At 72.1% G+C, this 57,671-nt stretch carries 40 protein-coding genes, 2 pseudogenes and 1 riboswitch (2 of these 43 cut by a window edge); of the genes and pseudogenes, 25 read left to right on the top strand and 17 right to left on the bottom strand.

The window, feature by feature from the left end; genetic code table 11:
* Positions 1 to 1,072: the 3' portion of an MFS transporter gene (locus tag ABD385_RS12820; protein WP_344575299.1), read on the top strand. It extends 476 nt beyond the left edge of the window; 1,072 of the gene's 1,548 nt are visible here — the last part of the coding sequence; the start codon falls outside the window, past its left edge; the stop codon is at positions 1,070 to 1,072.
* A 56-nt stretch (positions 1,073 to 1,128) separates the two neighbouring features.
* Here ABD385_RS12820 and ABD385_RS12815 read toward each other — a convergent pair whose 3' ends face one another.
* The 5 genes from ABD385_RS12815 to ABD385_RS12795 all read right to left on the bottom strand — a co-directional run bounded on the left by ABD385_RS12815 (position 1,129) and on the right by ABD385_RS12795 (position 7,681).
* Positions 1,129 to 3,363, bottom strand: a complete 2,235-nt coding sequence (locus ABD385_RS12815; RefSeq protein WP_344575298.1) for an FUSC family protein — start codon at positions 3,361 to 3,363, stop codon at positions 1,129 to 1,131.
* Between the two features lie 321 nt (positions 3,364 to 3,684).
* Positions 3,685 to 4,218: an IclR family transcriptional regulator gene (locus tag ABD385_RS12810; protein ID WP_344575297.1), complete on the bottom strand. Its 534-nt coding sequence runs from the start codon at positions 4,216 to 4,218 to the stop codon at positions 3,685 to 3,687.
* Positions 4,219 to 4,545: 327 nt separating this feature from the next.
* A complete protein-coding gene (locus tag ABD385_RS12805; protein WP_344575296.1) occupies positions 4,546 to 4,854 on the bottom strand; it encodes a hypothetical protein in 309 nt (102 codons plus the stop codon).
* A gap of 307 nt (positions 4,855 to 5,161) precedes the next feature.
* Positions 5,162 to 5,449, bottom strand: a complete 288-nt coding sequence (locus tag ABD385_RS12800) for a hypothetical protein (protein ID WP_344575295.1) — start codon at positions 5,447 to 5,449, stop codon at positions 5,162 to 5,164.
* A gap of 255 nt (positions 5,450 to 5,704) precedes the next feature.
* Positions 5,705 to 7,681, bottom strand: a complete 1,977-nt coding sequence (locus tag ABD385_RS12795; RefSeq protein ID WP_344575294.1) for a glycoside hydrolase family 5 protein — start codon at positions 7,679 to 7,681, stop codon at positions 5,705 to 5,707.
* Between the two features lie 320 nt (positions 7,682 to 8,001).
* Between ABD385_RS12795 and ABD385_RS12790 the strand changes: the two genes are divergently transcribed.
* From ABD385_RS12790 to nicT, 4 genes are all read left to right on the top strand, one after another.
* Entirely contained in the window at positions 8,002 to 8,619 is a 618-nt protein-coding gene (locus ABD385_RS12790; protein ID WP_344575293.1) for a TIGR03086 family metal-binding protein, read from the top strand.
* Between the two features lie 331 nt (positions 8,620 to 8,950).
* Complete coding sequence (locus tag ABD385_RS12785; RefSeq protein ID WP_344575292.1) at positions 8,951 to 10,438, top strand: PepSY-associated TM helix domain-containing protein; 1,488 nt, start codon at positions 8,951 to 8,953, stop codon at positions 10,436 to 10,438.
* Positions 10,435 to 11,085: a DUF5134 domain-containing protein gene (locus ABD385_RS12780; protein ID WP_344575291.1), complete on the top strand. Its 651-nt coding sequence runs from the start codon at positions 10,435 to 10,437 to the stop codon at positions 11,083 to 11,085. Before ABD385_RS12785 ends, ABD385_RS12780 begins: the two co-directional genes overlap by 4 nt.
* Before the next feature lie 385 nt (positions 11,086 to 11,470).
* A riboswitch (cobalamin riboswitch) is annotated at positions 11,471 to 11,663 on the top strand.
* A gap of 33 nt (positions 11,664 to 11,696) precedes the next feature.
* Complete coding sequence (gene nicT, locus ABD385_RS12775; RefSeq protein ID WP_344575290.1) at positions 11,697 to 12,815, top strand: Nickel transporter NicT; 1,119 nt, start codon at positions 11,697 to 11,699, stop codon at positions 12,813 to 12,815.
* Between the two features lie 116 nt (positions 12,816 to 12,931).
* Here nicT and ABD385_RS12770 read toward each other — a convergent pair whose 3' ends face one another.
* Entirely contained in the window at positions 12,932 to 13,300 is a 369-nt protein-coding gene (locus tag ABD385_RS12770) for a hypothetical protein (RefSeq protein ID WP_344575289.1), read from the bottom strand.
* A 109-nt stretch (positions 13,301 to 13,409) separates the two neighbouring features.
* Positions 13,410 to 13,976, bottom strand: a pseudogene (cobF, locus tag ABD385_RS12765) (precorrin-6A synthase (deacetylating)); the annotation flags it as partial.
* On the opposite strand from cobF, the pseudogene ABD385_RS12760 reads away from it, so the two are divergent.
* Positions 13,972 to 14,718, top strand: a pseudogene (locus ABD385_RS12760) (tRNA sulfurtransferase); the annotation flags it as partial. The pseudogenes cobF and ABD385_RS12760 overlap by 5 nt on opposite strands.
* Before the next feature lie 24 nt (positions 14,719 to 14,742).
* Here ABD385_RS12760 and ABD385_RS12755 read toward each other — a convergent pair.
* The 3 genes from ABD385_RS12755 to ABD385_RS12745 form a co-directional block, all read right to left on the bottom strand.
* The gene (locus tag ABD385_RS12755; RefSeq protein ID WP_344575288.1) at positions 14,743 to 15,510 is read right to left on the bottom strand and encodes a (2Fe-2S)-binding protein; all 768 of its coding nucleotides are present in this window, start codon (positions 15,508 to 15,510) and stop codon (positions 14,743 to 14,745) included.
* 112 nt (positions 15,511 to 15,622) lie between these two features.
* Positions 15,623 to 16,549, bottom strand: a complete 927-nt coding sequence (locus ABD385_RS12750) for a cobalamin-binding protein (protein WP_344575287.1) — start codon at positions 16,547 to 16,549, stop codon at positions 15,623 to 15,625.
* 235 nt (positions 16,550 to 16,784) lie between these two features.
* Positions 16,785 to 18,227, bottom strand: coding sequence for a short-chain fatty acyl-CoA regulator family protein (locus ABD385_RS12745; RefSeq protein ID WP_344575286.1), 1,443 nt, complete (start codon positions 18,225 to 18,227; stop codon positions 16,785 to 16,787).
* Between the two features lie 210 nt (positions 18,228 to 18,437).
* Between ABD385_RS12745 and ABD385_RS12740 the strand changes: the two genes are divergently transcribed.
* From ABD385_RS12740 to ABD385_RS12730, 3 genes are read left to right on the top strand one after another with little or no spacing between them, the layout of a single operon-like run.
* Positions 18,438 to 19,946 carry an MmgE/PrpD family protein gene (locus ABD385_RS12740; RefSeq protein WP_344575285.1) on the top strand — a complete coding sequence of 503 codons (1,509 nt, stop codon included), beginning with the start codon at positions 18,438 to 18,440 and terminating at the stop codon, positions 19,944 to 19,946.
* A gap of 2 nt (positions 19,947 to 19,948) precedes the next feature.
* Positions 19,949 to 20,854 carry a methylisocitrate lyase gene (gene prpB, locus ABD385_RS12735; RefSeq protein ID WP_344575388.1) on the top strand — a complete coding sequence of 302 codons (906 nt, stop codon included), beginning with the start codon at positions 19,949 to 19,951 and terminating at the stop codon, positions 20,852 to 20,854.
* 20 nt (positions 20,855 to 20,874) lie between these two features.
* The gene (locus ABD385_RS12730) at positions 20,875 to 22,011 is read left to right on the top strand and encodes a bifunctional 2-methylcitrate synthase/citrate synthase (protein ID WP_344575284.1); all 1,137 of its coding nucleotides are present in this window, start codon (positions 20,875 to 20,877) and stop codon (positions 22,009 to 22,011) included.
* A 25-nt stretch (positions 22,012 to 22,036) separates the two neighbouring features.
* On the opposite strand, the gene ABD385_RS12725 is transcribed toward ABD385_RS12730, so the two are convergent.
* From ABD385_RS12725 to ABD385_RS12715, 3 genes are read right to left on the bottom strand one after another with little or no spacing between them, the layout of a single operon-like run.
* Positions 22,037 to 23,242 carry a cytochrome P450 gene (locus ABD385_RS12725; protein ID WP_344575283.1) on the bottom strand — a complete coding sequence of 402 codons (1,206 nt, stop codon included), beginning with the start codon at positions 23,240 to 23,242 and terminating at the stop codon, positions 22,037 to 22,039.
* A gap of 38 nt (positions 23,243 to 23,280) precedes the next feature.
* Positions 23,281 to 24,675 (bottom strand): NAD(P)/FAD-dependent oxidoreductase, encoded by a 1,395-nt coding sequence (locus ABD385_RS12720; protein ID WP_344575282.1) that lies wholly within the window; start codon positions 24,673 to 24,675, stop codon positions 23,281 to 23,283.
* Complete coding sequence (locus tag ABD385_RS12715; protein WP_344575281.1) at positions 24,665 to 24,904, bottom strand: ferredoxin; 240 nt, start codon at positions 24,902 to 24,904, stop codon at positions 24,665 to 24,667. The genes ABD385_RS12720 and ABD385_RS12715 overlap by 11 nt, the downstream gene beginning before the upstream one ends.
* Positions 24,905 to 26,816: 1,912 nt before the next feature.
* Here ABD385_RS12715 and ABD385_RS12710 point away from each other — a divergent pair.
* The 8 genes from ABD385_RS12710 to ABD385_RS12675 all read left to right on the top strand — a co-directional run bounded on the left by ABD385_RS12710 (position 26,817) and on the right by ABD385_RS12675 (position 40,183).
* Entirely contained in the window at positions 26,817 to 29,369 is a 2,553-nt protein-coding gene (locus ABD385_RS12710) for a Pls/PosA family non-ribosomal peptide synthetase (protein ID WP_425585391.1), read from the top strand.
* Positions 29,370 to 29,436: 67 nt separating this feature from the next.
* Positions 29,437 to 32,685 (top strand): non-ribosomal peptide synthetase, encoded by a 3,249-nt coding sequence (locus ABD385_RS12705; protein ID WP_344575279.1) that lies wholly within the window; start codon positions 29,437 to 29,439, stop codon positions 32,683 to 32,685.
* A gap of 48 nt (positions 32,686 to 32,733) precedes the next feature.
* The gene (locus ABD385_RS12700) at positions 32,734 to 33,741 is read left to right on the top strand and encodes a TauD/TfdA family dioxygenase (protein ID WP_344575278.1); all 1,008 of its coding nucleotides are present in this window, start codon (positions 32,734 to 32,736) and stop codon (positions 33,739 to 33,741) included.
* Positions 33,738 to 34,823, top strand: a complete 1,086-nt coding sequence (sbnB, locus tag ABD385_RS12695; protein WP_425585390.1) for a 2,3-diaminopropionate biosynthesis protein SbnB — start codon at positions 33,738 to 33,740, stop codon at positions 34,821 to 34,823. Before ABD385_RS12700 ends, sbnB begins: the two co-directional genes overlap by 4 nt.
* A gap of 36 nt (positions 34,824 to 34,859) precedes the next feature.
* Positions 34,860 to 35,843: a 2,3-diaminopropionate biosynthesis protein SbnA gene (gene sbnA, locus ABD385_RS12690; RefSeq protein ID WP_344575277.1), complete on the top strand. Its 984-nt coding sequence runs from the start codon at positions 34,860 to 34,862 to the stop codon at positions 35,841 to 35,843.
* 346 nt (positions 35,844 to 36,189) lie between these two features.
* Entirely contained in the window at positions 36,190 to 36,627 is a 438-nt protein-coding gene (locus ABD385_RS12685) for a hypothetical protein (RefSeq protein WP_344575276.1), read from the top strand.
* 362 nt (positions 36,628 to 36,989) lie between these two features.
* Positions 36,990 to 37,547 carry a DUF3291 domain-containing protein gene (locus tag ABD385_RS12680; protein WP_344575275.1) on the top strand — a complete coding sequence of 186 codons (558 nt, stop codon included), beginning with the start codon at positions 36,990 to 36,992 and terminating at the stop codon, positions 37,545 to 37,547.
* A gap of 143 nt (positions 37,548 to 37,690) precedes the next feature.
* A complete protein-coding gene (locus ABD385_RS12675) occupies positions 37,691 to 40,183 on the top strand; it encodes an excinuclease ABC subunit UvrA (protein WP_344575274.1) in 2,493 nt (830 codons plus the stop codon).
* Positions 40,184 to 40,211: 28 nt separating this feature from the next.
* On the opposite strand, the gene ABD385_RS12670 is transcribed toward ABD385_RS12675, so the two are convergent.
* Positions 40,212 to 41,693, bottom strand: a complete 1,482-nt coding sequence (locus tag ABD385_RS12670; RefSeq protein ID WP_344575273.1) for an FAD-dependent monooxygenase — start codon at positions 41,691 to 41,693, stop codon at positions 40,212 to 40,214.
* 424 nt (positions 41,694 to 42,117) lie between these two features.
* On the opposite strand from ABD385_RS12670, the gene ABD385_RS12665 reads away from it, so the two are divergent.
* The 8 genes from ABD385_RS12665 to ABD385_RS12630 all read left to right on the top strand — a co-directional run bounded on the left by ABD385_RS12665 (position 42,118) and on the right by ABD385_RS12630 (position 52,445).
* Positions 42,118 to 43,731 carry an FAD-binding oxidoreductase gene (locus ABD385_RS12665; RefSeq protein WP_344575272.1) on the top strand — a complete coding sequence of 538 codons (1,614 nt, stop codon included), beginning with the start codon at positions 42,118 to 42,120 and terminating at the stop codon, positions 43,729 to 43,731.
* 67 nt (positions 43,732 to 43,798) lie between these two features.
* Positions 43,799 to 44,734 (top strand): thiamine pyrophosphate-dependent dehydrogenase E1 component subunit alpha, encoded by a 936-nt coding sequence (locus ABD385_RS12660; RefSeq protein ID WP_344575271.1) that lies wholly within the window; start codon positions 43,799 to 43,801, stop codon positions 44,732 to 44,734.
* Positions 44,735 to 44,807: 73 nt separating this feature from the next.
* Entirely contained in the window at positions 44,808 to 45,038 is a 231-nt protein-coding gene (locus ABD385_RS12655; RefSeq protein WP_344575270.1) for an acyl carrier protein, read from the top strand.
* Positions 45,035 to 47,122: a 2-oxo acid dehydrogenase subunit E2 gene (locus tag ABD385_RS12650; RefSeq protein ID WP_344575269.1), complete on the top strand. Its 2,088-nt coding sequence runs from the start codon at positions 45,035 to 45,037 to the stop codon at positions 47,120 to 47,122. The genes ABD385_RS12655 and ABD385_RS12650 overlap by 4 nt, the downstream gene beginning before the upstream one ends.
* Positions 47,107 to 48,111, top strand: a complete 1,005-nt coding sequence (locus ABD385_RS12645; protein ID WP_344575268.1) for a 3-oxoacyl-ACP synthase III family protein — start codon at positions 47,107 to 47,109, stop codon at positions 48,109 to 48,111. The genes ABD385_RS12650 and ABD385_RS12645 overlap by 16 nt, the downstream gene beginning before the upstream one ends.
* Before the next feature lie 28 nt (positions 48,112 to 48,139).
* A complete protein-coding gene (locus tag ABD385_RS12640) occupies positions 48,140 to 50,998 on the top strand; it encodes an alpha/beta fold hydrolase (RefSeq protein WP_344575267.1) in 2,859 nt (952 codons plus the stop codon).
* Positions 50,995 to 51,888, top strand: a complete 894-nt coding sequence (locus tag ABD385_RS12635; RefSeq protein ID WP_344575266.1) for an ABC transporter permease — start codon at positions 50,995 to 50,997, stop codon at positions 51,886 to 51,888. The genes ABD385_RS12640 and ABD385_RS12635 overlap by 4 nt, the downstream gene beginning before the upstream one ends.
* Positions 51,889 to 51,953: 65 nt before the next feature.
* Positions 51,954 to 52,445, top strand: coding sequence for a hypothetical protein (locus ABD385_RS12630; protein ID WP_344575265.1), 492 nt, complete (start codon positions 51,954 to 51,956; stop codon positions 52,443 to 52,445).
* A gap of 69 nt (positions 52,446 to 52,514) precedes the next feature.
* Here the strand turns inward: ABD385_RS12630 and ABD385_RS12625 are convergent, their stop codons facing one another.
* The 3 genes from ABD385_RS12625 to ABD385_RS12615 all read right to left on the bottom strand — a co-directional run.
* A complete protein-coding gene (locus ABD385_RS12625; RefSeq protein ID WP_344575264.1) occupies positions 52,515 to 54,914 on the bottom strand; it encodes a M28 family peptidase in 2,400 nt (799 codons plus the stop codon).
* The gene (locus ABD385_RS12620; RefSeq protein WP_344575263.1) at positions 54,895 to 56,736 is read right to left on the bottom strand and encodes an AfsR/SARP family transcriptional regulator; all 1,842 of its coding nucleotides are present in this window, start codon (positions 56,734 to 56,736) and stop codon (positions 54,895 to 54,897) included. The genes ABD385_RS12625 and ABD385_RS12620 overlap by 20 nt, the downstream gene beginning before the upstream one ends.
* 712 nt (positions 56,737 to 57,448) lie before the next feature.
* Positions 57,449 to 57,671, bottom strand: the 3' end of a protein-coding gene (locus ABD385_RS12615; RefSeq protein WP_344575262.1) for an amino acid adenylation domain-containing protein. The gene runs 2,252 nt beyond the window's last position; only the last 223 of its 2,475 coding nucleotides appear in the window; its start codon lies off the right edge, out of view — the gene reads right to left on this strand; it ends in the stop codon at positions 57,449 to 57,451.

Here is a 57,671-nt window from a genome sequence, read left to right as displayed (position 1 = left end):
CGGCGGCGCACTCGGGCCCGTGCTGGGCGGCGCGTTGGTGCAGTGGGCCGACTGGCGCTCCGCGTTCCTGGTGAACGTGCCCATCGCCCTGGCTTGCCTGGCGCTCTCGTGGCGGGTCCTGCCGGAGTCCAGTGCGCCCGGCACCGCACGCCTGGACCTGCCCAGCGTCGCCCTGTCGTTCATCGGCATGGTCGCGGTGATCCAGGGGATCAAAGCCACCACCAAGGACGGACCGCTCACCTACGCGTCCGGGGGCGCGCTCGTCCTGGGCGTGGTGCTGTTGGCGTCCTTCGTCAGGCGCCAACGGACCCTGGACGACCCGCTGGTGGACACCAGCCTGTTCCGCCTGCGCTCCGTCACGCTCGCGCTCCTCGCCTACTTGCTGGTGACCGCGGTGCTCAACGCGATCCTCTGCCTCAGTTCGCAGTGGTTCCAGACCGTGCGCGGAATGCCGCCGCTCACGGCCGGCCTGCGGTTGTTGCCCGCCATGGTCACCATGATCGCGGCCGGAGCCGTCATGCCCTACCTGCTGCGGAACCTCACCACGCGCGTCCTGCTCGGCGCGGGGGTGGCGCTGGTCGGCCTGTCCCTGCTCGCACCCGCCGTGCCGGGCGACGAGATGACCACGGTGGCCGTCTCCCTGGCCGTCCTCGGCCTCGGCGTCACGGTGGCGATGTCCACCTGCGTCGCCGTGATCATGAGCGCGGTGCCACCCGAACGTGCCGGGCGCGCGGCGGCCGTCCAGGAAAGCTTCCTCGAACTGGGCAACGTCCTGGGCATCTCGGTCCTGGGCAGCATCACCGCACTGCTCTACCGCCATCGCCTGGTCCCCCCTCCCGGCACGCCGGACCAGGCGCTCGATGCCGCACGGGACTCCGTGGGAGAGGCGGCCGGCATCGCCGAACGCCTCCCCGAGGACGCCGGAAGGCCCCTGGCGCAGGCCGCCAACCAGGCGTTCGACTCGGCGTTCGTCACGACCATGACGGTCACCGGCGTACTCGTCCTCCTCGCGGCCTGTGCCGTGTGGATGCTCCTGCCGCCCGGCAAGGCCGCGGCCACCCCCATGCACTGATCCGCACTGCGCCTCGCCAGTCTCCTGCCGAGGCGCGGTGGGCCGGGCCGGCGAGGTCAGGAGCGGTGGTCGACGCCCGCCGCCCGACCGGCCCGCAGGTCGTCCATCACCCGGTCGACGCGGGTGGTGGCGTAGGAGATTCCGGTGAGCCACGCCTCCAGGTCGGCGATCAGGACCAGGGCCGCGGGCTCGGGACCGGACCGGTGGGCAGCCGCGAGGGTCAGCGGGCCGGACGCGTCGGCCGGACAGTCGTCGCGTTCCCGGGGCTGGACGGTGCCGGCGCACCGCACCGACTCCGCCGAGCGTCGGCAGTCGTCGGCCACGCGAGCGGACAGGGCGACGAGTTGGGTGGCGACGTCCGGCGGGAGCGGGGCCGTGTCGGCGGCGTGCTCGGACAGCAGGAGCGCGCCGCCGCCCACGGTGGTGTAGCCGGAGGCCATGGCCAGCTCCCAGGGGAGTTCCGGGTCCTTCCGGGAGGCGCCTTCGGTGCGGTACTGGGTGTAGGCGGCTTGGACGAGCCGCAGCGTGCGGTCGGCCGCGCGCAGCATCGTGGCGTCCGCGTCGGTGGCGTCCGCGTCGGCGGTGTCTGCGTGCGCGGGCGGTCGGCACAGCCGTTCGGTGATCGCCTGGCACGTCTGGGCGGACGTGGCCATGAACCGCACCGCGGACCGCCGCAGTTCGCTCCGTGCTCCCCGCGGCCAGGCGAGCAGGGCGGCAGCGGCGCCGATCAGGCCGCCGACGAGCACGTCCAGGAAGCGCCACGTGGGGATGGCCAGATCGGGGGGCTCGACCTGCGCGAAGACGGTCACCAACGTGAGCGTCAGGGCCGCCTGGACCCAGACCGTTCCCAGCAGCGGACCGATCCCGAAGCCCAGGAACACCACCAGCGGGGCCGCCACGAGGTAGACGGCCGGCGTGTCGCCGGCGACCACGACCAACAAGCCGGCCACCACCGCGCCCAACCCGGTGCCGAGGAAGGCCGGTCCCAAGGCTCCGCGGGTGTCCGAGGCGGAGGTGCGCAGCAGGCTCAACGTGGCCAGCAGGACCCAGAAACCGTGCGGCAGGTCGAGACCGCCGACCAGGAGCCGGGCCCCGGCGAGGGCGAGAGCGGCGCGCAGCGCGTTCTGGAACAGCACCGACCGTGGCGTCAGATGCAGCCGCAGTCGGTACCAGTAGCGGACGGGGGCGCCGACCGTGGCGTACCGGAAGGGACTGCCCAGGCGGCGCCACGGTCGTCGTGGTGCGGCGCCGAAGGCGATGCGTGCGGCCTCGGCGAGCAGCATCCCGGCCGCGGCCGTGTCGTGCACGACCGCGGCCAGGCGCAGTCGCCTGGGAGTGGCGCTGCGGACGGCGGCCAGGCGGGCGACGCCGAACGAGCGCAGCGCCTCGACCAGCGGGTCGGGGCTGGGGGACGTGACCGCGGACGAACGGAGCACGACGGCCGCCCGGCGCAGGCCGTCGGCGGTGCGGTCGAGCAGGTGGGCCTCGTCCGGAGCGGGGCTGCCAAGGCCCGTTGAGATGCGGTCGAGTTGGTTCACCAGGTGACGCAGCAGGGCGCGCACGTCGTACAGGCCACGGTGAAGCAGTGAGGCGCCCGTGGGGCGTTCGGGCAGTGCCACCTGGGACAGGCGGGTGGCGAACAGCGTGCGGTCCACCCGGTCGTGCGGGGGCGGGGCGGTCTCGTCGCCCGTTCCCGCGATCCGGCGGGCCACCAGCGCGCAGTACTCGGCCGCCGCGTCAACGGCCTCGGCGAGCAGGATCCGGTACGGGGGCGGCAGGGGCCCCTGCCACAGCAACCGGTCGACGAGCGCGGCGGTGACCATGCCGACGGCCAGGCCGCCGAGCCGCTCGCCGAGGGCGTCCGGGGCGTAGGGCGGGAAACAGGGCAGCAGGTAGTACAGCTGGAACGAGGTGGCCAGTCCTCCCGCGGCCGGGCCGCCCACACCGAGGTACGACGTGACGAAGGCGACGACGAACATGCCCAGTGCCGCGCTCCAGGAGTGCGCTGCCAGCAGCGTGCCGGCCGTGACCAGGAGCAACCCCGCCGGCAGGGCGGCCAACAAGGGACCGGTGCGTTCGCGCGCCGTCCCCGGCAAACGGGAGAAGAGCGTGAGCGGGAGGGCACCGAACAACGCGTAGAGGGCCATGGCCGGTTCGTCGAAAACGTAGCGCAGCAGGTAGAAGGCGCCCAGCCCGGCGAGCGTGGCCCACAGTGCCCGCCGCAGTTGTGGGGCGGCGTCAGGGCGCCGCAGCAGTCGGCCCAGCGGGCTGGCCGGGCCCACGAGGTTCACCAGGGAGCCCTTCGGCGCCGTAGCGCCTGCTGCGGATCGTCGACGCGCACAGGGCGGCAGGCAGCCCGAGGTGCCTGGTGGGGGAGCGTTCCCATGGGTTCAATCTAGGCGGCGGTGGTGCGGCCGCAACCGGTGTGCGTCCGGCGCAGTCGTCGGTGGCGACGACGGCCCGCCGGCAGACTGCCGTCCAGGCGATTCGCGGCTACTGCCTGGCGCTGCCGACGGTACCGCGCCCGTCCTACGGGGGGTGAAGCACCTCGGCAAGCACGGTCTGATCGGGGCAGGTGACACGTCCCTCCGCCCAACTCTTCCCGTGATCAGTCAGGTGCGAGTGGGTGTGTCTGTCGTCAGACTCACGCTGATCGACGACGCCGTGTCGATCAGCAGGTGGCGGTACCGGTCGGACGCCACCAGGGCGAGGTCCAACAGGTCGGCGGGGCCGGTCACGCTCAGTGCAGCGGCGCGGTCAGGCGATTCGGGACACGCTATGACGGTGGCCAGTTCGGCGCTGCGCAAGTCAGGCTCCGGCACGAAGACGCAACGCCCGTCGTGCGGCACGCCCAGCGCCTGCGCCGGTGCGGAACCGGGCGGCAACACCTCGCCGATGGTCAACCGCTGCGGGCTGTTGTCGGGCCGGAAGACATGGTGGATGACTTGCACGCCACGGGGGTGCGGCACGGAGATCCGCACGCTCATCCCACTGCGCATGGCCAATTCGTCGGCCCAGATCATGGCCGCCGCACGGAGACAGTTGCAGTCCTGCGGAGCCTTGCTCGTCCGGTCGTCACGCCGTACCGCCTTCGTCCGCAGAACTGACGCGGCGCGGCGCAGCACGGCGCATGCGCGGTCCATCATGGCGAGCTCCTTACTGGCGATCGCTGAAGGCCGTCCAGCGGTTCCGCCATCACGGTATGAGTGGGAGGGGTGCCTGGGCATCGGCCCGACGGGGGATTCGGAGAGTCGCGCCGTAGGGAGAACTGCCGATGGCTCCCTCGGCCGATGGGTGGAGAAGTGATCGCGCGGGCACCGCACGGCTCGCCCCTGCCGAGTAGGACGAAGCTGCCAGCCGGCGACGCCTCGAAACCAGACACGTGGGCGCTGGAGTCCTGAACCAGGCACGCGGGCGCTGGAGGCAGGTGTCGTCCGCGGCTCGTAGATCGAGCCGCGGCTCACGAGTGTCCCTCAACCCCCGTGTCGCCCCCCGTAGCCCCAGGCAGCGACCGAACGCGCTTCGCTCACCTGCCCATCACGCGGGGATCCGTGGCCGCTTGCAGCATGATGAGCGTGTTCCCGTTGCGGCTGCCGCCGATGGCGCAGGACGTGCCCTCCGACCGGGACTTCCTCGAACCACCCGGAGACCCCCTTCGACGTCAGCACCAGAGCGCGCGGCGTCTGGTCGCTGACAGTGATCTCGTAGTGCTCGCGCTGCGGCAGGGGAACCGCCGCCGCGACGGCCGAATTGCTGATCTTCTTGGCGAAATCCTCGTTCATGCCCCAAGCGTGCGTGCTGGCGCGGGTGCGGAGAGTCAGTCGATCGTCGGATTGAGAGGGGGAGCAACGGGTCCTCTGATGGGTGGGCGCACCCTGCTCGTCCACGATGCCCGTTCATGCCCGTTCAGCCCCACGACGATCCGCGCCGTGCCTGGTGGGCCCGCAGCTGCGGGCGGTACCAGGCACGGCGCGGATCGTCGACGACGTGCTGGGGAGCGGAACCAGCAGGGGGCCGGTCCGGGGAAGCGCCGCTGCGCCGCTGCACCTCTCCTGTCGAGACGTGAGCGGCGCTCTCGGGCCTTTCCCGTCAGGCGCAGAGGAGGACGACGAGTCCCCTGCAGTCCCCGTCGCCGCCGTGGTGATGGCCGGCCGGGAGGAGGAAGGCCCAGGGGTCCCCTCCTTCGCGTCGACCATCCCCCGGACCGTCCTGGGGGAGGCTGGCGGGCAGCGGCTTGGCGATCTGAGGGGCCTGCTGCACGGTCGTGGCCGCGGCGGCCGTGGGTACCCCTGCGAGGAGAGCGCTGCCCAAGGCGGCGCTGATCGCGAATATTCGCAGACCGGGCTTCTTCTGGCGGTTCATGCGCGTGGTGTCCATGGAACAAACATGCGGACGGCTGTTTTGTGCTGCCCCTGGAGGGCAGCCGATGGAGTGAACCCGTCGACGAACTCCTGGGTACGGTCGCGGACTGCGCCGATCCGCAATACGCATGGCCCGCCAGCCGCCAGCCGCCAGCCGCCAGCCGCCAGCCGCCGGCAGCACCGTCTCGTACCGCACGGAGCCGAAGGATCGGCCGAGCTGCCGCATGGCCGGCGGACGGTCACCGTCGACCGCCGCACCGCGCCACGGCGGCTAGGGGAGGCGACGGCACAGCAGGGCGTCGGGTCGGCCGAGTTGGAGGGATTTCCAGGTCATGGCGACGCCGGCGACGTACTCGTCGTCGGCGCACTGGCCCTTGTAGTCGTTCGCGGCCCAGTCACTGCCCTTGGCGCCGCCGGTGGCGGGGCGGTTGTCGCCCCGGTCGAACCACACGCTGCGGCCCTGGGTGGGCAGCGGGGTGGCGGAGGGCGCGCAGAGCAGGGAGACCATGGCGGGGCCCTTCATGCTGTAGCCGACCGCGAAGCTGTTGACCGGGCACTGGAGCTTGTCGTAGCCGCTGGCCCAGTCGCCCTGTTTGACGTAGCGCTCGTCGTTGACCATTTCCCAGGCGCCCGCTGCCTTGAGCGGCTGGGCCACGTCGGTGCACAGGCCGCGGCCATGGCTGCGACTGAGTCCGATCAGCCGCTCCGGGTCGGGACAGTTGCCCTTGGAGTTGCCCGGACTCCAGTCCGTCTTGGCGAGCATGGTGCGGGAGAGGTTCCGGTCTCCGTGATCGATGTCGACGATGTTCCAGTGGTGGGCCGGGGCGATGCGGCCGGTCTTGGCGGGGGCGTCGACGAGCTTGTTCCAGTCGGTGGCCCGCCAGTCGCCGTCGTCCTCGACGCTGAGCTTCTTCCCGGTCGCGTCGTAGGAGAGCAACGCCCAGTTGTCGTTCGGCGTGCCCTTGTCGTCGCTCCAGCCCACCAGCGGCCACTGGGCGAAGTCGGTGTCGTTCTTCACCAGGATGTCGGTGAAGTTCTTGAACCAGGCTTGTTCCTTGGCGTCGGTGGAGCCGCGTCCGGCGGCGCCGAACTCGCTCACCCACACTGGAGCGGTGAAGTGCCTGCCTTCCTCGGTGACGAACAGCCCCTCGTCGTTCACCACCCGAGCGAGCTGGTCCGGGGTGAAGTCCTCGTAGCGCGGATCGCCGGTTGCTCCCGGGCCACTGGCGGCGCCGGTGTTGGCCGGGCCGGTGTAGCCGTAGAAGTGCACCGCGTAGACCAGCTTGTTCGAGTCGATCAGGGTGTGGGAGAGGGTGCGGACCGGTTTGAGGTCCGGGCGCTGGTGGGGGAAGGGGGCGGCGGGGATGCCCTGCCAGTTGATGCCCTCCATGATGATCAGCATGTCGGGGTCGGCCTGGAGGATCTCGTTCCCGGCCTGCTCGAAGGCGGTGTACTCGTCGTGCTCGTCGCCCCAGCCCCAGTTGGCGTCGTCCCACGTGTCGCGGCGGACCTCGTTGCGCAGGTCGGCACCGACCACGCGCTTGTTGTCCTGGTAGCGCTTGGCCATGAACACCCAGTCGTCGATCCACTGTCGGGTCGACTGCCCGCTGTTCCAGCGCTCGTTGCCGTCCAGGCCGCAGCAGAAGCGGTAGCTGGTGGTGTGGTTGTTGAGGATCACCGCGAAGCCGTCGGAGGTCAGCGCCGCGATGACGGCGTCGAACACCTCCAGCGGCGTCTTCCCCTTGAGCTGCGGGTTGGCCGCGACCGCGGCGTCCGGTACCACGGTCTTGTCGTGCACCAGCGCGTTGGCGAACGGCAGCCGGATGCTGTTGATGCCGAGGCCGTGGAAGTCGGCCATGAGCCGGCCGATCGGGGTGCGGTCCAGGCCGAGGGGGATGTTGTTGGACTTCTGGTGCGCCTGATGGTTCGCCACGTCGTTGACGTCGCCGCTTCCCCCGTACGTCCCCTGAGCACCGGCCCAGTTACCGGATCGGAGTTTGAAGCGGTCGCCGTCGGCATCGACGACGTACCGGCCCCGGGTGCTGAGCGGTCCGGTCCACGAGGTCGCCAGCTCGTCGCCCGTCAACGCGACGGGAGCCGAGGTGGGAACGGTGTCCGGAGCGGTGACGGTGTACGGAGCGGCCACAGCTTCGGGGACTGCCGCCGCTCCGGGGACGGCCACGGCCAGCAGCGCGGCGGCGGCGAGCAACGCGGGTATGCCACGCGTGACGGATCTGACGGTCCTCACGAAGCCCTCCGGGGGTGGTGGTGGGGGGTACGGGCACTGCGAGGTGCGCTCCACCGCCCCTTCCTGGAGCGGCAGTTGGCGGATCACCGTACACCGCGACCCGGTCGCCCGGCACCACCCGAGCCGGTGGCTTCGGCCACGAGGGCCTTGGCCGGCGGCTCGCCCCGGCGAGACACGGCACACCCCGGTGAGACACGGCACACCTCGCACCAACCGTTCGCGGAGTGAGGGGCGTCGCGCGGCCTCCGCACGTCGAGAACTCCAACTCGACGTCCGATATCCGCCGGACCCGGCCGCCTGCGGTGAGCACCCTGGGCCACATGGTCAACGCGTTTGAAGGGCTCATCGATCGGTTCCTCGGGGCCAGCGCCGAGTTCGAGCGGAAGCTGCGAGCAGTGCGACCCGAGCAGTGGTCCCGGCCAACTCCCTGCACCGAGTGGAACGTTCGGCAGTTGGTCAACCACATGACGCGCGGGAACCTCAACTACGTGAGTCTGCTGCACGGCGGCACCGCCGCCGACTTCCTGCGGCTGCGGGACGCCGACGCGTTGGGCACGGACCCATCGGGGGCGTACGCCCGGTCCGTACGAGAGTGCGCCCGGGCGTTCGGGGAGACCGGTGCACGCCAACGGATTCTGGACTACCCCCTGGGCCCGGTGACCGGCCAGCAGGCACTTGCCGTGCGGATCGCGGACAGCACCGTCCACACATGGGATCTCGCACGGGCCGTCCACCTGGACGACACCCTCGACCGCAGTCTCGTGGCGTGGATCGACGAGCATCTTGACGAGATCTACGCGGGCCTGGCGGAAACACCCACCGCTGTCGAGACGACCCACCGGTTCTTCGCCGCCCCCGAGGGCGCGCTCGCTCGCCACGCATCCCCACAGACACGACTGCTCCACCGCATGGGAAGGACGCCGGCGCGAGGTGACTGAGTCCGTGTGGTCATGAGCCGGCCCACGGGCAGGTGTGTTCCACCGGGTGGGACCGAGCATGTGATGCGGGACTGGGGGAGGGCGCTGGTGCGGGCAGCTGCGGGTCGACGCTCCAGCTGATCCCTCTCGGGCCAGGCGAAGCGGCCGGCGGCACGTGGGACCCGCGCCCCCGGGGGGATCAATTCCAGACAAGCCACGATATGCCGGCCCGTCAGGTGGGGGTGTGGCGACGCTCACATCGAATGCGCGGGAACTCCCGTCATCAGCGGCCCGACTCCTGCTGTGGACCGCAGAGGTCGGTCGATGACGTCCCGGAGGAGAAGCGCCCGCCATGGCCGAAAGTCGCAGCGCGTCAGTCGCAGCGGACGAAGTATCCGTACCACCTGACGGTGCCGGCGCCGGTGCCGGCGCCGGGACCGATCCGGCAATCGCGGGCGAAGCCTCCTGCGCCGGAGGCGAGACGGCCACCAAGACGACCACCGCACCGGGAGTCTGGAGCGGCCTGCGTCCGCTGCTGCTGCGGCTGCACTTCTACGCGGGCATCCTCGTCGGGCCCTTCCTGCTCGTCGCCGCGGTGACCGGACTGATGTACACGGCGACTCCGCAACTGGAGTCGGTGCTCTACAAGCACGAGTTGGCGGTCACGCCGCGGGGAGAAGCGGATTCGCTGGCCAGTCAGGTGGCCGCTGCCCGGCGGGCGGTGCCCGACGGCACGGTCGTGTCGGTCAGTCCCGGGCCCGGCCGCACGGACAGCACACGGGTCGTCTTCGACAAGCCCGGACTGCCGGACGGCGACACCCTGACCGCGTTCGTCGACCCGTACGACACCAAGGTGCTCGGCACGCTGCGGACCTCGGGCCAGTGGCTGCCGGTCCGTGCCTGGTTGGACAGCCTGCACCGGACCCTGCACCTGGGCGACTTCGGCCGCAACTACAGTGAACTGGCCGCCAGTTGGCTGTGGGTCGAGGTGCTGGGTGGGCTCGCCCTGTGGCTCGGGGCGCCCCGCACCCGGCAGCGGCTGCGCCGGGTTCTGCTGCCGCGCGGTGGTGCCAAGGGGCGGCGCCGCACGCTGTCCTGGCACGGGGTGGTCGGCCTGTGGGCCTCGATCGGCCTGCTGGGCCTGTCCGCCACCGGCATGACCTGGTCGCAGCACGCCGGAGCCAGCATCGGCGCGCTCCAGGACGCGCTCGGCGGCAGCACCCCGGCCGTGTCCACGGCCCATCCGTCGGGCGGCCACGGCACGCACGCGACCACCGGCGCGAAGGACGTCGGCATCGACGCGGTGGCCGCCGCCGCGCACGACGCCGGGTTGCGGGGACTGCTCGTCATCACACCGCCCACCGCAAGCGGATCGGCGTACGTCGTCAAGGAGAACACCCGTTCCTGGCCGGAGCGTCAGGACTCGGTGGCCGTCGATCCCGCCACGGGCGAGGTGACCGCGAAACTGAAGTTCGCCGACTACCCCGTCCTGGCCAAGCTGACCCGCTGGGGCATCGACGCCCACATGGGTCTGCTGTTCGGCCTGGCCAACCAGATCGCCCTGGCCCTGCTCGCCGTCGGCCTGATCGCCATGGTCCTCTGGGGGTACCGGATGTGGTGGCTGCGCCGGCCCACCCGCTCGGGCGGTCCCTCCTTCGGGCGGGCACCCGCGCGCGGTGCCTGGCGCCGGATACCCGGAGCGGTCCTGGCGCCGGCCGTGGTCGTGATCGCCGTGGTCGGCTACTTCCTCCCGCTGTTCGGACTGCCCCTACTGGCCTTCCTCATCGTGGACTTGACGGTCGATGCCGTGCGTCGGCGACGCCTCGGGGCGGCCGCGTGATCGCCGCGACCGGCTTGCGCTGGCTGCTCAGCGCGCTCTTCGCCCTCCCCGCGCTCTACGGCCTGTGGTCGGGCCTGGCCCCCGGCAAGCCCGCAACCCACCGGGTGGACCACCTGCTGCACGCCGCCATGGGACTGGCGATGATCGCGATGGTGTGGCCGTGGGGCATGGACCTGCCGGCGGGGCCGCAAGTCGTGCTCTTCGTCGCGGGTGCCCTGTGGTTCGCCGGCGCGGCCCTGTTCCGCGCCGACGCCTCGCACCGGGCGAAGGCGTCCTTGGCCGCCCTGCCGCACGTCGTGATGATGGGCGCGATGGCGTGGATGGTCGCCGCGATGGACCCCTCCGGCATGACGGCCACCGGGGGTGGGGGAGCCATGGCCGACATGCCCGGAATGGACATGTCGGCATCCGTCGGCGCCGCGACGATGCACCTCACCGGCACGGGCCAGCGCCTGGCCGCCGTTCTGCTCGCCGTAGTCCTGGCGGTAGTGGCCCTGCGCTGGTTGGCCCATGCCTTCGACGTGGCGCGATCCGGCCGCGCGGACGGTTCGGAGGCGGCCGTACGCCACGTCGGCGGTGCGCTCGATCCGGCCTGCCATGCGGCCATGGGCCTGGGCATGGCGGTGATGTTCGCCCTCATGGCGTGACCGGGCGACGACCCGGTGGAACGCAGGGCGGCAGGGCGGCAGGGCGGCAGACGGTAGGACGGACCGCGAGGCGGCAGGACGGCCGGGCGGCACGGCGGCAGTGGAGCGCAGGCGACGGCTGCCCCCCGCCCCGTCCCGGTCTCCTCCCCGCCACGCTGCCGGACCAGCCGGACCAGCCGGACCAGCCGGAGTCCGGACGTCGGCGCGGAGGTCCCCTTGAACTGGCCTCCCCGACCGCCTCGTTGAGCGATATGCGCACTTCGACCACTTCGTGAGTCGTGAGGTGCACAGCTGGCTCAAAGGTGCGCCCTCTTGTGCGCGCACGCGCCCCCTGGTTGCACAGCTTACGCAACTGCGCAAGGTTGTCGAGGGGCGATTACCGGCCTACCGTTTTTGCCGCCGTGGTGTTCGGGAAGACCGGTGCGGAACCGGAGCGGCCCTCGCCACTGTGATCGGGAAGTCCTCTTACCACTCCCGCCCAGAACGGCGGGCGCCACTGGGCATCACGTGCCCGGGAAGGCGGGTGCGCGGACGCTTGACCCGTAAGCCAGGAGACCGGCCACGGCACCGCATGACGACCCATCCACGAGGTGCTGGAGAGGCTGCCTGATATGCCCCTGCTGGAAAACTCCCCGAAGCCGCACTCCGCCGGATCCACCCTCCCGCCGCATTGGCAGCGCTCGGACTGGATACGCACGGGGGTCCTGTTCGCGGCGATCGCCGCCCTGCACGTGGTGGCCTTCGCCATCCTGGTCACCCTGGTCGCGCCGCACCACTACACCGTCGGCAAGCAGGTCTTCGGCGTCGGACTCGGCATCACCGCATACACGTTGGGCATGCGGCACGCGTTCGACGCGGACCACATCGCCGCCATCGACAACACCACCCGCAAACTCATGGCCGACGGCCAACGCCCCATCTCCGTGGGCTTCTGGTTCGCCCTCGGTCACTCCTCCCTCGTACTGGCACTGGCCGGTCTCATCGCCGCCGGCGCGAAGGTCGCCGGCACCCTCGTCGACGAGAACTCAGGCACCCGCTTCACCCTCGGCGTCATCGGCACCAGCCTCTCGGGCACGTTCCTGTACCTCATCGCCGCCCTCAACCTGGTTGCACTGGCCGGCATCCACCGGGTCTTCAAGGCCATGCGCGCCGGGCAGTTCGACGAGCACGAGTTGGAGAAGCACCTCGCCAACCGCGGGTTCATGAACCGGATCCTGGGCCGCCTGACCAGGTCCATCAAGCGCCCCGGGCAGATGTACCCGGTCGGCGTGCTGTTCGGCCTGGGATTCGACACCGCCACTGAGGTGGCCTTGATGGTCATGGCCGGATCCGGCGCCGCCGCGGGCCTGCCCTGGTACGCGATCCTCTGCCTGCCCCTGCTGTTCGCGGCGGGAATGAGCCTGTTCGACACCCTCGACGGCACCTTCATGAACTTCGCCTACAACTGGGCCTTCGCCAACCCCGTGCGCAAGGTCTACTACAACCTCACCATCACCGGGCTGTCCATCGCGGTCGCCTTCGTCATCGGCACCATCGAACTCGTCGGCGTCCTGCACGACGACCTCGGCTGGCGGGACGGCGTCACCGACTGGGTCTCCGCCCTCGACCTCAACAACGTCGGCTACTTCATCGTCGGCCTGTTCGTCGTCGTCTGGGCCTGCGCCCTGACCTACTGGCGCCTGGCCAAGGTCGAACACCGCTGGAGCGCCAAGTCCACCGGAACGAACTGAACACCACGGCAGGCACCTGGCTCCTGCATCGGGCTCCGGCAGTGCGTCCGGGGCCCGATGCGGTTCGGCAACAGGCCACGGCCCGGCGGCGCGCCGGGCGGCTGCCGTCGGGCCGCTCAGTCGAGTTCGCTCCGGTGACGTCGGAGCAGCGCCGCGACCGCACGGCGCAGGCAGCCGGACGCGTCCGGGGCGACGCCGGACTCCTCGTCGATGTGGAGGGAACACCCGTCCTCGGCCCCGTCCTGGGACCGGGCATCGCCGTTCGGCGCCTGGCAGCACCTGTTCGCGGGATCGCTCACCAGCTGCGCGAGTTCGTCGAAGAACCGCCGGTCGTGTTTGACCTGTTGGGCGAGTACGCGGAGGCGTGCGCTCTGACCACCGACCTGGCGCCGACTGGCCAACAGCTGTTCGTACTCCTCCAGAGGCAGCGCGACGGCCGTACGGCCGCCGAGCGTGATCCGGCGTGGCGGGCGATGCCTGGCCACTACGTTCCTCCGTTCGTCGCCTCGCCCCTGGGCTTCGGGCGGTGCACACCAAGACGGTGACCGTCGCGATGCCTTGCGCAGGGGAACGTGCTCGCCGGCGCCACCACCCTCACTCCCCTCCGTCCTCGACGTCCGTGTCGACGATGCGGAGCAGGTAGGTGTCCATGATCCAGCCGTGTCGGGCCCGTGCCTCGCTGCGCAACTGCCTGATCCGGTCGGCGACTTCGTGCACCGGACCGGCGACGAGGAGTTCGTCGGGGGTACCGAGGTAGGCGCCCCAGTAGATCCAGACGTCGTCCGCCTCGAACTGGGTGAACGCTTCGCCGGCGTCCAGCATGACGACGATGTCGCCGTCGTCGTTGGCGCACACGTCCGGGAGCCTGCGGCCGGGCGTGATGTGCAGGGGGCGGCCGACCTGGTTCAGGGGGATGTGGTGGCGGGCGGCGAGCGCGGAGACGCTGCTGATGCCGGGCACCACCTCGACCGCGAAGGAGACCGCTCCCCGCGCCTCGACCTCGGCGAGGATGCCGAGCGTGCTGTCGTAGAGGGCCGGATCGCCCCACACCAGGAACGCGCCGGTCTCGCCCGCGGCGAGCTCGTCGGTCAGCAACCGCTCGTACACGTCCGCGCGGCGGCCGCGCCAGTCATGGACGGCGGCGGTGTAGCCCGCCCGGTCCTCGAGCCTGAGCGGGCTGCCCGTGGGAGCCAGCGGCCGGGCCCTGGTCCTGCTGTCCGGCGGCTACGACTCCCCGGTGGCCGCCCACCGTGCCATGCGCCGCGGCCTGGCCTGCGACTTCGTGCACTTCAGCGGGGCTCCCTACACGAACCCCTCGTCGGTGTACAAGGCGTACGCCCTCGCCCGCGAGTTGAACCGCTACCAGCCGGCCGGCCGGTTGCACGTCATCGCGCTGGGCAAGGCCCAGAAGCAACTCGCCGTGGCCGGCGCCGGCCGATTCCAAGTCGTCGCCCAGCGGCGCCTGATGGTGCGCACCGCCTCGGTGTTGGCCGTGCGCACCGGGGCCCAGGCCCTGGTCACGGGCGACAGTCTGGGGCAGGTGGCGAGCCAGACACTGGCCAACCTGGTCGCCGTCGACGAGGCCGCCGACCTGCCGATCCTGCGTCCGCTGATCGGCTGGGAGAAGCAGGAGATCATCGACGAGGCCCGGTCCATCGGCACGGCCGACGTCTCGGTGCTGCCCGACGAGGACTGCTGCCGACTGCTCGCCCCGCCGCGGGCCAGCACGCGGGCCGAACTTCCCCGGCTACGGGCGGTGGAGAAGCGCCTCGACCTCGACGAGGTCACCGAGGCCCTGCTGGGCAACGTCCAGGTGATGCTGCCGGGGGAGGACGCCGGGGCGGCGAGGGTCGTGGAGGTGACGGCGGAGGTCGGGCGCCAGGTCGACGACGGTGGGAGGTAGCCGGCTGGATGCGGAGCCGCCGTCCTACCGTCGGGTCCGCCGCAGCACGCAGTCCCCGCACAGCCCTCCGCCCGGCACGCGGTAGTACAGGCAGCAACTGCGCCGGGAGAATGCGGGGCCGGCGGGATCCAAGGTGCCCGTGTCGCGCAGCAGTGGGTCTTCCAGCACGGCCGCCGCCAGTGCCACGGCCCGCTCCGCCACCTCCCCGCGGCCTGCGCCGCGGCACCATCCCTCCAGTACGCGGAGGGTGCCGACCAGTGCCGAGGCCGCATTGCCCCACAACAACCGGGAGGAGATCGGGGTCACCGCGCCGACGGCCCGGTGCAGCGGCATCAGATGACCGTGCAGAACGGCCGCCCGCAGCCCGCTCGCCAGCTCTTCCCCGGAGGCCGACGCCAAGGTGGACGGAGTTGGGGAGGGGGCGGGGGACGGGGACGGGGACGGGAGCCAGAGTTCGTCCGGTGTGCTCCGGTCCGGATGCCACCACAGGGCGCCGCCGCCGAGATCGGGGACGCGTCCTGCCAGGACCGCCGGTGCGAGGGCGATCGACCACAGGCGTCCGGCCAGTCCCTGGTAGACGAGGGACGCCGCGATCCGCGGCTCCGTCACGCCGAGTCGCGTGGCCACCGCCGCCACGCGGGTGCGTAGCGCCGGTGCGGAACTCTCGCCGTACAGCTCTCCCAAGGGGAGGAAACCGTGCTCCCGTGGTGCTCCGGCGTCAGTCCGTACGGCGAAGAACGGTCCCACGGCGGCGCTGCGGTTGAGGATCGCCGTCATCGACTCCTGCGGCATGGGTCCTGTCCTCCTCGGTGAGAGCCCGGGCAACCGGAGCCGGAGGGTGCCGGCCCGGGCCGGATGGTTCGGTTCACGTGCCGGCCCGGCGCCGGCCCGGCCACTCTGCCAGTCACCCCTCCACCGCGGACAGTCGGACGGCCTCACCTGCCGTCACGGGGGCGCCCGCCTCCACGGAGTGCAGGACGTGCGCCAGGACCTCCGCGCCCCGGACCACCCTCGGACCGGGCCGGTTGAAGTAGGCGGGACCGTCGAGGATCCAGACGGCGTCCGTGCGCACGGCGGGCAGCTCGTCCCAGCCAGGCAGTTCGGTGAGCAGACTGCGCTCCCGCACCGTGCGGTCGGGGCTGAAGCCGCAGGGCAACACGAGGACGACGTCGGGACGTGCGGCGCGTACCGCACTCCACTCCATCGGTTCGGTGTGCTCGCCCGGGGCCGCGAGCAGCGGTGTGCCGCCTGCGCAGGTGACTTGCTCAGGCACCCAGTGCCCCGCGGGCCAGAGCGGATCGAGCCACTCGATGGCGACCACGCGCGGCCGCGGACGACCGGCGGTCAGCCGCTCCACCGTCGCCAGGCGTGCGCGCAGGTCCTGCCTGCGCCGCTCGGCGCGTTCCCGCACGCCCAGCAGGGTGCCGACGGTGACCAGGCAGTCCAGCACGTCGTGCAGGGTCCGTGGCTCCAGGCTCAGCACCCTGGTGTCGGCCTCCAGCACCCGCACGTCCCGGGAGACGCTGCTGTACGACACCGCACACACCGCGCAGAGGTCCTGAGTGAGGATCACCTCCGGGGCGAGGGCCGCGAGGGCCTGGGTGTCGAGGCCGTAGAGCGAGGAGCCGGCGTGGGCGGCGCCGCCCACCGCGTCGGAGATCTCCCGGCTGGTCATGTCATCCGCGGAGAATTCGGCAGTCGTGACGACGGGTACCTCGGCGACGGCCTCCGGCGGCCAGTCGCATTCGTGGGTGCGGCCCACCAAGTCGGCGGCCAGACCGAGTTCGGCCACGATGTCGGTGGTCGCCGGCAGCAGAGAGACGATGCGCATGCTTCGACCCTAGCCAGGCGCAGGAGCGGACCTAGCCGGCTTCCCGGCGGGCGCCGGCCCGTGTGTCGCCTGCCGGGCGTACCTGTGCGGCAGGGGGCGGCGGCCGCCTACGGCCCGGCTGCTCCCGAACCCCTGCCGTCACAGGCGTTCTTCTGCCCGAGCGCACTCGTCGACCGCACGCCGGGAGCGGTCCGGCTCGCCGCGGAAACCGAGCCCGTCGAGCGCCGGAGCCCGGTCACCCCATGGTGCTCTCCACCGGATACGGCACGTAGGTCCGCCGGTCGGGATCGACGGCGAGACGTCCGCCGGCCGGTGGGCGGGCGCGCTGCGCGCAGTCCCGGCGTTCGCAGATGCGGCAGCCGAGTCCGATCGGCGTGGCGGCGCGCGGGTCGTCGAGGGCGATGCCCTCGGCGTAGACGAGGCGGTGGGCGTGGCGCAGTTCGCAGCCGAGGGCGACGGCGAACTCGGCGCGCGGGGCGTGATGGCCGAAGCCCCCTCGCGTGATGGTGCGCGCGACCCAGAAGTACCGTTTGCCGTCCGGCATTTCGGCGACCTGGGTGAGGATCCGGCCAGGTGCGGAGAACGCCTCGTACACCGTCCACAGGGGGCAGGTGCCGCCGAGCCGGGAGAAGTGGAAGTCGGTCGCGGACTGCCGTTTGGAGATGTTGCCGGCCCGGTCGACCCTGAGGAACGAGAACGGCACCCCTCGCCGGCCGGTGCGTTGGAGGGTGCTCAGGCGGTGGCAGGCCGTCTCGAAGCCGACGCCGAAGCGGGCGGAGAGCAGCTCTATGTCGTAGCCCACCTCCTCGGCCACCGTGTGGAACGCGGTGTAGGGCATGAGGAGCGCGCCCGCGAAGTAGTTGGCCAGACCGATGCGGACCAGCGCCGGTGACTGCGGCGAGGTCAGCCCGGTGGCGCCGTCCGCCAGTTGGTCGAGGAGCGGGCCGTGCTCCAACAGGGCGAGTTGGGTGGCGAGTTGGAAGGCGCGCTGGGCGTCGCTGAGCCAGGGGGAGAGGAACAGCAGCCCGGTTTCGGGAACGAAGCGCCGCGCGTCGCCCCCGCGGCCGGCAGCGGCCTGGACGACGCGGACCTGGTGGCGCTCGGCGAGCAGCGCGGTGAGCGGGTCGGCTGCCTTGCCGGGGCGCAGGTCCAGCGCCTCGGCGGTCCGCTCGGCTTCGGTGTCGAGCGGCTCGAAATGGTTGTGGTGGGCGTAGAAGAAGTCCCGCACCTCGTCGTGCGGTTCCGCCGGGGGCAGCAGCCCACCGGCCGGTCCTGGCGAGCCGAGGGCGGCGGCCTGTTCGACGGTGTCGCGGTAGCGGCGGTGCAGGGCGACCAGGGCGCGGGCCACCTCGGGGTGGTCGCGGACGGCCTCGGTGACCTCCTCGGCGGCGGGCAGCGGCACCCCGCACGCCTCGTCGGCGAGCGCGGCGTGCAGATCGGCGGCGAGCCGGTCCTCGGCGGCCTCCGAGAAGAACTCCGCGTCGACCCCGAAGACCTCCGCGATCCGCAGGAGCACGGCGGCGGTCAGCGGACGCTGGCTCTGCTCGATCTGGTTGGCGTAGCTGGTGGAGATGCCGAGCGCGCGGGCCATCTCGACCTGGTTCATGCCGTGCTCACGGCGCAGCCTTCGCAGCTTCGCGTGGGCGTAGACCTTGCGGTCGGCTGCTCCTCGTGCCATGGCGCACATCCTTGTCGCAAGCCGGCGAGTGATGACATTCCGGTACGGGCTGGTTGCGAACATAGCATCCGCTTCCTTCGCAGAATTCGCAGATTCGCAGCCCCGGGATGTACGAAATCCGCAGATTGGACGGGTGGCCGGGCAGCCGCGGAACGGGCACTGTCGATCACGTCAGCACGCACCGGACCGTCCGCCCCCGCGAGGAGCCCCGTGATCGAGCACCACGTCCGTGTCCACCCCAGCGCCGACCGACTTCCGCGCGAGGACCAGCTCGCCTGGAAACTGGCCGCCGTCGCCACCGGCACCGAGGAACTGGACGCCGACAGCACCGCGATGGCCATCAACCGAGTGATCGACAACGCCTCGGTCGCCGTCGCCTCCCTGCTGCGCCGCCCGGTCGCCGTGGCCCGCGCCCAGGCCACTGCCCACCGCGCCGCCACGCCCGGCGCGTCCGTCTTCGGCAGCCGCGCCCGGGTCTCCCCGGAGTGGGCCGCCTGGGCGAACGGCACCGCGGTGCGCGAGCTGGACTTCCACGACACGTACCTGGCCGCCGACTACTCCCACCCCGGCGACAACCTCCCGCCGCTGCTCGCCGTCGCCCAGCACACCGGTCGCACCGGCGCCGACCTGCTGCGCGGGGCCGTCGCCGCGTACGAGATCCACGTCGCCCTGGTCAAGGGCATCTGCCTGCACGCGCACCGCATCGACCACGTGGCCCACCTGAGCGCCGCCACCGCCGGCGGCCTGGGCACCCTGCTGCGCCTGCCCACCGAGACCGTGTACCAGGCCATCCAGCAGGCGGTGCACACCACGACCGCCACCCGGCAGTCCCGCAAGGGCGAGATCTCCAGTTGGAAGGCGTACGCGCCCGCCTTCGCCGGCAAGGCCGCCATCGAGGCCGTCGACCGGGCGATGCGCGGCGAGACCTCCCCGTCGCCGATCTACGAGGGCGAGGACGGCTTCCTGGCATGGCTGCTCGACGGCCCGGAATCCTCCTACCGGGTCCTGATCCCGGAGCCCGGTGAGCCGCGTCGCGCGATCCTCGACACGTACACCAAGGAGCACTCCGCCGAGTACCAGGCCCAGGCGGTCATCGACCTGGCCCGCCGGCTGCGGGAGAGGACCGGCCCCCTCCAGCGCGTGCGGTCGATCGTCCTGCACACCAGCCACCACACCCACCACGTGATCGGCTCCGGCGCGAACGACCCGCAGAAGTACGACCCCACGGCCAGTCGGGAGACCCTCGACCACTCCGTGCCCTACATCTTCGCCGTCGCACTTCAGGACGGCGCCTGGCACCACGCGCGCTCCTACGCTCCCGAGCGCGCCGCCCGACCGGAGACGGTCGAGCTGTGGCGGAAGATCACCACCGTCGAGGACCCGGCCTGGACCCGCCGCTACCACGAACCCGACCCGGACCGCCGGGCCTTCGGCGGACGAGCGGTGATCACCCTCGACGACGGCTCGGTGATCGAGGACGAACTCGCCGTGGCCGACGCCCATCCGGCCGGCGCCCGACCCTTCGACCGCCCGGCGTACGTCAGGAAGTTCGGCACCCTCGCCGAGGGCATCGTCACCCCGGCCGACCAGGACCGCTTCCTGAACGCCGCCGAGCACCTGGCCGAACTGACCGCCGCCGACCTGGGCGGCCTCTTCCCGGACGTCGACACCGAAGCCGTCGCCGCGTACGACGCCGGCCTGCCGAAGGGACTGTTCTGATGGTGCTGCACACCCGCACCACCCCCGCCGAACGCCGCCGCGCACTGCGCGAACAGCTCGCCTCGGGGCACCTGCTGCGCATGCCCGGCGCGCTCAACCCGCTCTCCGCCCGCCTCATCCAGGACACCGGCTTCGAGGCCGTCTACCTGTCGGGCGCGGTCCTCGCCGCGGACCTGGGCCTGCCCGACATCGGCCTCACCACGTCCGTGGAGATCGCCGCGCGCGCCCAGCAGACGACCCGGGTCACCGACCTGCCGGTCCTCATCGACGCCGACACCGGCTTCGGCGAGCCCATGAACGCGGCGCGCACCGTGCAGTTGATGGAGGACGCCGGACTGGCCGGTCTCCACCTGGAGGACCAGGTCAACCCCAAACGCTGCGGCCACCTGGACGGCAAGACCGTCGCGCCCCGCGAGGAGATGGTCCGCCGTCTCCGGGGTGCCGTCGACGCCCGCCGCGACCCCGACTTCCTCCTGATGGCCCGTACCGACGCCCGCTCGGTCGAGGGGCTGGGCGCGGCGATCGACCGGGCGAAGGCGTACGTCGACGCCGGCGCCGACGCGATCTTCCCCGAAGCCCTCGCCGACCTCTCCGAGTACGAAGCGTTCCGCGCGGCGGTCGACGTCCCGCTGCTCGCCAACCTCACGGAGTTCGGCAAGACGCCCCTGCTGGACACCCGCACCCTGGAGAACCTCGGCTACAACATCGCGCTCTACCCCGTCACCCTGCTGCGGATCGCCATGGGAGCTGTCGAGGACGGGCTGCGCACGATCGCCGCCGAGGGCACCCAGGCATCCCTGCTGCCCCGCATGCAGACCCGCTCCCGCCTGTACGAACTCCTCGGCTACGAGGAGTACTCGGCCTTCGACTCGGCCGTCTTCGACTTCACCCTCCCACCCGGCACCTGACCCCCGAAGGCAGGAACCCCATGACCGCCACCGCACCCGAGATCCACCGCGGCCTCGCCGGTGTCGTCGTCGACACCACCGAGATCTCCACCGTCATCCAGGAGACCAACTCCCTCACCTACCGCGGCTACCCGGTGCAGGACCTGGCCGCCCGCCGCTCCTTCGAAGAGGTCGCCCACCTCCTCTGGTACGGCGAACTCCCCGACGAGGGACAGCTCCGCGCCTTCCGGGCCCGCGAGCGCGCCCTGCGCCCGCTGGACCGCACCACGTGGGAGCTGCTCGCCCGGCTGCCCGAGACCTGCCACCCGATGGACGTGCTGCGCACGGCCGTCAGCTTCTTCGGCGCCGAGGACCCGACCGAGGACGACGGCTCGCTCGCCGCCCACCGTGCGAAGTCCCTCACCCTCCTCGCCAAGCTGCCCACCGTGGTGGCAGCCGACCAGCGACGACGCCGGGGACTGGACCCGATCCCGCCGGACCCCGGCCTCGGGTACGCGGAGAACTTCTTCCACATGTGCTTCGGAAGCGTGCCCGCCCCCGAGGTGGTCCGCTGCTTCGAGATCTCCCTCACCCTGTACGCCGAGCACAGCTTCAACGCCTCGACGTTCACCGCCCGCGTGGTCACCTCCACCCTCTCCGACCTCTACAGCGCGGTCACCGCCGCGATCGGCGCGCTGAAGGGCCCGCTGCACGGCGGCGCCAACGAGGCCGTGATGCACATGCTGCTGGAGATCGGCGACCCGCAACGCGCCCAGGCATGGCTGGACGAGGCGCTGGCCTCCAAGCGGAAGATCATGGGCTTCGGCCACCGCGTCTACAAGCACGGCGACTCCCGCGTTCCGATCATGCAAGACGCCCTCGACCGGCTGGTGGCACGCGCCGCGGATCCCGAGGTGACCCGGCTGGCCACCCTGCACGCGGCCCTGCGGGACGCCGTGCTCCACCGCAAGGGCATCCACCCGAACCTCGACTACCCGGCCGGCCTCGCCTACCACCTGATGGGCTTCGACATCCCGGCCTTCACCCCGATCTTCGTGCTCAGCCGGATCACCGGCTGGACCGCCCACATCACCGAGCAGCTCGCACACAACGCCCTGATCCGCCCGCTGGCCTCGTACGGCGGGCCGGGCCAACGGGCGGTGCCGGGCGCCGCGTAGCCGGCCCCGTGCCAGGCGGCTGCGCTCAGGCCGTGAGGCCCTCGATCGCCACGGGGAGGTGCCGGGGGCCGCGCAGCACCGCGTTGGCGCGGTACGGCGGCGGGTCCTCCAGCAGCCTGGAGAACGTGACCCGGCGGAACAGTTCGGCCACGGCCACATGGAGTTCCATACGGGCGAGCGGGGCGCCGAAGCAGTAGTGGATGCCGGTGTAGAAGCCCAGGTGCTCGTTGTCCTTGCGGTCGGGATCGAACCGGTCGGGGTCCGGGAAGCGTTTCGGGTCGCGGTTGGCCGCGGCCAGCATGAGCCACACCGGCGAGCCCTTGGGGATCGTGGTGTCGGCGATGTCGATGTCGGCCAGCGCCGTGGCCCACGGCACGAACTGGACCGGGGGCTCGTACCGCAGCACTTCCTCGATGAGCGGGACGGCCAGGGCCGGTTCCCGCTGGAAGCGCGCGAGGACGTCAGGGTGGCGCAGCAGGGTCAGGGTCGTGTTGGTGATCGCGTTGACGGTGGTCTCGTGGCCGGCGACCAGGAGCAGCACCGCGGTGGCCTCCAGGTCCGCCGGGGTCATCTCGGGGGCGAGCGCGCTGAGCATCCCGGGGCCGGGGTGGCGGCGCTTGGTCTCGATCAGGTCCGTCAGGTAGGTGCCCAACTCCCGGCGTGCCCGCTGGGCTTTTTCCAGGCCGTCCTCGCCGGCCTGGGGATCGAGTGACGAGGCCAGGGCATCGGCCCAGCCGTGGAAGCGTGGTTCGTCCTCGCGCGGCACGCCGAGGACCTTGCAGATGGCGGTGACGGGCAGGGGGTAGGAGAAGTCGTCGACGATGTCCACCTCGTCCTTGCCCTCGAAGGCGTCGAGCAGTTCGGTGACGACCTTGGTCAGGTCTCCGCGCAGGTCGTCGAGGAATCTGGGGCTGTGCGGAGGACCGAACGGTCGGTTGATGGTGTCGCGCAGCCGGTCGTGCAGGGGTGGGTCGGTGAAGATGAAGCTGGGCGGCAGACCGGTCTCCTCGTTCGGTTGCCCGATGCGGGCGTAGCCGGGCGAGCGGTGGCTGGTGTCGTTGCTCAACCGCGGGTCGTTGGCCAGGTTCCGCACCTCGTAGTAGGTGCTGACCAGGTACGTTCCGTCCGCTTCCCGCCTGACCGGAGTCCTGCGCAGTTCCGCGTACAGCGGGTACGGATCGGCTCGGTTGGCGTAGTCGGTGATCTGCGCGGGGAGGGTGCCGAGCGTCATGGTGTCTCCTGGGGCTCCGGGCGGCACAGGGCCGGTGATCAGGCACGCGACGGAACGAACTGCACGCGCCGCTCGCTCGGTGAGTGGCCCGACAGCGTGACGGTGGGCCCGTGCGTGGGCAGGTGGGGGTCGGGGAAGTCCGGGTCGACCGGCTGCAACGTCTCGGTGCGGCGGTCGACCGTGTGGTACTCCGGTGGGAACGGCGCGCCGGCGGCGATCTGCTCCTGGTAGAACCCCAACCACTTGGCTCCGTCGAAGGACGCCGCGGCGATGACCCGGCCGCGGTAGCCGTACACGGCGACGAACCGCTCCTCGGCGAGCGCCCCCTGGACGACGACCAGTTGGTCGCCCAGCGGGGGCACCCCCACGGACTTGATGTTGATGCCGAACTGGGAGGACCAGAACATCGGCACCCACAGGTGCGGAATGCGCTTCGTCCCCGCACAGACCATGTTGTGGGCGGCGATCTCGGCCTGTTCGACCGCGTTGCCCCAGTGCTCCAGCGACAGGAACTGATAGTCGAACAACGGGTGCGGGCTGCGGGCGACGTCACCGGCGGCGTAGAGGTCGTCCGTGACGATGCCGTTGACGTCGAACACCCGGCACCCGGCGTCGCACGCGACGCCCCGGGGACCCGCGGCCACCCCCGAACCGGCGAGCCACTCCGTGTTCCGGACGGCGCCGAGCGAGATGACCGCGACCTCCGCGTCGATCGCCGTACCGTCGGACAGATGGGCGCGCCTGAGCCGTCCCCCGTAGTCGCCCTCCAGGGCGGTGACGCTGACCCCGCAGCGCAGATCGACGCCCTTGCCGCGTTGCAGCCGGTCCGCTGCCGCGCCGATCACCCCGCCGAGCGCGCCGACCAGCGGCGCCGGGCCGCGTTCGGCGACCGTGACCTCAAGGCCCAACTCCCGGCAGGCGGAGGCGACTTCGGAGCCCGTGAAACCGGCGCCGATCACCAGCACCCGGGAGACCCCCGCAGTCAGCTTCCGTTGCAGCTGGGCCGAATCGTCGCGGGTGCGCAGCACGAACACCCCGTCCAACGCGGCCTCTTCCGGGTGGATCCACGGTCTGGCCCGGGTCCCGGTGGCGATCAGCAGACGGTCGTAGGGAACGGTGTCGCCGTTCGCCAGGCGTACCTGTTCGGCGTCCCGGTCCAGTCCCTCGGCGGCGACGCCCAGGCGCCAGTCGGCGTCGATGTCGCGCCGGCGCGGCAGTGCGGTGTCCTCGGGCCGCGCCCGTCCGAGCAGCGCCTGCTTGGACAGCGGCGGCCGGTCGTAGGGTTCGTACGGCTCGTCGCCGATCATGGTCAGCGATCCGGTGAACCCCTGGTCACGCAGGGTCTCCGCGGCGCGCAGACCGGCCAGCGAGGCGCCGACGACGACGATCCGGCCCTGGCGCCGCAGGGCCTCGACGTCCGTATCAGCCGACATGGGGCTCCACACCCTCTGTCACACCCCGCGTCGGCTCGTCGGAGTAGTCGACGAGGATGGCCTGCACCGGGCAGGCCGCCGCGGCCTCCTCCACCCGGTCGCGTTGTTCCTCCTCGAAGCGGGGGGAGAACAACAGCGCTTCCTCGCCGTGCAGGGCGAACACGTCCGGGGCGAGGAAGACGCACTGCGCGAACCCCTGGCACCGGTTGAGATCGACCACAAGCCTCATCTGGAACCCGCTTCCTGCTCAGGCTCCGGCTCCGGCGGCCGCAAGCTCCGCAGCCCTTGCGCTCGGTCCACACGATCGGTTGGCATGCCTCTCCTTCAGGATCGGCTCCTTGAGAGCGGCTCGCAAACCGGATGCGGGGCCTGGACACGCCGGCTCCCCACCACCCGATACCGGCCGGTCCTTGCAGGTCAGGCGACCTTCCCGCGGGACGCTCCGGGCGGGCGGGGAACCGGCGCCCCGGCCGGGCCCAACGGTGCGGCGGCCGAGGCCGAGGCGCGACAGCGGGCGCTCGATGCGGGCAACGGGGCCGCTTCGGACCGGCTGGCCGACCTCGCCGACCCGGCCGGCGACCTTGGGGAGCCGAGCGAGCTGCTGGACGACGAACCACGCACGCCGGCTTCCTGCTCACTCGACGTCTCGCTCACCCGCAGCCCGATCCGGGGCCTTCGCGCCGCGGCCGTGTGGTCGCGGGTGGTCGAGGCGAACGCGCGGAGGGTGGGCAACTCTTCGCCCCACTGGGCAACCCTCCGCCCCACTGGTGAACCGTGGTACCGCGGCCCACGTCAAGGCCGAGGCGATATCGGCGAATTCGACCTTCTCCGCATCACCCCACCCGCACCACATGCCACTTGGTGAACAGTGGAAGTTCCAAGGCTGGCCAAATGGTGCACTTCCCCCCTGCGTCACGTCGCAGGTGTGGTCCATCGCATGCGGAGCATGGCGGTCGAAAACCGCAGATGGCGCATATGGCCCGGCTTTCGTGTCATGTATTGGCCATGGCTTCCGGCGTTGACGGTAGGCGTCAGTTGGCCTGTTAGTGGGGTGTTGATATCCGGCCATGCTGCCTCCTTCGGTATCCCTGTTTGTTGCGCACCGAGAAGGGGTGGCGGGGCGGTGATCTGTATACGTGGATTTGGTTTCCGCTAGAACCGCACCGGGGTGTTATGTGAAAGTCACGCGGTAGAGTGGCGCTTATCGCTGGAGGCGGATTCAAGGGTTCCACCTCGTGGTGGAGTGCGGGTTTCCGTTCGACCAATGGGTTTTGGGATCTCAAGGATTCTCGATGGTGAAGCGAAGCCGCCTGTCCAAGGCGTGTGGCTGGGGTGGAAATCGGGCTGGGGGGACGGTGCGCCGACAAGGGGGGTGCATGTCGGCGGGACGGGACGCCGGCGGCCAGGGGGTGCTGGAGCGCTTTGCCGCGCTTGTTGGCGTAGTGGGCTCGTTTTCGACTTCCGTGCACCGTTCCGGGCTGCTCGAATCCGCGGGACATGTGGTGCAGGCTGCGGTCTCATTGCTTGCGGGGCATGGAGGTTCCCTTGGTGGCGCCGGCGGTTGGAGTGTGCCGTCGCGCGCTTCGCCCTGAGGCGGGGGCCGGCATAGCCCCGGGGGGCGAGGTGGCTTGCGCCGCCGCTGGCGGGGTCGGACGGTGTCGGGGGCGGTCGCTGCGTCCGTTCAGGGCTGAGGCTCCGGCTGGGTTCGTCGGTCTCCCCAGCCGCGACGGATCGTGGTCCGTGCAGGAAAGTCGGCCTCGGTCGGGGCGAATGCAGCCCCTGGATGTCCCTGCCCGACGCACCCCGACTGCCGAGTTCACGTTTCTCCTCGACCGAGGTCCAAAGAACTGATATCGCGTTACCGATCTTCTCGAACGTAAGGTCGGGGCGACGGGAATTGTCGCGCCATCAATACCCCTTGACCTTCTCACCCCACGACCGTCGGGAATTCGCCGGCCTGCGCTGGGCGCGGCATGCCTGCCTGCAAGAGGGGCGGTCGACCGTTCGGCATTCAGATCGCCGAACAAACCTGGCAACGCACATCTGTATCAATAGCTAATTCCCAGAAGGCCGATCGGCTCGCATCCAGTAAGTCGGCACACCACAGCACGGGGCATCTCCTGCTGCGCACAACCTACGGAGTGCACAAGTTGACCGAAACCACTGACATTTCGACCGATGAGCCGGACGGTGCCGCTTCTGCCCGCCGTGAAGAGGAGAATCCCACGCGCAGCACGGAGGGGGTCTTCGCCGAGCTGTTAGCCGCGCTGGTGGGCACCGAGCGGGTACCGGTCGACAGCCACTTCTTCAACGACCTCGGCGCCGACTCGATGGTGATGGCGCACTTTTGCGCACGGGTCAGAAAGCGCTCGGAGCTGCCGCCGGTATCGATGAAGGACGTCTACCAGCATCCCACCGTCCGCGCCCTCGCGGCGGCGCTGGAGCAGACCGCGGCCGAGCCGGCCGCCCCGGCTACCCCGGAGCCGGTCGAACCACCACCACGGAGCAGCAGCCTCCGGTACGTCCTGTGCGGGACGGCGCAGCTGCTGTTCTTCCTCGGCTACTCCTACCTCACCGCCCTGTGCACCACGAGGGGCTACGACTGGGTGTCCGACGGCTCCGGAGCGAGCGGCATCTATCGCCGGGCGGTGCTCTTCGGCAGCGCCGAGTGCATCGGCCTGAGCCTCTTCCCGATCGTGGCCAAATGGCTGCTCGTCGGCCGGTGGACGCCGCGGGCGTTCCCCCTCTGGGGACTTACCTATCTGCGCTTCTGGATCGTCAAGGTGTTGGTGCAGGCCAACCCCATGGTGCTGTTCGTCGGCAGCCCCGTGTACGTGCTCTACCTGCGCGCCCTGGGCGCCAAGGTCGGCAAGCACGTCACGGTCCTGTCCCGCCACGTCCCCGTGTGCACCGACCTGCTCACCGTCGGCGCCGGGACGGTGATCCGCAAGGACTCGTTCTTCCTCTGCTACCGCGCCCAGGCCGGCCGCATCCAGACCGGCCCGGTGACCCTCGGCCGGGACGTGTTCATCGGCGAGCGGACCGTCCTGGACATCGACACCGCGATGGGCGACGGGGCGCAACTCGGCCACACCTCCACCCTGCAACGCGGTGAGGCCGTACCCAGCGGCCAGCGGTGGCACGGATCTCCCGCCCAGCGCACGGAGTTGAACTACGTACGGGTCGCCCCGGCACGGTGCAGCACGTACCGGCGGGCCGCCTTCGGATGGCTGAGCCTGCTGAGGACGTTCCTCGTCGTGCTGCCCTTGGTGATCGGCGGTGCCTGCGTGCTGTTGACCAAGGTGTCCATGCCGGTGGGCGGGCAGCCGCTGAGCGAGGAGTCCGTCACCTCGGCGGCGTTCTACCTCGACACCCTGGTCTTCTCCCTCACGGTGTTCTTCGGAGCCATCGTCGTCGGCCTGACCGTGCTGTGCACCGTCCCCCGACTGCTGCACCGGGTGGTCGAGCCGGACAAGGTCCATCCGCTGTACGGCTTCCGGTACGGCGTGCACCGCGCGCTCGCGCGCATGACGAACCTGAAGTTCTTCATCTGGCTGTTCGGGGACAGCTCCTACATCGTCCACTACCTCCGAGGTCTGGGGTACGACCTCTCCCGCGTCGAGCAGACCGGCTCGAACTTCGGCAGCGGCCTCCAGCACGAATCCCCGTTTCTGAGCTCCGTGGGCAGCGGAACGATGGTCGCCGACGGGCTGTCCCTCATCAACGCCGAGATCTCCAGCACCTCCTTCAGCGTGGCGCGCACCACGATCGGCGAGCAGAACTTCCTCGGCAACTTCATCGCCTATCCCGCCGGGGGGCGAACAGGCGACAACTGCCTCCTGGCGACGAAGGTGATGGTCCCGCTCGACGGGGAGATCCGTGCGGGGGTGGGACTGCTCGGCTCGCCCTGCTTCGAGATCCCGCGGACGGTGGAGCGCGACGCCCGCTTCGACCACCTGCGCGGCGGCGACGAACTGCGCCGCCGGCTCGCGGCCAAGAACCGCTACAACCTGCGCTCCATCGGCCTGTTGCTCCTCCTGCGATGGTTCCACTTCTTCGCACTGGCCCTGCTGAGCGTGGCGACGTTCTACCGGAACGACGCCTGGGGACAGCTCCTGGACGCCGTGCTGCTGGTGCTCTCCCTGGGGTTCACCGGCATCTATTACGCGCTGGTGGAGCGGTGCATCACGCGCTTCCGGGCGCTGCGGCCGCAGGTGTGTTCCATCTACGACCCGTACTTCTGGCACCACGAACGGCTGTGGAAGGTCCCCGACACCCACTTCAACGCCTTCAACGGGACCCCGTTCAAGAACGTCATGTGGCGACTGATGGGCGTCCGCCTCGGTCGCCGGGTCTTCGACGACGGCTGCTTCATCACCGAACGCACGCTCACCACCATCGGCGACGACTGCGTCCTGAACGCCGGTAGCAAGATCCAGTGCCACTCGCAGGAGGACGGCACCTTCAAGTCCGACCGCAGCACGCTCGGGGCCGGTTGCACGCTCGGCGTCGGTGCGCTCGTCCACTACGGCGTGACGCTGGGGGAGGGCGCGGTGCTCGCTGCCGACTCCTTCCTGATGAAGGGGGAAGAGGTGCCCCGCAACGCACGGTGGGCGGGCAACCCGGCCGTCGACACGTCCCGGCACCGGCACAGCGCGCCCAGGCCAGGCACCGCAGCGGCGCCCGTGCCGTAGGCCGACCGCCAGAGCGTCACGGAGCCACCGCACACCACGACACGACCGATTACAAGAGGGAAGACCGATGGGAAACCCGAAGGACGCCGCCCGCGCGCACTGGCTGAGAGTGCTCACCGCCGGCGGGTACACCGCGATCCCGCGATGGACGCCCGACCCGGCTGCCGGCGAGACCACGTACGAACTGCCCCTCCCCGACGGCCTATTGACGAGGCTGCGCCAGCAGACCATCGGGTTGGACGTGCGCATGGACGCGGCGCTGTTGGCCGCCCACGCCAAGGTCCTCGCCGCGCTCTCCGGAGAGCGGGAGGTGATCACCGGCTACATCCCCGCCGGCGGCGGCCCGGCACTGCCCTGCCGCGTCTCCACCGCCTCCGACAGCTGGCACGCACTCATGCGGGACTCCGCCTGGGCAGCCGCCGAACTGCTGGCCCACCGGACCTTCCCGGTGGACACCCTGCGCGACGAGCTGGGGCTGCAACAGCCGCTGTTCGAGACCGAGTTGGACCTGTCCGGGAGCGCCGAGGAGCTGTCGGACAGCACCGTGCTCAGGGTGGCCGTACTGCGGCACGAGGGTCGGGTCACGCTGCGCCTGCGCTACCGGACCGAGGTCATGGACGCGAAGTACGCCGCCCGGATCGCCGGCTACCACCTCACCGCGCTCGCACGCTTCGCAGCGGACCCCGGCGCCGAGCACGCGGCACAGAGCCTCCTGTCCACCGCCGAACGTGACTTCCAACTTGAGGCGCTGTCCGGGCCCCAACTGGAGCTGCCGGATCGCCGGTTCCACGAACTGTTCGAGGAGCAGGTGCGCCGCCACCCGGATGCCGTCGCCGCGGTGCACGACGGCCGGCAGTGGACCTACCAGGAACTCAACGCCCGCGCCAACCGTCTCGGGCGAGCCCTCCTGGCCGAGGGGCTGACCCGCGAGGGCGTGGTGGCCGTCGTCACCGAACGCAACCTGGACTGGATGGCCGCCGTGCTCGCCGTCTTCAAGGCCGGCGGCGTCTACCTCCCCATCGAGCCGCACTTCCCGCCCGACCGCATCACGGCCATGCTCACCCGGGCCGAATGCGGTCTCGTCCTCACCGAACCAGGGAGCACGACCACCCTCGACCAGGCACTGGCCGACCTGCCAGGCACCCGCGCCCTCGCCATCAACGCCGCACTGGCCGCTGACGACTTCGACGACGACCTGAACATCGAGGTCGCCGCAGACCAACTCGCCTACATCTACTTCACCAGCGGCTCCACCGGCGAGCCCAAGGGCGCGATGTGCGAGCACGCCGGCTTCCTCAACCACCTCTACGCCAAGATCGGTGACGTGGGGGTCGCCGAAGACGGCGTGGTCGCCCAAACCGCACCACAGTGCTTCGACATCTCCTTGTGGCAACTGGTCTGCGCACTCCTGGTCGGCGGACGAACCCACCTGGTCGAACAGCAGGTGATCCTCGACGTCCCGCGCTTCGTCGACACCCTCACCGAGGGACGCATCACGGTCCTCCAGGTCGTCCCCTCCTACCTCGAAGCGATCCTGACCCACCTGGAACTCCACCCCCGCCACCTCCCGGACCTGCGGTGCGTCTCGGTCACCGGCGAGGAGCTCAAGACGGAACTCGCCCAGCGCTGGTTCACCGCACTGCCGGGCATCAGGCTGGTCAACGCCTACGGTCTGACGGAGACCTCCGACGACACCAACCACGAGGTCATGGACCGGGCACCGGACGGCGGTCGGATCCCGCTCGGGCCCTGCGTGAACAACGTCCGCGTCTACGTCGTCGACGACAACCTGGAACCGGTACCCCTGGGTGCCCCGGGCCAGATCGTCTTCTCCGGCGTCTGCGTCGGCCGCGGCTACGTCAACGACCCCGAACGCACCCGAGCGGCCTTCCTGGACGACCCGCACTACCCGGGCCAACGGCTCTACCAGGGCGGCGACTACGGACGGTGGCTGCCCGGCGCGCGGCTGGAGTTCCTCGGGCGCCGCGACGCCCAGGTCAAGATCCGGGGTTTCCGGATCGAGATCGGCGATATCGAGAACGCGCTGCTGCGGGCACCAGGCGTGCGTGACGGTGCCGTCACGGTCGCCGGCGACGACCAACGCAAGCGCCTGGTGGCCTTCTACAGCGGCCCACAACCCTGGGAGGCCGACGCCCTACGGCAGCAACTGGCACAGTCACTGCCCCCGTACATGGTTCCCGATGCCTTCCACTGGCGTGAGCACCTGCCCCTGACCGCCAACGGCAAGATCGACAAGAAGGCGCTCACCGCGCTCGCCGCCCAACCCGAGACCGTCGACAACTACCGCGCACCGCGCACGTCCAGGGAGCGCCGACTGGCCCAGGCATGGGCGAAGGTGCTCGGCATGGAACCGGGCCGCATCGGGCGGCGCGACCACTTCTTCGAACTCGGCGGCACCTCCCTGTCGGCCGTGAAACTGGCGATCGCCCTCGACCGCGCCGTCTCCCTCAAAGACCTCATCCAACATCCGGTCCTGGCCGACCTGGCCGAACTGCTCGACGGATACCGTGAGCCGCGCCGCGGACTGCTGCACACCCTCACCGAACCGGCAGGCGAACCCACCGGCCACGTGGTGTGCTTCCCCTACGCCGGCGGCAACGCCGTCAACTTCCAACCCGTGGCCAAGGCACTCCAGGCCGGTGGACTGGCGCTCCACGCCGTCGAACTGCCCGGCCACGACCTGACCGCCGCCCCCGAGCCCTTCGCACCACTGCAGGACGTGGTCGACAGCGTCGTCACGGAGATCACCCGGCGCGGCCTCACCCACATCCTGCTGTGGGGTCACTCCTGTGGCACCGCCTACGCGCTGGCGACCGCCCAACTGCTCCAGGCCCGCCACGTCCCCGTCCAACAGGTCCTCCTCAGCGCCCAGTTGCCCGGCGATGCGGCCGGCCGCCGCGCCGCCGCGGACGCCCTCACCGCTCGGACCGACGAGGAGATCGCCAAAGAGCTGAGCGCGGACAGCGGCTACGGCGCACTGGGCGAACCGGACGACCAGCGCGCCGCCCGCGCCGGCGCCGCCTACCGACACGACGCGCTCTGCGCCCACCGCTACTTCGCCGACATCCTCGACCAGCCCCCGACGGAGCGGCTGACCGCACCCCTCACCGTGATCGTCGCCGACGACGACCCGACCACCGCCGACGCCGCGCACCGGCACGGTGCGTGGCGACTCCTCGCTGACGACGTCGAACTGCACCAACTCCCCGACGGGGGCCACTACTTCCCGCGCACCCGCCCGGCCGAGACGGCGCAGCTCGTACTGCGCACGGTCCGCCCACCGATGCCGGCGTAAAGAAACCAGCCAAGCCCCAGGCAGCAACGGGAGAGAAGAGGAAAACCGATGTCTTCGTCACCACCGCAAGCCGCAGCGTACGAGGTGCCCGCCCGGCCCGGCAGGCCGCCGATGCTGTTGGCCGAGTCCGCCACCGACCCGGTGGTCTGGGTGGTGCAGCACCGCGAGGCGCTGCGTGCCACCGTCACCGAGCACGGCTCCGTCCTGGTACGCGGCCTGGGACTGCGCGACGCGGCCGGAGCCGCCGCGGCCTTCCGGGTGCTGTCCCCCCACCTGATGGCCGACAAGGAGAGTTTCGCGCCGCGCCAGACGTACGCGGTGGGGGTCTATTCCTCGTCGAAGTGGCCGCAGAACCAGCCGATGTGCATGCACCACGAACTCAGCTACGCCCTGGAACTGCCCGGCCTGATGCTCTTCGCCTGCCTGGACGCGCCCGACCACGGCGGGGTGACCGGGTTGGCGGACTCCGCGGCCGTCCTGGACGCACTCCCGCGCAGGTTGGTCAAGCGGTTCGAGCGACACGGTTGGCTGCTGACCCGCACCTACAACGACGAGATCGGCGCCTCCGTCGCCGAGGCCTTCGGCACCGATGACCGTGCCGCCGTGGAACGGTACTGCCGGGCCAACGCCATCGCGTTCGAGTGGCAGCCCGACGGCGGCCTGCGCACGCGCCAGCGGCGCAGTGCCGTCGTGCGCCACCCCGTCACCGGTCGCCGCTGCTGGTTCAACCAGATCGCCTTCCTCAACGAGTGGACGATCGCCCCCGAGATCCGCGAATACCTGGTGGACGTCTACGGCCCCGAGGGCCTGCCGTTCAACACCTTCTTCGGCAACGGCGACCCCATCGACGCCGACGTCGTCCAACTCCTGAACACCGTCTACGACAACCACACCGTGCGCGAGCCGTGGCAGGCCGGCGATCTGATGCTCGTGGACAACATCCGCACCGCGCACAGCAGGGAGCCCTTCGAAGGCTCACGCGAAGTCCTCGTCGCCATGACCGACCCGGTGCAGCTGTCCGACTGCTCTCCCACCATCGAGGTGACCATCAAGTGACCACCGCACGTACCACCAGCCCCCAGCAGCACGCCCCCACCGACAGGCCGGCGCCGCCTGCCGTGCCACCGTTCGCGGTGATCTCCGGAGCCCAGGTCCAGCACGCCCTGAAGGGACGCGAGCGAGAGATCGTCGACCTGGTCGAGGCCACCTACCGCCTGCACGGCGCCGGCCAGTCGGTCAACCCGCCCTCGTACTTCCTGCGCTTCCCCGACCGGCCCACCTCCCGCATCATCGCGCTGCCCGCCTCCCTCGGCGGCCAGTCACCGATCGACGGCCTGAAATGGATCTCCAGCTTCCCCACCAACGTGGCGAACGGCATCCCCCGGGCCTCGGCGGTACTGATCCTCAACGACCACCAGACCGGCTACCCGTTCGCCTGCCTGGAAAGCTCCATCATCAGCGCCACCAGGACCGCGGCGTCCGCGGCGCTCGCCGCCGACCGGCTCAGCCGCGGCCGACCGCGCCCCCGCAGCATCGGCTTCTTCGGCACCGGCCTGATCGCCCGCTACATCCACACCTTCCTGGCCGGCACCGGCTGGGAGTTCGACCAGATCGCCCTGCACGACCTGTCACCCGACAGCACCGCCGGATTCCGCAGCTACCTTCAACAGTCCGCCGGCAGCGCGCCGTCGATCACCGTGCACGACAGCGCCGAGGAACTGGTCCGCCGCAGTGAGCTGGTCGTCTTCGCCACCATCGCCGGCCGACCCCACGTCAACGACGCCTCCTGGTTCGACCACCACCCACTGGTCCTGCACATCTCCCTACGCGACCTCGACCCCGAGATCATCCTCAACTCGACCAACATCGTCGACGACGTCGAGCACTGCCTGAAGGCCGACACCTCACCCCACCTGGCCGAACAGCAGTCCGGTGGACGGGACTTCCTCACCGGCACCCTTGACGACGTACTGACCGGCCGGGTGACGGTACCGGCAGACCAGACCGTGGTGTTCTCACCGTTCGGACTGGGGGTGCTGGACCTCGCGGTCGGCAAGCACGTCTACGACCAGGCAGCCCGCTCGGGCCAGTTGCACGTCGTCGACGACTTCTTCCACGAACTACGCCGCCACGGCTGAACGGCCAGAAGCACTGCCACCGACCCAAGGGGCATCATGACCATCATCTCCGTCCCCACGGAATTCAACGAAGAGGACCTGTACGTCGACCTGCGACCGATCGTCCAGCACCCCCTCTACCTCAAGTGCGAGGGCTTCAACTTCGCCGGCTCCATCAAACTCAAGGCAGCCACCGAAATGGTCGAGGCCGCCGAATGGATCGGCGTCCTCAAACCCGGATCCATCCTCGTCGAGTCCTCCTCCGGAAACCTCGGCGCGGCCCTGAGCCTCATAGCCGCCAGCAAGGGCTACGGCTTCGTGTGCGTGACCGACTCCCGATGCAACCTGTCCGCACGACGTTTCATGGAGGCGATGGGCAGCCAGGTGCACATCATCTCCGAACCGGCGGCCGACGGGGGGCTGCTCGGCGCCCGCATCGCCCACGTCCAGGAACTCTGCGCGTCCGACGACCGGTACGTGTGGCTCAACCAGTACACCAACACCGACAACTGGAAGGCCCACTACCGCACCACCGCACCGGCCATCGCCCGCCGCTTCCCCCAACTGGACGTCCTGTTCGTCGGAGCCGGCACCACCGGAACCCTCATGGGCTGCGCCCGCTACTTCCGCACGCTGCACCGGCAGGTGCGGATCGTCGCGGTCGACAGCGCGGGCTCCGTGACCTTCGGCGGCAGCCCGGGCCGACGCATGATCCCCGGCCTGGGCACCAGCGTCCGCCCCGCGCTCTTGGACGAGTCCTTCGTGCACGAGGTGGTCCACGTCGAGGAACCGGACACCATCAGAGCCTGCCACCGCCTGGCCAGACGCGGATTCCTCTTCGGCGGCTCCACCGGCACAGTGGTCAGCGGGGCCACCCAGTGGCTGAGCCAGCACGGAGACCGATCCCTCACCGCCGTGGCCATCGCACCGGACCTCGGCGAGCGCTACCTCGACACCATCTACCAGACCAACTGGCTACACGACCTGTACGGCGAGGACGTGCTCAACCCCGACGCACTCGCCACGGACCTGACGGCCTGACGCCGCGTCCACGCGCCTCGCCGCCGTTCGTCACCACGGACTGCTCCGCGCGCAGTCCGACGACCCGCCCCCGCTCTCGGCGTCTCCCTCCCATGACCACCAGCGGTGCCGCACGGCACTGCCATGGAGCTGACGCCGGAGCCGGTCGGGCACCCGCCCGACGAGCGCAACGGACTCAAGGGGCGACCGCTCGACCCGCAGACAAGCAGACCAAGCCGAGAAGACGATGAGGAGCGGGACCTGACGGTCGGTGGCGCGCGTCGCCCCTGCGTGCCTGACGCTATGTCATATAGCGCTGTGAGTAACCGAATTCGTCCTCGGCCGCCACCCCGGGAAGTGATGCCGCATGAGCCGCCGTTGTACGACGATCGACCGTGCCGCCCGGGTGGTGGCGGCGGCGCTGTGCCTCGCCATCGCCTGGGTGCACGTAGAGGACCAGGGCGGAATCCCCGGTGACGAGACCCCGGGCTACATCGCCATCGCCTACTACCTTCTGGAAGGCGGCAGCGTCGTCTGCGCCGGGCTGCTACTCGCCGGATTGCGCACCGGTCGGTATGCAGACGTGTGGCTGTTCGCCTCATGGATCGCGAACGGCCCGCTACTGGGAAACGCCCTCGCACGGATCCCCGACATCCCGGATTACGGCACCGACGACAGCTACTGGACCGATCCCCCGGGAGTCGAAAGCATCGTCGCCGAAGTCTTCCTGCTCGTGCTCTCCCTCACGATGACGCTCCGGGCATCGCAGCCCCGTCCGCTCCCGTCCCGACCGGACTCGGCCTGACCGGACTCCGCAGCCGGGTCGGACTCCGCAGCCGGGCCGGGCACCCGGGCGGGGCAACGCCCGCAGGCATGCCCACGACCTGCAACCCGTCGCCGTGTCGCACGGGCAGGCAGCGCCACCGCCCGATTTCCCGGAAGGACCTGTGCAAGAGGCCACTTGGACGGGGAAATCGCAACTTCGACATGGCTCGCGGAGGCAGCTACCTTCACCTGGTCTTCGGTGGTCGACCACGGTCGCACAGGGGGTTCGTTGAGGTGGGGCCACTCGCGACGGGTGACTCGGTCACGCCCCACGGACCCTCGCCCCGATGCGTAGGCCACCGAACGGGTCCACACCAGGCACCCACCACCAGGGAGAGACGCATGCCCCATCTTGCTCTGTACACGTTCGGCGTCCTGAAGTCACCGCTCGCCGATCCCACACCTCTCACCCACGAGTTCTACGACATCGGTGAGGCCGTCTACCGGAAGATCAGCCAGCACCCCGGATACCTCGCGCGTGCCGAGGCGGCAGACGGCGACCGGGGCACGCTCTTCGACGCGGACTGGGGTGCATGGGGAGAGTTCGCCGTACCGACCTGGTACGGCAAGGGCCGCACGCGGGAGACCACCGCGCTGGCCGCGACCCTCTCACTCTGGACCGACCTGAGCTCAGCCTTCGACGCCATCTACACCGGCCTGCACCGTACGGCGCTGAACAGGCGTTACGACTGGTTCGAGAAGGCGGGCAACGCGAATTACGTGTTCTGGTGGGTCTCCGACGGCGTGATACCCACCTGGCAGGACGGGGTTGCCAGGCTGGAGCACCTCCACGACCACGGCTCCGCGCCGCACGCCTTCACCTTCCACCACGCCTTCGCCCCGGACGGAACTCCGACCAGGACCAAAGGCATCGGGCCGAAGAGCGACCAGGTTCGCTGACAAGGAAGCCTGAACGGGCGCAGGCGCTGGGCCACGTAGCATGGGCGACTCATTCGGGGGCGGTGAGGGGGCGCCGCGCGGGAGTGGTCCGGAAGCCGGTGAGCCCGCCCCCACTGTCAACGGCACCAGGGGAGAGTACAGGCATGACCGGTCCGGTACGGGACGCCGAGAGCATCGAGGTCGTGGGGGCACGGACGAACAACCTGCGGGACGTGGCACTGAGCATCCCCAAGGGGAAGGTCGTCGCGTTCACAGGGGTGAGCGGCAGCGGGAAGACCTCGTTGGCCATCGACACCCTGCACAACGAGGCCCAACTGCGGTACCTGGAGGGGCTGTCGCCGTTCGTGCGGCAGTACATCACCCAGCGCAACCGTCCGAAGGTGGACCGGATCCTGGGACTGGGCGCGACGCTCGCGGTCGACCAGCGGCGGCTCAACCGCAACCCGCGGTCCACGGTCGCCACCATCACCGGGATCGACGGACACCTGGGGTTGCTGTACTCGCGGCTCCCGGGCCTTGCGGCGGGGGCGGAGGACCGCTACGGGAACCTCACGACGGCGCACTTCGACCGGCACTCGCCGGAGGGGCACTGCGCCGCCTGCCACGGCGTGGGCGGCCGGTGGCAGGCCCAGGAGGACCTGATCATCACCGACCCCGGACTGCCGCTGTTCGAGGGCGCCTCGCCCTGGTACGCGAAGTGGCGGTCCGGGGAGCACGCCTTCGTGCCGGCGCTCGCCGAGAAGCGGGGCGTGGACCTGGGCCTTCCGTGGCAGTCGCTGCCCGAGGAGTTCCGGCACGCCGTGCTGTACGGCACCGGGGACGAGAAGATCGAGGCGACGGTCGACATGCCCAACAAGAACGAGTCCGCCTCCTGGACGTACACCTCCAGCCAGCCGCTGCGCGGCGCGCTCGCGGAGGTGGAGCGGGTCTTCGCCAACGCCGGTACGCCCAGCGCCAAGCAGCGGTACCTGCCGTACATGCGCAAGGCGCCGTGCGGGACCTGCGGGGGCAGCGGCTACGACGAGGTGGCCCGGACGGTGGTGCTCGGCGGCATGGCCTACCCCGAACTCCTCGACGTGGACGTGCGGGTGGTGTGCGGCTGGGCGGAGTCCGTCCTGGACGAACTGGGGGACGGGCAGCGCGCGGTGGGCGAGCCGCTGCTCCAGGACCTCGGGCGGCGGCTCGGACTGCTGGACCGGCTCGGCCTCGCCCACCTCCAGCTGTCCCGCAACGCGGTGTCGCTGTCCGGCGGCGAACTCCAGCGGACCCGGCTCGCCGCGCAGCTGAGCACCGAACTCAGCGGCATCATCTTCGTCCTGGACGAACCGGGTACCGGCCTGCACCCTGCGGACAAGACCCACCTGCTCGACATCGCCCTGGACCTGCGGGCGGCCGGGAACACCGTGCTGCTGGTCGAACACGACCCGGAGCTGATCGCCCGGGCCGACTGGGTCGTCGACATGGGGCCGGGCGCGGGCCGCCTGGGCGGTGCGGTGCTGGTCTCCGGCACGCCCTCCGACGTCGCCGCGCACCCGCAGTCGCTCACCGGCCGCTACCTCGCGGGCGACGGGCCGCGGGTCCGGCGCGCCCGCCGCTCGGCCGGGGCGGACCGTACCGCCTGGCTGGAGCTGCACGGGCTGTCCGCGCACAACGTGACGGCGGACCGGGTGCGGTTCCCGGTCGGCCGGCTGACGTGTCTGACCGGGGTGAGCGGCAGTGGCAAGAGCAGTCTGCTCAGTGCACTCGGCGCCGGGGTGGAGGCCGCACTGGCCGGCACGCCCGCCGAGTCCGTGCAGCGGGTGACCGGAGCCGGGGCGTTCAGCTGGGTCGCGGTGGTCGACCAGGACCCGCTGGGCCGCACCCCGCGGTCCAACCCGGCGACCTACAGCAAGGCGTTCGACATCGTGCGCAAGCTGTTCGCCGACACCGACACGGCCCGGGACCGCGGGATCAACGCCTCGTGGTTCTCCTTCAACACCGCGGGCGGCGGCCGCTGCGAGACCTGCACCGGCTACGGCCGCAAGCTGGTCGACATGCACTTCCTGCCGGACGTGTGGGTGGTCTGCGACGACTGCCAGGGCCGGCGCTACAAGCCGGAGGCCCTGGAGATCACCTACCAGGGGCTGACCATCGACGCGGTGCTGGACCTGACCGTCGCCGAGGCCGTGGAACGCTTCCCCGCGCCCCGGCAGCTGGCCGAGACGCTGGTGGCGCTGGAACGGGTCGGTCTGGGCTACCTCCAACTGGGCCAGAGCGCGACGGAGTTGTCCGGCGGCGAGGCGCAGCGGCTCAAGCTCGCCACGGCGATCCAGCGCGGGGCGGCGGGCCGCAAGGCCGGTCTGGTCGTCCTCGACGAGCCGGTCTCGGGGCTGCACCCGTCCGACATCCAGCGCATGGTCGACGCGTTCGACGTGCTGCTGGACTCGGGCAACACCGTCGTCGTCGCCGAACACGACATCCCGGTGGCGGCGTCCGCGGACTGGGTGATCGACCTGGGCCCGGGCGCCGGGCCGGACGGCGGCGCGGTGGTGGCCGAGGGCACACCGGACGACATCGCCGCCGCCGACACCCCGACCGCCGGGTTCTTCCGCCGGTACGCGGCGGGACTGCCGCTGCTCGGCGAGCAGGTGCGGTAGGCCGGGGCGGGGGCGCCCGCCGCGGTCGTCAGCGGGGGACCGGGTCCGGTTCCCCGCACCAGCGGCGCAGCGCCTCCGCCAGCCCGTCGTCCGGGGTGCCGCCCGTCCAGGCGACGTAGCCGTCCGGGCGGATCAGGGTGTACGGCGGCCAGGCACGGCCCAGCGGCTCGGCGAGCACACCGCTGCGCAGCCGCCCGGACCAGCCGGCGCAGACGGCGGGCGGCGGCGCGCCGGGGCCGGCCAGGACGAAGCAGCCGTCGTGGAAGAGTTCGTGGAGCCGGGTCGCCGCACCGTCCGCACCGGCCAGCGGGCGGTCGGGCACCCGCCGGCCCGCCCACCGGCCGCCTCCGCCGGACGGGTAGCGCAGGTTGAGTCCGGACAGGTGCTCCAGGTTGATCCGGTGCACCGGCCCGATCCGCATCGACGCCATCACGGCCTTGCGCAGCAGGCGCGCCACCAGTCCGTCGGAGGTCTCGAAGCGGAAGGACAGATCGGTCTTGCGCAGGGTCTCCGCGGCGATCGGGTACCGCTCGGCCTCGTAGCTGTCGAGCAGCGCGTCCGGGGCCCGGCCGGCCAGGACGTCCCGCAGTTTCCAGCCGAGGTTGAAGGCGTCCTGGATGCCGGTCTGCAGGCCCTGCCCCCCGGAGGGGATGTGGGTGTGCGCGGCGTCGCCGGCCAGCAGCACCCGGCCCACCCGGTACCGCTTGGCGTGCCGCTGCGAGCTGCGGAACCGCGACAGCCACAGCGGGTCGTGCAGGCCGATGTCGGTGCCGAGGATGGCCGTGCAGCTCTCGCTGAGGTCCGCGAGCGTCAGCGGCTGGTCCGCGGGCAGGGTGAACTTCTCGCGGTCGAGCACGATGACCCGGTAGGTGCCGTCGCGGAACGGGAAGAGCGCCGCCATACCGCGTCGGGTGATCCGGGCGTACTCGGCCGGTCCGGGAGGGTTGCCCACCCGGGCGTCGGCCATCATCAGGGACTGCTCGTAGTTCCAGCCGTCGAAATCCACGCCGATCGCGTCGCGCACCGTGCTGTTGACCCCGTCGCAGCCGACCACGTACGCGGCGCGCAGGGTCTCCGGGCCGTCCGGGCCGGTCACCTCCAGCGCCACACCCGCCTCGTCCTGGCGCAGGCCGGTCACCTCCAGCCCGGTGCGGATCGCCGCGCCCGCCTTGTCCGCGGCGATCCGCAGCGCCTCCTCGGTCTTCGCCTGCGGGATCGACAGGCTGAACGGGAAGGGGGTGTCCAGCAGCCCGTAGTCCAGGAAGCCGCCCTCGTTGCCCAGGGGCGGGTGGCGGCACTCCCTGCCCCGGTCCAGCACGTCGCCGGACCGGCCCCGCATGTCGAGGAGTTCCAGCGTGCGGGGCTCGACGGTGCAGGCGCGGGAGAGCGTGCTGGGCCGGGTGCGCTTGTCGACCACGCAGCAGGAGACGCCGAAGCCGGCCAGTTCCGCCGCGAGCGCGAGGCCGGTGGGGCCGGCGCCGACGATGAGCACCTGCGGGGAGGGCGGCATCTGCTGTCTCCTTCGGATCGGCGTGGGCCGGGCGCGCGGCGGGCGGCGGGGCGGCGGAAGCGGGGACGGGCACGGCGGGGAACGGCTCCCGGTGCCCGGCGGGCGGACGCGGTCACGGGCCGGTTCCGGCGGGGCGCCGACCAGTTAAGGGGCCGCGTCCCGCGGCCCGCAAGCGGGGGAGATCGAGATGAGAGGGCCCGGAGAGCGGGCGCCCGCGCGGTGATACCGATTCGTGAACGGCGGTGAGAACAGCGGAAGTTAGCGTGACGACCGGCGAGGCCGAGCCCGTTTCGTCCGGCCCGCGGATCCGGTCCGTCCAGCACCGCGGGACGGCGGTCGCGGACGGCGGGGCGGCCGGGCGACGGCCCCGCGCCCGGGTGGCCGTGCCGCGCAAACCACCGTCAGCAGCGAGGAGTCGCCACAGATGTCTGGAATGAAGCGCCGGGAACTCCTGACCCGGGCCGCGTTCGCCGGGGCCGGCCTGGTGGCGGGGGACGTGCTCGCCGGTGCGCCGGCCGCGGCCGCCACCCGCGTGGCGGAGGCCGGGTGCCCGCCGCCGTTCGGCTCGGTCACCGTCAAGCCCGGCGATCCCCGCTACCAGAGCTTTCTGCGCGGCCACAACACCCGCTTCACCGGCCGGCCCGACCAGGTGACCGTCGCGGGGTCAGCGGAGCAGGTCGCCGAGGCGCTGGGGCGGCTCGTCGCGGCCGGCCGGCGCGTCGCGGTCCGCTCCGGCGGCCACTGCATGGAGGACTTCACGGCCTCCTCCGACATCAAGGAACTCATCGACCTCTCGCAGCTGCGCAACGTCTACTTCGACGCGTCCCGGACCGCCTTCGCGGTGGAGCCGGGGGCGCTGGTGGCCGCGACGCAGGGGACGCTCTTCAAGGGCTGGGGCGTGATGATCCCGTCCGCCGGCTGCGCGGAGGTGGGCCTGGGCGGGCACATACTCGGCGGCGGCTACAACTTCTACTCGCGCATGCACGGGCTCGCCGTCGACCACCTCTACGCCGTCGAGGTGGTCGTGGTGGGCGCGGACGGCGAGCCCCGCACGATCCTCGCCACGTGCGAGGCCGGCGACCCGAACCGGGACCTGTGGTGGGCGCACACCGGCGGTGGCGGCGGGAACTTCGGCGTCGTCACGCGCTACTGGTTCCGCACGCCGGGGGCGACCTCCACCGACCCCAGCCGGCTCTTGCCGAGGGCCGGGAACCAGAAGGTGCGGACGGTGGCGTGGTCGTGGGACGCGCTGTCTCCGGCGGCGTTCACCACCCTTCTGCGCAACTACTGCCGGTGGTTCGAGGCCAACAGCGCCCCCGGCGCGAAGGAGAGCCAGATATGGGCGACCTTCTCCGCTTCGCACCGGGTGGCCGGCACGATCAACCTGATGGCCGGGGTCGAGGACTCCGTGGAGGGCGGCGAAGCCCTGCTCGACCGGCTGTTCGCCGACGTGACCGCCGGCGCCGGCGTCAAGGCCGCCTCGGACGTCCGGTACGACCTGCCCTGGTTGGACTGGGACAACTGGTACCGGGACGCACCGGGGCGCCAGAAGAACAAGACCGCCGACCTGCGGAAGAGCTACACCGACGAGCAGTTCGCGACGATCTACCGCTACCTCAACGACGACTCCGTCAGCGACCCCGCGGTCCAGGTGAACCTCGCCGCACTGGGCGGGAAGATCAACTCCGTGGCGGCGGGCGCGACCGCCGCGGTGCACCGGGACTCGATCCTGCGCGTGTACTTCACCGCCGGCTTCTGGAAGACCCCGGCGGAGGACGCCGCCCGCATGGGATGGGTGCAGCGGCTCTACCGGGACGTCTACCGCGCGACCGGAGGCGTCCCGGTGCCCGACGCCGTCAACGCCGGCGCGTACATCAACTACCCGGACACCGATCTCGCCGACCCCGAGTGGAACTCCTCCCAGACCCCCTGGCACACGCTGTACTACGGCGCGAACTACGCGCGGCTACAGCAGGTCAAGAAGCGCTACGACCCGCGCGGGGTGTTCCGCCACGCGCTGTCCGTCCGGCCCGCCTGATGCGGCCCCCCCGGCCCGGCAACCCGCCGGCGCGCCGGCCCGCCCGTCCACCAGGAGGCGTGAGGTCTTGACCGCAGGGACAGCTAGACCGGTCCGCGCGCCGGACGCCGCGGACCTCGAATCGCTGGTGGCCATCCGCCACTTCGAGCTGCTGCTGCTCCGGCTGTTCTCCGAGGGCAGGCTGAACGGGACCACCCACACCTGCCTGGGCCAGGAGTACATCCCGGTGGCCTTGGCGCCGCTGCTGGCCGACGACTTCGTACTGAGCAACCACCGCGGCCACGGCCACTACCTCGCGCGGTTCCGCGACCCGGCCGGCCTCCTCGCGGAGATCATGGGGCGGGCCGGGGCGGTCTGCTCGGGCGTCGGCGGCAGCCAGCACCTCCGCCGGGAGCGGTTCTTGTCCACCGGCGTCCAGGGGCAGAGCCTGCCGGTCGCGGTGGGGATGGGGCTGCACTGCAAACGGACGGGGGACGGACGCCTGGTGGCCGTCCACACCGGCGACGGGACCTGGGGCGAGGGCGCGGTGTACGAGGCGCTCAACATGGCGGCGCTGTGGCGGGTGCCGGTACTGGTCGTGGTCGAGCACAACGGCATCGCCCAGTCCACCCCGACCCACCTGCAGATGGCCGGCTCCCTGCGCGACCGGGCCGCCGCGTTCGGCATCGACTTCCTGGAGGTCACCGGCCACGACGTGCCGGAGATCCGGGCGCGGCTCGCACCGGTGGTCCGCCGGGTCCGGGAGGAACACCGCCCGACGGTCGTGCAGTTCACCACCCGCCGGCTGGGCCCGCACAGCAAGGGCGACGACACCCGCGACGGCGAAGAGGTCGCGGCGCTGTGGGCCGCCGACTGGCACCAGGAGCTCACCGCGCGGCTCGGCGCGCCGTTCCGGGAACTCGACGCACGGGTCCGCGCGGAGATCGAGCGGGTGGCCCGGGAGGTCGAGGCGCGGCCGCCGGCCACGTGGACGGCCGGCGCCGGGGCGCCGGCGGATCCGTGATCCCCCGGCCGAGCGGCCGATTCACCGTGGCCGGGCCCGCGACCGGGCTCACCGAGACGAGGGTGGGGTACCCATGAACACCTTGACCGACCTGGTGGCCGCCGTCCTCCAGGTGCCCGCCGACGAGGTCACCGACGACACCGGCGCGGCGACCACGGCGGCCTGGACCAGCCTGCGGCACGTCCAGATCGTGGCCCGCGTGGAACAGACCTATGGGCTGCGGCTCACCGCGCGCGAGGCCCGCGCCTGCCGCTCCGTCCGCACCCTGCGGGACGTGCTGGCGGGGAAGGACGTGACGCCGTGACGGCCCCCGCGCCGCGGGTCGTCGAGGGCCTCAACCGAGCCCTGCACCGCCTCTTCGACGAGCGGCCCCGCCTCCACCTGCTCGGCGAGGACGTGCTCGATCCGTACGGCGGCGCGTTCAAGGTCACCAAGGGGCTCTCGACCCGCTACCCGGAGCGGGTGCTGACCACCCCGCTGAGCGAGGCGGGCATCGCCGGTGTCGCGGGCGGACTCGCGCTGGCCGGCGACGAGGCGGTGGTGGAGATGATGTTCGGCGACTTCGCCGCGCTCGCCTTCGACCAGGTGCTGAACCTGCTCTCCAAGTCGGTGACCATGTACGGCGAGCGGGTGCCGATGCCGGTCGTGGTCCGCTGCCCGGTGGGCGGCAACCGTGGGTACGGCCCCACCCACAGCCAGAGCGTGCAGAAGCACTTCCTGGGCATCCCCAACCTCGCGCTGTACGAGACCACGCCCTTCCACGACCCGTTCGCGCTGCTGTCGCACGGGCTGGACCACGGGCCCGCGATGCTCTTCGAGGACAAGGTCCTCTACACCCGGCGGCTCTACCGGGACGGCGCGGTGGACGAGCACCACCGGTTCGCGCTCCTGGACGGGCCGACCGGATGGGCCCACGTCAGCCCGGTGGACGGCGCTCCGCCCGAGGTGCTGCTGCTGTGCCCCGGCGGGGTCGCCCACCGGGCGCTGGACGCCGCCCACCTGCTACGCCGGCGAGGCCTGGCCACCCACCTCCTGGTGCCCGGGCGGCTGTACCCGCTCGCCATCGACCCGGTCCTGCCGCTGATCGAGCGCGCGCGGCTGGTCGTGGTGGCCGAGGAGAGCACCGAAGGCGGCACCTGGGGCGCCGAGGTGGCCACCCGGATACACCAGCGGGCCTGGGCCGCCTTGCGCGCACCGGTGCTCACGCTGTCCTCCGCCGACTCCGTGGTGCCCACCGCGCCGCACCTGGAGGCCCGGGTGCTGCTGGGGGCCGAGCGGATCGCGGACGCGGTCGCCGGCGCGCTTCCGGGCGCGCCCCCCGAGGCGGCAGCGCCCACCGGGACCGTGTCCGCCGATACCGCGCCCGCCGGGGTTCCGGTCGCCGCGCCCAAGCTCAACAACAACGACGCCGCCTACCTGGTGCTCCAGTGGCTCGTCGAGGACGGCGGGTACGCCGAGGAGGGCGCTCCGCTGGTCGAGCTGGAAACCTCCAAGGCCGTCGAGGAGATCCCCGCACCGGCGTCCGGCCACGTCCGCACCAAGGTGGCCGCGGGCAGCGAGGTCGGGGTCGGGCAGGTCCTGGCCGAACTGCTGCCCACCCCGCCGCCGGCCGGCCCGCCGCCCGGCGGCCCCCCGGCCGTCCGCCCGGCGCCCGTCACCGCGCCGCCGGCCCGCCGTACGCACCTGCTGGACCGTGTCCAGCAGGGCACCGCGGCCGTCGTCACCCGGGCCCACCGCGAGGTGCCCGCCGCGTTCACCGCGGTCGAGGTCGCGGTGGACGTGGCCCTCGGCCGGCTGCGCGCCCTGACCGAGGAGACCGGGGCCGAGACCGGCCTGCCGGAAGCCGTGGTGAAGGCGGTCGCCGCGGCTCAGCCCGCCTTCCCGCACTTCTTCGGCACCCTCGTGGACGAGCGGACCGTCGAACTGGCCGACACCGTGGACCTGGCGGTGACCCTGGACGCCGGGAACGGCCTCTACACCCCGGTGCTGCGGGACTGCGCGAGCCGCCCGATCACCGAACTCGCCGACGACCTCATGGAGTTCCGGCTGAAGGCGCTGCGCGGCGAGTTCACCGGCACCGACCTCTCCGGCGGCTCGCTCACCGTGTCCCTGAACGCCGAACCCGGCGTCCTGCTCGTCCAGCCGATCGTGATGTGGCCGCAGCTGTGCATGGTCTCGGTCGGCGGCCCGCGCACCCGCTTCGTACCAGCGGACGGCGGGCCCGCCCCCGCCACGCTGGTCACCCTGGGACTCGCCTACGACCACCGGGTGGTCAACGGACGCGAGGCGGTGGCGTTCCTGCGCACCGTCGCGGACTCGCTGAGCGACCCCGAACAACTCGGCAAACTGATCGACCGGCCTGAGGAGCGCCAGTGGACTACGGACTGACCGCCTTCGGCGTGGCCACCGGCGAGGAGGTCGCGGTGCGGGACGTCGTGACGGAGTACACCGAGGACGTCGAACGCGTCCTGGGCTACGGCTACGACCGGGTGCACCGGGCCCTGCCGGAGGTGAGCGTCACCGATCTCGCCGTCGAGGCGGGCGCCCGGGCCCTGGAGAACGTCCCGCTCCGGGACGTGGACCTGGTGGTCCTGGCCCTCACGGACCTGGCCGACTACCTCTACTGGGACGCCGCCGCCCGGGTGCAGCGGGCCCTGGGACTGAGCCGGGCCGAGGCGGTGCTGGTGGACCAGGGCTGCATCGGCGGGGTCACCGCGCTGGACACCGTCGCGGGCCGCTTCGCCACCCACCCCGACTACGACGTGGCGCTGGTGATCGGCGCCAACCGCACCGTCGAGGCGTACTGGAACCGCCTGGACACCCACTCGCTGCTGTTCTCCGACGGGGCCGTCGCGGCGGTCGCGGTGCGCGGCGCTCCCGCGCTGCGCTGGCGGGCCTCCTACGCGGAGACGGATGGCCGGTACGCCGACTTCTTCCGCATGGACGTCGGCGGCGGCCGGCGGCCGTTCGCCCCCGGTACCGGGACGCCCGCGGTGCGGGACGCCTGGGACGTCGTCGAGCAGTTCGACCACGACGCCGACCGGGTCGCCGCCTACGCCGAGGAGATCGACGAGCGCACCGCCCGCGCCGTGCACCGGGCCTGCCGGTACGCCGGGTGCGCGGAGGAGGACCTGGCGCGGCTGGTGTTGCTGAACGACAACGCCCGGACGCTGGCCGCGCAGGCCGAGCTGGTCGGGGTGCCGCTGGAGCGGACCAACGCGCGCCTGGCGGCCCGGCACGGGCACTTCGGCGCGGCCGACCACCTCTTCTGCCTGGCCGGGATGGACGCGGCGGGCGAGCTGGCGCCCGGGGACCTGGTGGCGCTGGCGGCCAACGGCCGGGGGATGCACTGGGCGTGCGCGATCGTCCAGCGCTGACCGGCGGCCGCCCGGAGCGGCCGACGGCGTGATCCGAAGCGTTCCGACCGACAGCGACCGACGGGTGGCGGTGGACCAGATGCGTGCGCACAAGACGACCCGGACGAGCAACGAACGGCGGCCACCGTTGCCGCGGCGGGCCCGGCGCCGTGCCGCGGTCCTGGTCCTCGTCCTCCTGGCGGCCGGCGCGGCGGCCTGGGCGTCGGCCGGCGGCACCCCGCGGATCCGGGTCGAGGAACACCTCTACCGGCTGCCCGAACGGCCCGGTTCGGCCGCGCGGATCAGCCTCGACACCAGCCTCTACCTGCCCGCCCGCACCCCCGCGCCGGCGATCCTGCTCAGTCCCGGGTTCGCCGCCGACAAGGAGAACGTGGACGAGCAGGCCCGGGAGTTCGCCGCCGACGGCTTCGTCGTCCAGACCTTCTCGCCCCGCGGCTTCGGGCGCAGCACCGGCCGCATCGGACTCAACGACCCCGACCGGGAGGTCGCCGACGCCCGGTACCTGCTCGACCGGCTGGCCGGCCGTCCCGAGGTCCGACGGGACGGCCCCCGGGACCCCAGGGTGGCGGTGGTCGGCGCGTCCTACGGCGGTGCCCTGTCGCTGCTGCTGGCCGGCACCGACCGCCGGGTGGACGCCGTGGTGCCCATCGCGACCTACCACGACCTCGCCGCGAGCCTGGTCCCCAACGCCGGCCGGGGACAGGCCGCCACCGCCCCGACCCCCGCCGCCGGGACGGCCGGCACCGGCGCCCCCGGCGTGCTGAAGACCGGCTGGTCGGGGCTGTTCTTCTCGGCCGGTCTGGACAGCCGGCTGACCTCCGGGCCCGGGGCGCGCGTGGGCACCGGGCGGACGCCGGACCGGAGCGCGGTGTGCGGCCGCTTCACCGACGAGGTCTGCCGGGCCTACACCGACCTCGTCACCCACGGCACCATGAGCCCGGCCACCGCCCGGCTGCTGCACCGGGTCTCACCCGCCTCGGTCGCGGGCGCGATCACCGCACCGACGCTGCTCGTCCAGGGCGAACAGGACACCCTCTTCGGGCTCGACCAGGCCGACGCGACCGCCCGCCGGATCGCCGCCGCGGGTGGACCCGTCCAAGTGGTGTGGTTCGCGGGCGGCCACGACGGGAGCATGCCCGGCAGCGGACTGCGGGCCCGGATCGCGCGCTGGCTGGAGCACCGGCTGACCGGGACCGGCACCGACCCGTTCGGCGCGTTCGAGTACGACGTGCAGGGCGCCCTCCGTCCGGAAGGCGCGGAGTCGGTCCGCACCGTGCGGGCCGGGGCCTACCCGGGGCTGGCCCACGACCGGACGGCGCGCCGGGAACTCGCCCTGACCGGTACCGAGCAGGTGATCGCCAAACCGCCGGGCGCCCTGCCCGCCGCGCTGAGCGGCGTCCCCGGTCTCAACGGCCTGCTGGGCGACGCGGCCCGGCTGTTGCCGGCGGAGAGCACCGACCCGCCCGGGCAGTCGGCGCGGTTCACCGCGCCCCGGCTGGACTCCCAGCTGCTGGTCACCGGTTCGGCCACGGTCCGGCTGCGGGTGCGGGCGGTGGGGGAGCCCGGCGACGGCGTGCTGTTCGCCAAGCTGTACGACGTCGGGCCGGACGGCGGCACGGCCCTGCCCGGCGGCGCGGTGGCCCCGATCCGGCTGGCCGGACTGCCGCGGGACGGGACACCGGTCGAGGTGGCGGTGGTCCTGCCCGCGGTCGTCCACCCCGTCGAGTCCGGCCACGCGCTGCGACTGGTCGTCGGCACCACCGACCAGGGGTTCCAGTCGCGCACCACCGAACCCGCGGTCTACCGGGTCGCCGTCGCCGGACCGCTGTCGGTGCCGGCGGTGTCCGCCGAGGCGCCCCCGTCCACCTGGCCGGTGGCCCAACTCGCCGGTATCGCCGGAGCGGTGGCCGCCACCGGGATGCTCGTGGCGCTGCTCGCGTACCGGCACCGGCGGGCCCGCGGCGGCGCCGACCCGGCCCTGCGGGACACCCCCCTGGTCGTCGACGGCCTGACCCGGACGCTGCCGGACGGCTCGACACCCGTGGACGGGGTCTCCTTCCGCGTCGAACGGGGCCAGGTCTTCGGCCTGCTCGGGCCCAACGGCGCCGGCAAGACCACCACCCTGCGGATGCTGATGGGGCTGATCACACCTGCCGCCGGCGGCATCCGGGTGTTCGGGCACCGGATCGCGCCCGGCGCGCCGGTGCTCTCCCGCGTCGGCTGCTTCGTCGAGGGCGCCGGCTTCCAGCCGCACCTGTCCGGGCGGACGAACCTCCGGCTGTACTGGGCGGCCACCGGGCGCCCGGCCGAACAGGCCCGCCAGGCCGAGGCGCTGGAGATCGCCGGGCTCGGCACGGCCCTGGACCGTCCGGTCGGCACCTACAGCCAGGGCATGCGGCAGCGCCTCGCGATCGCCCAGGCCATGCTGGGCCTGCCGGACCTGCTCGTCCTCGACGAACCGGCCAACGGGCTCGACCCGCCGCAGATCCGCCAACTGCGCGGAGTGCTACGGCGCTACGCGGAGACCGGGCGCACCGTCCTGGTCTCCAGCCATCTGCTCGCCGAGGTCGAACAGACCTGCACCCACATCGCCATCATGCGCCGCGGCCGGCTGCTGGCCAGCGGACCGGTCGGCGAACTGGCCGCCGGCACCGGTGAGTTCAGCTTCACCGTGGACCGGCCGGAGGCCGCCGCACAAGCCCTGCGGGCGCTGCCCGGCGTCGCCTCGGTGGAGATCGGCGACGACGTGGTCCGCGCCGCACTGACCGGAACCGGGGCCGGAGAGGCCGTGGCGGCACTGGTCGGCGCGGGCGTCTCGGTACGGCGCGCGGTGCCGCACCGGGGCCTGGAGGACGCGTTCCTGCACCTGGTCGGGGAGGCCCGATGACACCGCCGGACGCCCCCGCGGCGGTGCGCGGTACAGGACCGGATCCGGCCACCGGCGCCGCGCCCGGCTACCGCGCCGCGCGGACCCTGCGCTTCGGAGTCGAACTCCGCCGGCAGCTGCTGCGCCGGCGGACCCTGGTGCTGGCCGCCTGCTCCGTGCTGCTGCCGGTCCTCCTGCTGGTCTCGCTCCGCATCGGCCACCCCACGCAGACCGCCACCACCGTGGACTACGAGGTCCTCGCCGCCAAGAGCGCCCCGAACTTCGTGATGTACGTGCTCTTCGTCGCCGGCAGCTATCTGAACGCGGTGTTCACGGCGGTGCTGATGGCCGACAGCATCGCCGGCGAGGCCGCCCACGCCGGGCTGAAGTACCTGCTGGCGATTCCCGTGCCGAGGCTGCGCCTGCTGTGGCGCAAGGCCGTGGTCTCGGGCCTGCTGACCGCCGCAGTGGTCTCGCTCGGACCGCTGGCGGCGGTGGTGCTCGGCACGGTGTGGCTGGGCACCGGCGACCTGATGACGCCGAGCGGGTACACCCTGCCGTTCGGCCAGGGACTGTCCCTGCTGGCGACGGCCCAGCTCTACGCCGTCCTCCAGCTGGTCTGGCTCGGCGGGCTGGCGCTGCTGCTCTCGGTCTCCACCGACGCGCCGCTGGCCGCCGTCGGCTGCACCGTACTGGCCTCCACGGCCGCCCAGATCCTCGACCAGGTCTCCGCCCTCGGCGCACTGCGCGATGTGCTGCCGAGCCACCACACCTGGGCCTGGATGGAGCTGCTGTCCAGCGATCCCGGGTGGTCCTCGGTGGTCCACGGGGTGCTGGTCTCGACGGTGTACGCGTGCGGCTTCGGCGTACTGGCGGCCCACCGCTTCGCCCGCAAGGACATCACCAGCTGACCTCCCGGCGGCCCCGCCGCCCCGCCCCTGACCCCTCACGTGACCGGACAGATCGGAGCGAATCCATGACCCGTCATCGCATCCCCCGCCTCCTGGCCGCCGCGGCGGCGCTGCTCTGCGCCGCCGGGACGCTCACGTCCTGTGCCACGGCATCTCCCGCCGACGCCGCCCCCGCCGCCGACACCCCCGCCTGCAAGCTGTTCCGCCCCATCTCGCACGCCGTCGGCCTGGGCGAACCCTCCGTCAGCACCGTCAGCGCGGACGGCTGCACCGCCTACGGCGCCGAGTACGGCACCCTCACCCTCAGCCTGGACGACCGGCCGCTCGCCGCCGCCTCCCGCGGCGACGGCAAGCGCACCGAGATGGAGGTCGGCGGCCGGCACGCGGTGATGCTGATGGGCGCCATCAACGGTGTCTGCAAGATCTTCCTGGAGAGCGACGACCGGTCCAGTGTCGAACTGCGGCTGGGCCGCACGACGGCGATGACCCCTCAGGTCTGCGCCGCCCTGAAACCGGTGGCCGACAAGGTGGCCGGGCGGCTGCCCGCCGCCGGATAGCGGGCGCGGGAGCGCCGGGGCCCGGCCGCCGATCCGCGGCCGGGCCCCGGCGCTCCCGTCCCGGTGCGCTCACTCCAGCCGGCGGCGGGTGGCGACCAGCGTCGCCTCGCCGATCGCGGCCACTCCCAGGGCCGGCGGGCGCGGACCGGCCGGCCGCGCCGCCGCCCGGTCGGGCAGCCCCGGGGTACGGTCGAGGGCCCGTACCGTCACCGGCCCCGGTGCCAGGTCCAGGACCACCTCCGCCCCGCCGGCCGGCACCTGACGGAGCCACAGCTCCCACGGCGCGCCGCCGGGCGGCCCGGCCTCGCGCTGCGCGGGGATCCCGGTCACGGCGTAGCCGCGCACCGGCGCCCCGGTGACGATCAGGACCAGTTCCCGCGCGCCGCGCCGCGAGGCGGCGGCGATCCGTACCCGCCGCCCGCCGGTGCCGCGGTCGGCGACCACCGTGGTGGTGACCCGGGGCGCGGCGAGGGGGAAGGCGGTGGCCGGTCCTCGCCGGACCGGGACCCGCCAGCCCGGCCAGAGGTCGTCGACCGGCGCCGGTCCGGCCGCCGCGGGCACGTACCGCTCGCTCCAGGCGTCCGGCGGGGACCCGCTCAGCCAGTGGGCTCGCCGACTGTCCGCGTCGAGCAGGTACAGCACGTCCCCGCGCGCCGGACGGGCCCCGGCGGGCGGGAGCACCGCGGTGGACCCGAGGACGGCGAGCGCCAGGACGGCGGCCGCGACCGGGACGGCCCTGGCGACGGACCGGGGAACGGCCGTTCCGAGGGCCGGCAGCAGCGGCGTCGTCAGCGCGGCGACCGCCACCGGCCCGGCGATCAGCCCGAGGCCCAGCGCCGCCGTCAGCAGCGGCACGAGCGGGACGACGAGCAGCCCGAGCGGCAGCACGCCCAGGGCCGCGGCCGTGATCCGGCCCGCCGCGGTGGTGCCGGCGCGGCAGGTCAGGACCGCGGTGGCCAGCACGAACCCCAGCGCAGGCCAGGTGAACACATGGCTGCCGCCGGGCAGGAGCACCGCCGCGACGCACGCCAGCCCGGTCCACAGCGCGACCGCGCCCGCCACCTGGTGCCGGGCGGCCACCCGGCGCCGCGCGAGGAGGGCGAGCGCGCCGCCGAGCGCGAGGGTCAGCAGCAGGAAGCCGGCGAGCGCCGGGCCGTGGTCGGCGGTGTCGTAGTAGCGGGCGAACTGCGGGTCCCCGGACGCGGTGAGCGGTGCCAGGGCGAAGGCGGCGCCGGCGGCGAGCAGCGGGTGGCACGCGGCCAGCAGCAGCCCGCCGGCGGTGCCCCGCCAGGTCACCGCGTTCCGGGCGCGCAGCCGGAGGAGCAGCGCCAGGCCGAGTGCGGCCACCGCCAGGGCCAGCGGCAGTGCCGCGGCCACCGGGTAGGTCACGAACCACCCGGCGGCCGAGAAGTAGACGGCGTCCCCGGGCGGTGGGTGCGACAGGTCGGCCGCGCCCAGCGCCCGGGCCAGGGCGAGGGCCTGCTCACCCTGGTGCTGCACGGTGCGCGGGTCCACGTGCCCGGGGGTGTCGTCCGGCCCGTGGTACACGGTGTAGCCGTCCAGGTAGGCCAGGTTGAGCCCGGGGTGGCCGGCCTCCTTGAACACCGTGAAGTCGGTGAGGTTGGGCATGTAGCGGTAGGCGGCGTTGAGCAGGGAACTGGTGCGCGCGTCCGGGGCGTTGGCGACCAGAGCGTCTACCAGCCAGGCCGCGTCGCGCCCGGTCTCGAACATCAGGCTCGGCCCGTGGCTGCCCCGGGCCTCGAAGTTCAGCACCACCGCGTCGCGCGGGAAGGCGGCGGGGGAGTCCACCAGGGCCCGGGAGCCGAGCAGTCCGCTCTCCTCGGCGTCGGTGAAGACCAGCAGCACGTCGTTGCGGGGCGGCGGCCCGGACCGCAGCGCCCGCGCCGTCTCCAGGAGTACCGACACCGGTACGCCGGCGTCGTTGGCGCCCGGACCGGCCTCGGTGGAGTCGTAGTGGGTGACCAGCGCGACCGGTCGGGTGCCGGCCGTGCCGGGGATTCGGGCGACGACGTTGTGCAGCCCCAGGTTGGCGAAGCGAGCGTCGGCTCCGGTGGGGGAGAGGTCGGGGATGTGGGTGACCGCGGCCCCGGACCGAACCCGGGCCTCGATGCCCAGGGCCTGCAGGGTGCGGACGAGGTACGCGCGGGTGCGGGCGTGCGCGGCCGATCCGCTGGGGCGCGGCTCGGTGGCGATCGCGCGGAGGTGCTCGGCGGCCCGGGCGGCGGAGAACGCGCCGGCGGGCGCGGCCGGACCGCGGGCCGGCGGCAGCCGGCCGCTCCACGCGGTCAGCAGTACGCACAACGCGGCGAGGGCGAGGGCGGCGGCCGGGAACACCCACCGCGGACCGGTGGCCGCGGCGGGGGCCAGGACCCGGCGCCGGGCGGCCGGGCGGCGGGGGGCAGGGGTCCGCGCCCCCCGCTCCCCGGCGTCAGACCGCGCGGGTGCCATGGACCGTCGGTTCCTCGCTCGGCCGGTACGGCCCGGTGGCCGCCTTCCGCCGGCGCAGGGCGGCGGCGATCCGCTCGACCACGTCCTGGCCCGCCGCGGAGCCCAGTTCGGCGTCGGCCCGGTGCCGGGCGTAGACCCGGACCAGCGGGTTGAACGCGTAGTTGGGGCCGCTGGTGACGTCGCCCGGGGCGACCGTCAGCACATGCTGGTGGACCAGGACGTCGAGCAGACGCTGGGTGTCCTCACCGGGCTGGTCGGTGATGGTGGACGCCACCCATTCGGGGATGTACTCCAGCTCGCACAGGCTCAGCCGGAGCCAGAGGCGGTGGCTGGCCGGGGAAAGCCGGGCCGCGGACGAGGCCAGCCGCGCCCCGACGTCGAGGGAGCCGACGGAGAGTTCGGCGATACGATTCTGCTCGTCGGTGAGGCGGTCCACGAAGCCCTTCAGACCGGCCGTCGGACGGGACCGCAGCCGCACGCCCGCGGCCCGGATCGCCAGCGGGAGGTGCCCGCAGAGCCGGACGATCCGCTGGGCGCTGTCGCACTCCGCGAAGACCCGCTCGACGCCCACCACCGAGGCCAGCAGGTCCAGGGCCTCCTCGGTGGCCAGGCCGTCGAGGCGGTACTCGCTCAGGCAGGGGATCTCCAGCAGACTGGTCCGGCTGGTGCACAGCACCGCGCTCCCGCCGCTGGGCAGCAGCGCCTCGTAGCGGGTGGTGTCGGAGACGTCGTCGAGGACGATCAGCAGCCGTTTGCTGGCGGTGAGGGAGCGGAACAGCGCCGCCCGGGCCGCCAGGCCGGCCGGGATCCGCTCCTCCGGCACGCCCAGCGAGTCGAGGAAGCCGCGCAGCACCTCCTGGGGCGGTACCGGATCGGTGGTGCCGTGCAGGTCGGCGTAGAGCTGCCCGTCGGGGAAGTGCCGCTGGAGGGCGTGGCCGGCGTGTACGACGAGGGCGGTCTTGCCGGTGCCGCCGCAGCCGGTCAGCGCGGCCACGCGCGGTCCGCCGTCGCCGCACAGGTCCCGTTCGAGCTGCCGCAGCAGCTCGCCGCGCCCGGTGAAGTCCATGATGGCGGCGGGCAGTTGCTCGGGTACCTGGCCGGGCCGCCGGTCGCGGTGGCGGACGGAGGAGGGCGTCACGGTCGCGCCGGCGAGGATCTGCTGGTGGAGTTCCTGGAGCCGGGCGCCGGGCTCCAGGCCGAGCCGGTTGATGAGCGTCAGGCGGCTGTTGCGATAGACCGCGAGCGCCTCGGCGCGGCGCTGGGAGAGGTAGAGCGCGGTCATCAGCTGGGCGCACAGCCGCTCGCGCATCGGGTACTCGGCCACCAACGGCTTGAGTTCGCTGATCAGTTCCGCGTGGTGGCCCAGGGCGAGCCCGACGTCCAGCCACTCCTCCAGTACGGAGAAGCGGCGCTCCTCCCAGTGCGCGGCGACCGCGTGGGTCAGCGGACTGGAGAGGTCCGCCAGCGGCTGGCCCCGGAACAGCGCGAGCGCGCCGCGGTAGGCGGCGGTGGCGCTCTCCAGGTCGCCGGCCGCGACCAGGGCGCGGGCCTGCCGCACCATCTTCTCGAAGGCGAGGGCGTCGAGGTCGTCCTCGGCCAGCCGGATGCGGTAGCCGCCCTGTTCGGTCTCGATGAGGTCCACCGGGGCGCCGGCCGCGGCGAAGGCGTTGCGCAGCCGCCAGACGCAGGTCTGGATCTGCTTGTCCGCGGTGGCCGGCGGGGCGGAGCGCCACACCGCGTCGATCAGCGAGCTGACCGGCACGGTCTTGTTGGCGTTGAGCAGCAGCACGGCGAGGGTGGTCAGTTGGCGGTTCCTGCCCACGCGGACTGGCTTGCCGTGAATAGTCACCTGGAGCGGTCCGAGGATGCGGAAGAAGAGATCACGGCCGGTGTCCCCGTGATTCCCGTCAAAGTGTCCGGAGCCCAAGGGTAAATACGGTCTGGCTGGCAACTAATCCTCCAGGAACCGGAGAAATATGCGACTGGCACGGAACTTTAGAAGTATTGCGAGCATCGTGTCCATACCCCGGCTTGGGGCCCGCGAGGTTCTCGCAACACCCGTGCTTGACCCGTTCATTACATGGGTAGGGTCGTCTGTGCTGTTTCCCTCGGGACCGGTTCCGGCCACCGCGGGAGCCGGGCCCCGGTACGGGCGAAGGCGGTCCGGTGCGCGCAACCGATGCTGGCGTGCTGCGGAGTTGAGCCCGGTCTGACGAGGGGGCGGTCTTGTCGATTCCAGAGGTCGCACTGTGCCGTTGTTCCGGGGTTCAGCGGGTGCCGCGGGGTGCCGGTGCCGCCGGAATGTATATGTGTAACGGCCATCCGCCGGCAGGGCGTTTTCCCCGCTGGCTCGTCGGTGCACCGCAATGAATTCCGTAGCCGTGGGCAACTTGCTGCCGCAGGATGAATTCCGTGCGGAAATTTCCGGCCCGCGCGCCGGGAATTCCCGCACGCCGGTCGCGGCGAAGTGGCCGGCGCCGGTGCGGCGCGGGCCACTTCGCGGGGCGGTCGACTGCTCCGGGCGGACGGGGTGTTCACCTCACCTCCCGGAGACCGGGCAGCGGAACGGCGCGCAGCGCGTGCGCGTCGAGCTTCCCGCCGGGGGTCCGCGGCAGTGCCGGCAGCACCACGAAGTGGTCCGGGCACATGTAGTCCGGCAGTACCTCGGCGATGTCCCGGCGCAGCGCGCCACCGGCCCCACCGCCGGCCGGCACCACGAAGGCGCACAGCCGGTCGCCGGCGTCCGAGCGGCGCAGC

The organism is Streptomyces lunalinharesii (assembly GCF_039532155.1).
In the GTDB taxonomy this organism is placed as follows: domain Bacteria; phylum Actinomycetota; class Actinomycetes; order Streptomycetales; family Streptomycetaceae; genus Streptomyces; species Streptomyces lunalinharesii.
Note: the sequence above shows the minus strand (reverse complement) of the source record. Positions and strands in the feature narration are given on the sequence as shown.

Excerpts from the sequence above, each read along its gene's own strand:
- ABD385_RS12785 (WP_344575292.1), top strand. The coding sequence starts at position 8,951 with ATGGCCGAAAGTCGCAGCGCGTCAGTCGCAGCGGACGAAGTATCCGTA.
- ABD385_RS12790 (WP_344575293.1), top strand. The coding sequence starts at position 8,002 with ATGGTCAACGCGTTTGAAGGGCTCATCGATCGGTTCCTCGGGGCCAGC.
- ABD385_RS12655 (WP_344575270.1), top strand. The coding sequence starts at position 44,808 with ATGAACACCTTGACCGACCTGGTGGCCGCCGTCCTCCAGGTGCCCGCC.
- ABD385_RS12800 (WP_344575295.1), bottom strand. The coding sequence starts at position 5,449 with ATGGACACCACGCGCATGAACCGCCAGAAGAAGCCCGGTCTGCGAATA.
- ABD385_RS12730 (WP_344575284.1), top strand. The coding sequence starts at position 20,875 with ATGACCGCCACCGCACCCGAGATCCACCGCGGCCTCGCCGGTGTCGTC.
- ABD385_RS12810 (WP_344575297.1), bottom strand. The coding sequence starts at position 4,218 with ATGATGGACCGCGCATGCGCCGTGCTGCGCCGCGCCGCGTCAGTTCTG.
- ABD385_RS12630 (WP_344575265.1), top strand. The coding sequence starts at position 51,954 with ATGACCCGTCATCGCATCCCCCGCCTCCTGGCCGCCGCGGCGGCGCTG.
- ABD385_RS12805 (WP_344575296.1), bottom strand. The coding sequence starts at position 4,854 with ATGAACGAGGATTTCGCCAAGAAGATCAGCAATTCGGCCGTCGCGGCG.
- ABD385_RS12715 (WP_344575281.1), bottom strand. The coding sequence starts at position 24,904 with ATGAGGCTTGTGGTCGATCTCAACCGGTGCCAGGGGTTCGCGCAGTGC.
- ABD385_RS12625 (WP_344575264.1), bottom strand. The coding sequence starts at position 54,914 with ATGGCACCCGCGCGGTCTGACGCCGGGGAGCGGGGGGCGCGGACCCCT.
- sbnA (WP_344575277.1), top strand. The coding sequence starts at position 34,860 with ATGACCATCATCTCCGTCCCCACGGAATTCAACGAAGAGGACCTGTAC.
- ABD385_RS12705 (WP_344575279.1), top strand. The coding sequence starts at position 29,437 with ATGGGAAACCCGAAGGACGCCGCCCGCGCGCACTGGCTGAGAGTGCTC.
- ABD385_RS12675 (WP_344575274.1), top strand. The coding sequence starts at position 37,691 with ATGACCGGTCCGGTACGGGACGCCGAGAGCATCGAGGTCGTGGGGGCA.
- ABD385_RS12700 (WP_344575278.1), top strand. The coding sequence starts at position 32,734 with ATGTCTTCGTCACCACCGCAAGCCGCAGCGTACGAGGTGCCCGCCCGG.
- ABD385_RS12680 (WP_344575275.1), top strand. The coding sequence starts at position 36,990 with ATGCCCCATCTTGCTCTGTACACGTTCGGCGTCCTGAAGTCACCGCTC.
- ABD385_RS12720 (WP_344575282.1), bottom strand. The coding sequence starts at position 24,675 with ATGTCGGCTGATACGGACGTCGAGGCCCTGCGGCGCCAGGGCCGGATC.
- ABD385_RS12665 (WP_344575272.1), top strand. The coding sequence starts at position 42,118 with ATGTCTGGAATGAAGCGCCGGGAACTCCTGACCCGGGCCGCGTTCGCC.
- nicT (WP_344575290.1), top strand. The coding sequence starts at position 11,697 with ATGCCCCTGCTGGAAAACTCCCCGAAGCCGCACTCCGCCGGATCCACC.
- ABD385_RS12750 (WP_344575287.1), bottom strand. The coding sequence starts at position 16,549 with ATGCGCATCGTCTCTCTGCTGCCGGCGACCACCGACATCGTGGCCGAA.
- ABD385_RS12755 (WP_344575288.1), bottom strand. The coding sequence starts at position 15,510 with ATGCCGCAGGAGTCGATGACGGCGATCCTCAACCGCAGCGCCGCCGTG.
- ABD385_RS12635 (WP_344575266.1), top strand. The coding sequence starts at position 50,995 with ATGACACCGCCGGACGCCCCCGCGGCGGTGCGCGGTACAGGACCGGAT.
- ABD385_RS12685 (WP_344575276.1), top strand. The coding sequence starts at position 36,190 with ATGAGCCGCCGTTGTACGACGATCGACCGTGCCGCCCGGGTGGTGGCG.
- ABD385_RS12725 (WP_344575283.1), bottom strand. The coding sequence starts at position 23,242 with ATGACGCTCGGCACCCTCCCCGCGCAGATCACCGACTACGCCAACCGA.
- ABD385_RS12670 (WP_344575273.1), bottom strand. The coding sequence starts at position 41,693 with ATGCCGCCCTCCCCGCAGGTGCTCATCGTCGGCGCCGGCCCCACCGGC.
- ABD385_RS12745 (WP_344575286.1), bottom strand. The coding sequence starts at position 18,227 with ATGGCACGAGGAGCAGCCGACCGCAAGGTCTACGCCCACGCGAAGCTG.